This is a genomic window from Dickeya oryzae (assembly GCF_020406815.2).
GTDB lineage: Bacteria > Pseudomonadota > Gammaproteobacteria > Enterobacterales > Enterobacteriaceae > Dickeya > Dickeya oryzae.
In genome coordinates, this window is record NZ_CP162670.1 from 4,381,859 (window position 1) to 4,439,529 (window position 57,671).

A 57,671-nucleotide genomic window follows, 5' to 3' on the forward strand; every position below is an offset into this window, starting at 1 on the left:
ATCGCCTTAATTGAGCGTTAAAGGAACAGGATGACTATGACAACACACACACCATCCAATCCGACGCCCATTAGCAACGCCATCGTCTGGGCGCGGCGGAACCTGTTCTCCAATGTCACCAACAGCGTGTTGACGTTGGTCTGCCTGTGGTTACTGTGGACTCTGATCCCACCGTTACTCAATTGGGCTATCTTCAAGGCCAACTGGGTTGGTTCAACCCGTGCAGACTGCACCAGTGATGGTGCCTGCTGGGTATTCGTCCATGCTCGTTTTGAGCAATTCATGTACGGGCTTTATCCACGGGAAGAGCTCTGGCGCATTAACTTCGCGCTGGTACTGGCGTTGATCAGCATCCTGCCGATGTTCTGGCGTAATCTGCCGCGCCGTGGCCGTTATATCGCTATCTGGTGTGTAGTCTATCCGCTACTTGCCTGGTGGTTGCTGTTCGGCGGCTTTGGTGGCCTGAGTCGGGTGGAAACCCGTCAGTGGGGTGGTCTGACACTCACTATTATCATCGCGGCGATCGGCATCGCAGGTGCGTTACCGCTGGGGATATTGCTAGCATTAGGGCGACGTTCCAACATGCCGGTGCTACGTGGGCTCTGCGTGATTTTCATCGAGTTCTGGCGCGGCGTTCCCCTGATCACAGTGCTGTTCATGTCCTCAGTCATGCTGCCGTTGTTCCTGACGGAAGGCACCAACATCGACAAACTACTGCGTGCCTTGGTGGGGGTAATTCTTTTCCAGTCCGCGTATGTCGCAGAAGTGGTGCGTGGCGGCTTACAGGCACTCCCGAAAGGACAATATGAAGCAGCGCAATCTCTGGCACTGGGATACTGGCGTATGCAGGGATTGGTCATTCTGCCCCAGGCGCTGAAAATGGTGATCCCCGGTCTGGTCAACACCATTATCGCCCTGTTCAAAGACACCAGTCTGGTAATCATCATCGGTTTGTTCGACCTGTTTAGCAGTATTCAGCAGGCAACCGTTGACCCGGCCTGGCTGGGGATGTCCACAGAAGGCTATGTTTTTGCCGCCATTATCTATTGGATCTTCTGCTTTAGCATGTCGCGCTATAGCCAGCATTTAGAAAAACGTTTTGATACTGGACATAAGTCCCATTGAGGTTATCCATGAACCAGGACACATTGACATCTTCATCCAACCACATGATTACACTGGAAAATGTGAATAAGTGGTATGGGCAGTTCCATGTACTGAAAGACATTAACCTGCAGGTCAGCCAAGGCGAGCGTATCGTGTTATGTGGGCCGTCCGGCTCTGGCAAATCAACCACAATCCGTTGTATCAACCATCTGGAAGAGCACCAACAAGGTCGGATCGTCGTTGACGGCATCGAACTCAATCATGACAGCCGTAATATTGAGAAAGTCAGAACAGAAGTCGGCATGGTATTCCAGCATTTCAACCTGTTCCCGCATCTGACGGTTCTGCAAAACTGTACGCTGGCCCCGTGCTGGGTGCGTAATATGCCGAAAAAAGAAGCGGAAGCATTGGCAATGCATTACCTGGAGCGTGTTCGTATTGCCGCCCATGCCCATAAATATCCGGGCCAGCTTTCCGGCGGCCAGCAACAGCGTGTTGCGATTGCCCGCTCACTGTGCATGAAACCGAAAATCATGTTGTTTGACGAGCCGACATCCGCACTGGATCCAGAGATGGTCAAAGAGGTGCTGGATACCATGCTAGGTCTGGCAGAAGATGGTATGACCATGCTGTGCGTTACCCATGAAATGGGCTTCGCTCGCACGGTAGCTAACCGGGTGATCTTTATGGATCAGGGTGAGATCGTTGAACAAGCACCGCCGGATATCTTCTTCGGTAGCCCACGTTCAGAACGCACACAAACGTTTCTGGCGCAAATACTGCATTGATCACCGCCACACAATACACAACAACCCAGCCCGCCCACGATGTGCGGGCTTTTTTATGTCCCCATTTTGCATATTAAAATCAGCGATAAATACTCGTCGGTGGACAGCACTGTCCGCTGAAGATGTTTTCATGCACACAGAACAAAACAGCAGGGGTGTATAGAGGATAATGGATGAGAGATGAGTCCGATGGTGGAACCGATGCCCGGGGGAAGAGGCTCACGTATAAATCAGCGTAATCAAGGCACCCTATCAGGGGTGACTGACCCGCTGTCTCAGGCTGCCGCCCGGACGATATCCAGTAAAACCCCGGCGCTAACCAGGGCGCGCTGGGCGCATTGACCCGGCTCAACCGGTCATTGCCCACCCGGTCATTCACCCGGAAACAAAAAAATAAATATCCTCCGGCATAGCCGGAGGTTTTTCATATGCGCCTATAAGGCTCTGTTACCAGCCGCGCCCTAACAGGCGCATCGCAATCTGACATTTGCATCCAAATCCGTTACTTACGGCCCGTAAACGGGCTACCTGGATACGGGATTGATAACTGCTCGCCCAGTTTATCCTGCTCCAGTTGGTGCTTTATGTAGTCCCGGATCTTCGATGTATTTTTACCCACCGTATCTACATAATACCCTCGGCACCAAAACTCCCTGTTCCTATATTTGAATTTCAGATCACCAAATTGTTCATAGAGCATCAGGCTACTTTTGCCTTTCAGATACCCCATGAAGCTCGATACACTCATCTTCGGCGGGATCTCCACAAGCATATGTATGTGATCAGCACAGCACTCTGCTTCCAGAATCTGCACATTTTTCCATTCACACAGCTTTCTTAAGATACTCCCTACTACACGCCGTTTCTCACCGTAGAAGACCTGTCTTCGGTATTTGGGTGCGAAAACTATGTGATATTTACAGTTCCAGCGAGTGTGCGCTAAGCTCTTTTCGTCCCCCATTGGGACCCCCTTTTGATTTCTTGTTTGACCATTGCAGTTGCCAGACCGCAAGGTGTTTTAACAAATCAAAAGGGGTTTTTATATCCGCCCCAAAGCTGGAAGCTTTACGGAACCCCCAGCCTAGCTGGGGGTTTTCTATAGACAACAAAAAACGCCACGGATTCGTGGCGTTTTGTTTGATGGCATAACCCGTTACAGGGAAAACCGGTTACGACCGTTTCATCATATCGAAGAATTCGTCGTTGGTTTTGGTCATCGCCAGTTTGTTGATCAGGAACTCCATCGCGTCGATTTCCCCCATCGGGTGGATAATCTTGCGCAGAATCCACATCTTCTGCAGCTCTTCAGACGTGGTCAACAGCTCTTCCTTACGGGTACCGGAGCGGTTGTAATCAATCGCCGGGAACACACGTTTCTCCGCAATCTTACGAGACAGGTGCAGTTCCATGTTACCGGTGCCCTTAAATTCTTCGTAAATCACTTCGTCCATCTTCGAGCCGGTATCGATCAGCGCGGTAGCGATGATGGTCAGGCTGCCGCCCTCTTCAACGTTACGGGCCGCACCGAAGAAACGCTTCGGACGATGCAGGGCGTTAGCATCCACACCACCGGTCAGGACTTTACCGGATGCCGGTACCACGGTGTTGTAGGCACGCGCCAGACGGGTGATAGAGTCCAGCAGGATAATCACGTCTTTCTTATGTTCAACCAGACGCTTGGCTTTCTCAATCACCATTTCGGCGACCTGAACGTGGCGAGAGGCAGGTTCGTCGAACGTCGACGCCACCACTTCCCCTTTCACCAGACGCTGCATTTCCGTCACTTCTTCCGGACGTTCGTCAATCAGCAGCACCATCAGCACGCAATCCGGATGGTTGTAAGCGATGCTCTGGGCAATGTTTTGCAGCAGCATGGTTTTACCGGCTTTCGGCGGCGCAACAATCAGACCACGCTGTCCACGACCGATAGGGGAGGCCAGGTCCAGCACACGGGCGGTCAGGTCTTCGGTAGAACCGTTGCCACGCTCCATACGCAGACGCGAATTAGCATGCAGTGGCGTCAGGTTCTCAAACAGGATCTTGCTGCGGGCATTTTCCGGTTTGTCGTAGTTGACTTCATTGACCTTCAACAGCGCGAAATAGCGTTCACCCTCTTTCGGAGGACGAATCTTACCGGAAATGGTGTCACCAGTGCGGAGGTTGAAGCGTCGGATTTGGCTGGGGGAAACGTAGATATCATCAGGGCCGGCGAGGTAGGAACTGTCTGCGGAGCGGAGGAAACCAAAACCATCCTGCAATATTTCCAGTACGCCATCGCCAAAGATATCTTCACCACTTTTCGCGTGCTGCTTGAGGATAGCGAAAATAATATCCTGTTTACGCATGCGAGCCAGATTCTCCAGCCCCATATTTTCGCCAAGAGTAATTAACTCAGACACTGGCGTATTTTTTAATTCGGTAAGATTCATAATGGTGGGTTCTTAAACTCGGGGTAAATCTCGAACTATTAACGTGAATGGTATGGCAGGAACATCCATGCCGCTTAACAGCCTTCAATCACCAGACACTGTGTTGCTCAGGCTTAATCGCACTGACGCTACGCACACTCATGGCAAGAGGTCGAAGACACCGTAAAACTAATTAATGTAAAACTGTCAGATTGCCAGACTGGACACTAACATGATGAAAATTAATGATTTCCAAACCTGACATGGGATAAAACTTTAGATTCTAACTTCAGGCTCAAGCCTAATGGCTTAAACTAAGGTAAGTACGATATGCAGTATTGACGAATCTAGCACGCTTCCCGGTGGGCGTCCAGCGGTCAGAATGAGAAAATCTCATCACCCCGCTGTCGCCCAGGAAAGCCAGTAGGACGGATTACAGATTGGCGTTCAGGAACTCTTTCAGTTGCCCTTTGGACAACGCACCGACTTTGGTCGCCGCCACTTCGCCGTTTTTAAACAGCAGCAGCGTCGGGATACCACGAATACCGTATTTCGGTGCGGTAGCCGGGTTGTCATCGATGTTGAGCTTGGCGATGGTCAGTTTACCTTCATACTCGTCGGCGATCTCATCCAGAATCGGAGCAATCATTTTACAAGGACCACACCAGTCAGCCCAGAAATCAACCAGTGTCACATGTTCAGACTGCAGTACGTCTGTCTCGAAGCTGTCGTCCGTCAGATGAATAATTTTATCGCTCATGTTTTACTCCGCAGGATTATCTCTACCCAGTTGGTGTAGCATTAACCAACTATGAGGTTGACTTTATTTCACTGGATACGCTTTCGTAAAGCAATAGTTAACTGATATTCTACCACGCTATGAGCAAAACACACTTAACCGAACAGAAGTTTTCCGACTTCGCACTGCATCCGCAGGTTATTGAAGCTCTTGAAAGTAAAGGCTTTCATAACTGCACGCCCATTCAGGCGCTGGCGTTGCCGCTAACGCTGTCGGGCCGTGACGTGGCGGGACAAGCGCAAACCGGAACAGGCAAGACGCTGGCGTTTCTGGCGTCTACATTTCATTATTTGCTGACCCACCCCGCTCCCGCTGAACGCCAGACCAATCAACCCCGCGCCCTGATTATGGCGCCGACCCGTGAACTGGCGGTGCAGATCCATACCGATGCTGAAGCGCTGGCGAAAGCCACCGGTCTGCGATTGGGGCTGGCTTACGGTGGCGACGGCTACGACAAGCAGCTAAAAGTACTGGAAGACGGCGTCGATATTCTGATCGGTACCACCGGTCGTTTAATCGATTACACCAAACAAAACCATATCCACATGGGTGCCATCCAGGTCGTGGTGCTGGATGAAGCCGATCGTATGTACGATCTCGGCTTTATCAAGGATATCCGCTGGTTATTCCGCCGCATGCCGCCGGCTAATCAGCGTCTGAACATGCTGTTTTCTGCCACCTTATCCTATCGCGTGCGCGAGCTGGCGTTCGAACAGATGAACAACGCCGAATACGTTGAAGTGGAGCCGGAGCAGAAAACCGGTCATCGCATCAAGGAAGAGCTGTTCTACCCTTCCAATGAAGAGAAGATGCGCCTGCTGCAAACGTTGATTGAAGAAGAGTGGCCAGATCGCTGCATCATCTTCGCTAACACCAAGCACCGTTGTGAAGAGATTTGGGGCCACCTGGCGGCGGATGGTCATCGTGTCGGGCTGCTGACCGGCGACGTAGCGCAGAAAAAACGGCTACGCATTCTGGAAGAATTCACCCAGGGTAACCTGGATATTCTGGTTGCCACCGATGTGGCAGCACGCGGCTTGCACATTCCGTTAGTCACCCACGTATTCAACTACGACCTGCCTGACGATTGCGAGGATTACGTCCATCGCATCGGCCGTACCGGGCGTGCGGGTGCCAGCGGCTTCTCTATCAGCCTGGCCTGTGAAGAATACGCGCTGAATCTGCCAGCCATTGAAGACTATATCGGCCATCGTATCCCGGTGAGCAAATACAACAGCGAAGCGCTGATGACCGGATTGCCTGAGCCTAAGCGCCTGAGCCGTCCACGCACCAGTGGTGGCCCTCGCCGTCCCGGCGCGCCTCGCCGCAGCGGTGCGCCTCGTAACAATCGAAAACGACCGGGTTAAGTTGCCGATGCTGAGCGCTTCTTCTCTTTATGCCGCAATCGATTTAGGGTCCAACAGCTTTCATATGCTGGTGGTGCGTGAGGTGGCAGGCAGTGTGCAGACGCTGGCTCGCATCAAACGGAAAGTCAGACTGGCTGCCGGACTGGACGCGAATAACCGCCTCTCGCCGGAAGCCATGCAGCGCGGCTGGCAATGTCTGGCGCTATTCTCCGAACGGCTGCAGGACATTCCGCCACAACAGGTGCGAGTCGTGGCGACCGCCACATTACGGCTGGCCACCAACGCGGATGAATTCCTGGAACGGGCCCAACAGATTCTGGGCCTGCCGATTCAGGTGATCAGCGGTGAAGAAGAAGCTCGGCTCATCTATCAGGGCGTCGCCCATACCACCGGTGGGCCAGAACAACGGCTAGTGGTGGATATCGGCGGCGGCAGTACCGAACTGGCGACCGGTACCGGTGCCCGTCATACCCAACTCTTCAGCCTGCCGATGGGTTGCGTGACCTGGCTGGAGCGGTATTTTACCGATCGCGATCTGACCCTGGCGCATTTTGAGCGGGCCGAACAGGCAGCCCGAGAAATGTTACAGCCGGTAAAAGACATTTTGCGTCAGCAGGGCTGGCAAATTTGTGTCGGCGCGTCGGGCACAGTACAAGCGTTACAGGAAATCATGGTGGCGCAGGGGATGGATGAATACATCACCCTCGGTAAGTTGCGCCAGCTTAAACAACGCGCCATCCAGTGCAGTAAGCTGGAAGAGCTGGAAATTGAAGGCCTTACGCTGGAGCGTGCGTTGGTATTTCCCAGCGGTCTATCCATCCTGTTGGCTATTTTTCAGGAACTGGATATCGACTCCATGACGTTGGCAGGTGGTGCGCTGCGCGAAGGACTGGTCTACGGCATGTTGCATTTGCCGATTGAGCAGGATATCCGCCACCGTACCCTGAAAAACCTGCAACGCCGTTACCTGCTGGATAGCGAACAGGCGCAACGGGTCAGGCTGCTGGCGGATAATTTTTTGCAGCAGGTCGCCCGGGACTGGCAGTTAGATGGCCGATGTCGGGAATTACTGGCTAGCGCCTGTCTGATTCACGAAATCGGCCTGAGTGTTGATTTCCGTCAGGCACCGCAGCATGCGGCCTATCTGGTTCGCAACAGCGATTTGCCGGGCTTCACACCGGCACAGAAAAAATTGCTGGCGACACTGTTACAAAACCAAAGCAACACCATCGACCCTATCCCCCTTACTCAGCAAAACGCCTTGCCGGTTACTCTGGCACAGCGGTTATGTCGCCTGCTGCGACTGGCGATTATCTTTGCCAGCCGCCGACGCGACGACACCCTACCAGCAGTGCGCCTGCGTGTAGAAGGCGATAGCCTGCGCGTCATTCTGCCAGCGGGCTGGCTTGATCAACATCCTCTGCGGGCCGAAACCCTGTCGCAGGAAAGCCTGTGGCAAAGCTACGTGCACTGGCCACTTCTCATCGAAGAACACACTGTCTGACAGCAAAAAGGGGTAACAATTGGTTACCCCTTTTTTTTATCCCCTCGACTAGGTTTGTGATCGCTTCCGGGGAAAAAAGGAATACGGGATGTATTTTTATAAAACACCGTTTCTTTTTGGAAGCCATGCTGTACCTGGACCAAATACAGACTACTGCCTGAATCTGACGTCAATACGATTTCTGACGTCATTGCGCATTTTTGAAATAAACACAATGAAGGAACAAGGATGAAAACGCTCATATTTTTCCGGCGCCATACTCTGGCGTCGATGGTGTCGGCCTGCCTGATCAGTCTCCCGGCGCTGGCCATCGCCAGTACTGCTCAAGTCCCGCAAAAGCTACAGGTGCCGACGTTATCTAACGATGACCACAGTGTGGTACTGGTGTGGGACGCGCCAGAAGACACCTCCAATATCACCGATTACCAGATTTACCAGAACGGCCAGTTGATTGGACTCGCCAGCCAAAATAACGACAAGAACTCGCCAGCGAAACCGTACATCAGTGCGTTTTACAAAAATGACACGGCCAGTTTTCACCATCGCATTGTGGTACAAAACGCCAAAATCGACGGACTGAAAGCCAACACTGACTACCAGTTCACCGTCCGGGCCGTCTATGCCGACGGTACAACGTCCACAGACAGTAACGCGGTCACCGCCACCACCACCGCCACGCCGACAGTCATCAACATTACACAGTACGGTGCAAAAGGCGACGGCACCACGCTCAATACCAGCGCGATACAAAAGGTGATCAACGCCTGCCCAAGCGGCTGCCGCATCGACGTCCCGGCCGGCGTTTTCAAGACAGGTGCATTGTGGCTGAAAAGCGACATGACCCTGAATCTGTTGCAGGGTGCGACGCTATTAGGTTCGGATAACGCGGCGGATTACCCGGATGCCTATAAGATTTACAGTTATTCATCCCAGATGCGGCCGGCCTCGCTTATCAACGCCATCGACAAAAACAGTTCAGCCGTTGGGACATTCACAAACATTCGTATCGTCGGTAAAGGTGTTATCGACGGCAACGGCTGGAAACGCGGCACAGACGCCAAAGATGAACTGGGCAACAGCCTGCCGCAGTATGTGAAGAGTGATAACAGCAAGGTGAGCAAAGACGGTATTCTGGCTAAAAACCAGGTTGCTGCGGCCACCGCTACCGGCATGGATACCAAAACCGCCTACAGCCAGCGCCGTTCAAGCCTCATCACCCTGCGCGGCGTCAAAAACGCCTACATCGCTGATGTGACCATCCGCAACCCGGCCAACCATGGCGTGATGTTCCTGGAAAGCCAAAATGTGGTGGAAAATGGCGTCACCCATCAGACATTCAATGCCAACAATGGCGACGGTGTCGAATTTGGCAACAGCCAGAATATCATGGTGTTCAACAGCGTATTTGACACCGGAGACGACAGTATCAACTTCGCCGCCGGTATGGGGCAGTCTGCGCAACACCAGGAGCCGACGCAAAACGCCTGGCTATTCAATAACTATTTCCGTCATGGGCACGGCGCGGTCGTACTGGGTAGCCATACCGGTGCCGGCATCGTCGATGTACTGGCGGAAAACAACGTGATAAGCCAAAGCGATATCGGCCTGCGTGCCAAAAGCGCCCCGGCCATCGGTGGTGGGGCGCATGGCATCATCTTCCGTAACAGTGCGCTGAAAAATCTGGCCAAACAGGTGGTTATCGTGACGTTAAGTTACGCTGACAACAACGGCACCACCGATTATACCCCTGCCACGGTACCGGCACGTTTTTATGACTTCACCGTCAAAAACATCACCGTGCAGGACAGCACCGGGTCAAGCCCATCGATTGAAATCAGCGGTGACAGCAGCAAAGACATCTGGCACAGCCAGTTTACTTTCAGCAATATGAAACTCAGCGGTGTCAGCGCGACGTCAATCAGCGACCTGAGCGACAGCCAGTTCAATAACCTGACGTTCAGCAACCTGCGTAGCGGGTCTTCACCGTGGAAATTCGGTACGGTGAAAAACGTGACCGTAGACGGTAAAACCGTCACACCATGACCGTTAGCCTAAACATGCCGGGCCATCGCGCCCGGCATCGTTTCCCGCGTTAGTTTTTTCTTCGCGCGTTAGTCTTTTCTTCCCGAGTTAGTCTTTGTCTCTGGCCTTCGCCAGTTGGGCGCGCAGATTGGCCAGATGGTTCTGCCCTTTTTGCATCCGCTCCTGTGGGCTGACGACTTTGCGTTCGGTTTCCCACATCACATCATCCTGCGGCAATTCCAGCAGGAAACGACTCGGTTCTGGGCGAATCAACTCACCGTATTGCCGACGTTCGCGGCACAAGGTAAACGTCAGTTCTTTCTGTGCCCGGGTAATGCCCACATAGGCCAGACGGCGCTCCTCGTCGACATTGTCTTCATCAATGCTGGTCTGGTGCGGTAACACCCCTTCTTCCATGCCGACCAGATACACGTAAGGGAACTCCAGCCCTTTGGAGGCGTGCAGCGTCATCAGTTGCACCTGATCCAGTTCTTCTTCGGCCTCGTTACGTTCCATCATATCGCGCAGGGTAAACCGGGTGACGACCTGGGTCAGCGTCATCGGTTCATCCAAATCGCTGCCCTCCAGCATTTCCGTCATCCAGGTAAACAGCGTATTGACGTTTTTCATGCGCATTTCTGCTGCTTTCGGACTGGGTGAGGTTTCATACAACCAGCTTTCGTAATCCAGCCCGTGGATCAAATCACGTACCGCTTTCACCGGTTCCTGTTCCGCCAGTCGGGCAATGTCACCGATCCACTGCGTGAAACGCTGCAATGACTCCAGCCCACGTCCGCTCAGGGTCTGGCTCAGCCCCATATCGAAGCTGGCGTTAAACAGGCTACGGTTGCGCTGCCTGGCCCACTCGCCGAGCTTTTGCAGTGTCGCCGGGCCGATTTCACGCTTGGGGGTATTCACGATACGCAAGAATGCGCTGTCGTCTTCCGGGTTAGTCAGCACGCGTAAGTAAGCCAGCAGGTCTTTGATTTCCGGGCGAGAGAAAAACGACGCACCGCCGGAAATGCGATAAGGGATGCGGTTTTGCATCAACACTTTTTCGAACAACCGGGACTGGTGGTTACCGCGATAAAGAATGGCGTAGTCACCATACTGGGTTTTGCGGATAAAGTGATGGGCAATCAGCTCGCCTACTACCCGCTCCGCTTCATGATCTTCGTTATTGGCGGTGATGATTTTAAGCTCTTCACCATATCCCAGCTCGGAATACAGTCGCTTTTCGAACACGTGCGGGTTGTTGGCGATAAGAATATTCGCGGCCTTGAGAATACGCCCGGACGAACGGTAATTCTGCTCCAGCTTGACAACCTGCAATTGCGGAAAGTCCTGCTGCAACAGCGACAAGTTTTGCGGGCGAGCACCGCGCCAGGAGTAAATCGACTGGTCGTCGTCGCCCACCACGGTAAAGCGCGCCCGACTGCCTACCAGTAACTTCACCAGTTCGTACTGGCTGGTGTTGGTATCCTGATACTCATCCACCAGCAAATAACGCAGGCGGTTCTGCCAGCGTTCACGCACCTCTTCATTGCGTTTAAGCAGCAACGTCGGCAGCAGGATCAGGTCATCAAAATCCAACACGTTGCAGGCCCGCAGATGCTCGTCATACAGCCGGTAGCAATGCGCAAACAACCGGTCCCGCTCTGAGCGCGCCAGTGCTGCTGCCTGTGCGGGGTCAATCAGGTCGTTTTTCCAGTTGGACAAGGCAGACACGAGCTGTTGCAGTAAGTCTTTGTCGTTTTGCAGCCACAACTCCGTCAGCTCTTTTAACAGCGCCAGCTGATCCTGATCGTCAAACAGCGAGAAGTTAGACTTCATGCCCAACGCCGCGTACTCACGCTTGATGATCTCAAGCCCCAACGTATGGAAGGTCGCAATCAGCAAACCACGGGTTTCCTTACGCCCCAGTGTTTGCGCCACACGCTCTTTCATCTCCCGAGCCGCTTTATTGGTGAAGGTCACCGCTGCAATATGGCGGGCCTGATAGCCGCAGCCCCGGATAAGATGGGCGATTTTTTGGGTAATCACTCGCGTTTTGCCGGATCCCGCCCCGGCCAGGACCAGACAGGGACCGGTCACAAATTCAACGGCGTGTTGTTGGCTGGGATTCATGCGCATGATGTTTCGTGCTCGACGTTCAAACGGAAGGGGATTGTAACAGAACAGGATTGTAGCAAAAGTCCGGACCGGCGCGAGCCCTCCTTCCCCAAACAGGAACACGCGCCGCATTTCCTTTCGTCACAAGGGGATGCTAGGCTGTGACTGGTAACATCGGCTTTCCCTTTGCTCAAGGAGCGTACTATGGCAAATACCGCAGCAGCATTGCACATTCTGGTGGATACCGAACAGCAGGCCACCGACATTTTGGCTCAACTCGAGAAGGGAGCGGACTTTCAGCAGTTAGCAAAAAAACACTCGACCTGCCCGTCAAAGCGTAATGGCGGCGACTTAGGCGAATTCCGTAAAGGCGACATGGTTCCGGACTTTGACAAGGCGGTGTTTTCCTGCGAGCTGCTCAAACCCTTCGGCCCGGTCAAAACCCAGTTCGGCTACCACATTATCAAGGTGTTGTACCGGAACTAACGGGAGTAGAGGCGGCGAGAGCCGCCTCTACAGACATTCTATTATCCAATCGTCATCAGGCTGGCGTTGCCGCCCGCGGCAGCGGTGTTAATACTGAGCGAGCGCTCGATCAGCAACCGTTCCAGCACAATGTCAGTTTCGCCACGGGACAGCCCCTGCACACCGACAATCGCCCCATCGCGTTGCGCTAACTGTTCGCTAAGCTGACGCAACTGATCGGCATCACCGTGGAAAATCACCGCGTCAAACCGGCTGCCGTCCGTTATGCCATCACGGCAGAATACCAGCCGTGCCTGTACCGGTTCAGGCAGGTGCCGATACAGCGCCTGTCGCTCCGGCGTTTCACACCACAACGCCCGGCTGCCCACCGCCAGCACCGCCGCCAGTTGCACCAGCGCGTCATCGTCATTATCCGCCACACACAGCACCTGCTCTCGCGGCAACAACGTATAGGTATTACGCTCGCCGGTCGGGCCGGGTAATACCCGGATGGTGCCACTTTGCGTCAGCCCGGCATAACGCTGGCAACAAGACACCAGCGCGTTACGCTGCGTTTGCCGCGCCCAGGTTTCCAGCGCCTGTAATCCGGCCAGCAGTGTCTGGCGTGCGGTGAAGTCGGCCGGGCGTTCGTTGTCCTGATGGGTGAATATCTGCGTTGCGGCATCATCCGGGCGATGCGACAGCAACCGGTGCAGATAAAGCGGCCCACCGGCTTTGGGCCCGGTACCGGATAAACCCTCACCGCCAAACGGCTGTACACCGACCACCGCACCGACCATATTGCGGTTCACATACAGATTGCCCACCTTCGCCAGCCCCGTCACCCGTGCGATGGTTTCATCGATACGGGTATGCAGACCCAGCGTGAGGCCGTAACCGGCCACGTTGATGTGTCGAATCAATGTCTCCAGTTGATGGCGGGAATAACGCACCACATGCAGCACCGGACCGAACACCTCCTGTTGCAGCTCTTCCACACTGTCCAGCTCAATCAGCGTCGGGGGAATAAAATACCCGTGTCCCCATTCCGCCTCATCCCGGCTATTCGTCCAGGTGGCCTGAAATACCGGCCGCCCTTTGGCCCTCATCGTGTGAATATGGTGACCAATCCGCTGTTTCGCATCGCCATCGATCAGCGGCCCGACATCGGTGGAAAGCCGCTCCGGGTTCCCCATGCGGTACTCCGCCATCGCCCCGCGTAGCATCGTCAGCGTTTTCTCCGCGACTTCCTCCTGCACACACAACAGCCGCAACGCCGAACAACGTTGACCGGCGCTATCAAACGCCGACGTCATCACATCCGCCACCACCTGTTCGGTCAGCGCCGACGAATCAACAATCATCGCGTTGATACCGCCGGTTTCAGCGATGAGCGGCGTGGTACGCCCTTGCGGGTCGAGCCGTCCAGCCAGCATGCGTTGTAACTGAGAGGCGACAGCAGTAGAACCGGTAAACATGACCCCACGTACCCGCTCGTCACGCACCAGTGCCGCGCCCACGGTTTCGCCATTCCCCGGCAACAATTGCAGCGCCCCGACCGGCACCCCAGCCTCATGCAGTATCTGCACCGCCTGTGCCGCAATCAGCGGCGTCTGCTCCGCTGGTTTAGCCAGTACGCTGTTACCCGCCGCCAGCGCCGCCGCCACCTGCCCGGTAAAAATAGCGAGCGGGAAATTCCACGGGCTGATGCACACCACCGGCCCCAGTGGGCGGTAATCATGATTGTTGAATGTCTCACGCACCAATGCGGCGTAATAACGCAAGAAATCCACGGCTTCTCGGACTTCCGCCACCGCATTCACCAGCGTTTTGCCTGCCTCCCGTACCAGCAATCCCAACAGCTGTTGTTGCTGGTTTTCCAGCAGGTCGGCCGCCCGCGACAGGATAGCCGCCCGTTCGGTGGCGGGCGTAGCGAACCAGATATCACCGGCGCTGGCTGCCTGCTCCAGCGCCAGCATGACCTCCTGGGGCTGCGCCTCACGCACGTAGCCCACCACATCACGCGGCTCAGCCGGGTTAACGACCGGCCGGGCCTCACCGCCGACATCGCCGTCGACAGCCAGTATCGGCTGTGCCTGCCAGGGTCGGGCGGCACCGCTTAGCAGCGCACTGGATAACGACGCCAGCCGATGCTCGCTGGATAAATCCAGCCCGCTGGCGTTGCGTCGCCCATTGCCATACAGCGCACGCGGCAACGGAATACGCGGATGCGGCAGCCCAACCTGTCCATCCCGCACTGCCAGTGCTTCCGCTTCCCTGACCGGGTCAGCCACCAATGTTTCCAGTGCCACCGACGGGTCGGCAATCCGGTTAACAAACGAGGTATTGGCACCATTTTCCAGCAAACGGCGCACCAGATAGGCCAGCAGGGTTTCATGGGTGCCAACTGGGGCGTAAATCCGGCATGGACGGTTCAGTTTTCCGTCCGCCACCTTACCCACCACCTGCTCGTACAACGGTTCCCCCATGCCGTGCAAGCACTGGAATTCATATTGGCCGGGGTAGTAATTGTTGCCTGCCAGATGGTAGATGGCGCTGAGCGTATGGGCATTGTGGGTGGCAAACTGCGGGTAAATCAGGTTCGGCACCGCCAGCAGGCGACGGGCACACGCCAGATAGGAAATATCGGTGTACAGCTTGCGGGTATAGACCGGGTAGCCTTCCAGTCCATCCACCTGAGCGCGCTTGACTTCGCTATCCCAGTAAGCGCCTTTCACCAGCCGCACCATCAGTCGCCGCTGGCTACGACGCGCCAGGTCGATAATCGCGTCAATCACAAAGGGACAGCGCTTCTGATAAGCCTGGATCACGAAACCGATGCCATTCCACCCCGCCAGTTGGGGTTCAAAACACAACCGTTCGAGCAGGTCGAGAGACAGTTCCAGCCTGTCCGCTTCTTCGGCATCAATGTTAATGCCGATATCGTAGTGCCGGGCCAACAGCGTTAACGACAGCAGGCGCGGATACAACTCATCCATCACGCGCTCGTACTGCGCCCGGCTATAGCGCGGGTGCAACGCCGAGAGTTTGATGGAAATCCCCGGCCCTTCGTAAATACCACGCCCGCAGGCGGCTTTACCAATCGCGTGAATGGCCTGCTGATAGGATGCCAGATACGCCGTGGCGTCATCACCGGTCATCGCCGCTTCGCCCAGCATGTCATAGGAATAGCGGAAGCCTCGCGCCTCCAGCTTGCGGGCATTCGCCAGCGCTTCGGCGATGGTTTCCCCGGTGACGAACTGCTCGCCCATCAACCGCATCGCCATGTCCACGCCTTTACGCACCAGCGGCTCACCGCTTTTGGCGATGATACGGTTCAACGCACCGGAGAGATGAGATTCATTGTGGGTCGACACCAGTTTGCCGGTCACCAGTAGCCCCCAGGCCGCAGCGTTGACGAACAACGAGGTACTACGCCCAACGTGTGACTGCCAGTTACCGGTACTGATTTTGTCGCGAATCAGTGCGTCCCGCGTCGGTTTATCCGGAATACGCAACAGCGCCTCCGCCAGACACATCAACGCCACGCCCTCCTGCGATGACAGCGAAAATTCCTGCAACAGGCTCTGTACCATGCCTGCCCGGCCGCCGCTGTTTTTCTGCTGGCGCAACGTCGCCGCCAGACGGGCCGCCAGCACGCTGGCAGCGTGCGACATCGCCTCTGGCATACGCGCTTGTTCCAGCAACATCGGTATCATCTCTGTTTCCGGCCGACGGTACGCCGCCGTGATCGCTGAACGTAGCACCGACTGCGGCAACACCTGCTCTGCGAAGTCCAAAAACGGCTGGTGGGTTTCTTCTTGTGGCGATTGCGGCATAATCTCTGCCGCCTCACTCGGGTCTTGCCCGACCGGCTGAGGAATTTCAGGCGTGTCGGCACCACTTTCAAGGCGTTCGAGATAGCTGAAAATGGCCTGTTTAATCAGCCAGTGCGGCGTGCGATCGATGCGCTGCGCCGCGGCTTTAAGACGCTCACGCGTGGCCTCGTCGAGCTTGACGCCCATAGTCGTGGTGCCCATATCCGCTCCTGTTGTGCGCCCTCAATACATCGAGTTGCAGAACAAAACGATCGCGTTGGCCCCAAAGGCGAGGAAGAAAGCCAACGTACCGGCAACCTGATGTATGACGGGTATAAGAAAGTGATGTTGGAAAGCAAAGCTACTATCCGGCATGTTGCAACTTTGTGCAACCTTGTTAATAAACTACGCTTTTCACCCTATTGCCGCCCATTCTTCTGAATGATCGCAGGCTTTATTGGCAATGCCAGCCACGTTGGCATGTCGCTTTAGCCAGCCATCAGTTGAAAGGTGCAACCTGTAGCAACTATTATCGCGAATCCGTTCCGGCAAGCCGGACAGTGCCCGGCCTACCGGAGCGCAGGACTGACGGATCGCATCACAATGGAGAAAATAATGACGACGATGAGCACACCATTGCTGGTGACCTTTCTGGTGTACATCTTCGGGATGGTGTTGATCGGCCTGATGGCCTATCGCGCCACCCACAATTTTGGCGACTATATTCTGGGTGGACGTCGTATGGGGAGTGTGGTCACGGCGTTATCTGCCGGGGCCTCCGACATGAGCGGCTGGCTGCTGATGGGGCTGCCGGGGGCCGTCTTTTTGTCAGGTATCTCGGAAAGCTGGATAGCGATTGGCCTGACCATCGGCGCTTACCTGAACTGGACCTGGGTCGCCGGACGCCTGCGGGTACATACCGAGGTTAACCATAACGCGCTGACGCTGCCGGATTACTTCAGCCACCGCTTTGAAGATAAAAGCAAACTGCTGCGGGTCATTTCCGCGCTGGTGATCCTGGTGTTTTTCACCATTTATTGCGCTTCCGGCATTGTGGCGGGTGCCCGTCTGTTCGAAAGTACCTTCGGCATGAGCTACGACACCGCGTTGTGGGCCGGTGCGGCAGCGACCATTGCCTATACCTTTATCGGCGGCTATCTGGCCGTTAGCTGGACTGACACCGTGCAGGCCAGCCTGATGATTTTCGCGCTGATCCTGACGCCGGTGATCGTCATTCTGTCGGTTGGCGGTATCGCACCGTCACTGGCGGTCATTGAAAGCAAAAACCCGGCGAATCTGGACATGTTCAAGGGGTTGAACACCGTCGCGATTCTGTCGTTGCTGGGGTGGGGGCTGGGGTATTTCGGTCAGCCGCATATTCTGGCACGCTTTATGGCAGCCGATTCACACCACACCATCCGCAATGCCCGTCGAATCAGTATGACCTGGATGGTGCTCTGTCTGGCCGGTGCCGTCACCGTCGGATTCTTCGGTATTGCCTACTTCACGGGTAACCCTGATCAGGCGGGCAACGTTGCTCAAAACGGTGAGCGCGTCTTCATCGAACTGGCGCGTCTGCTGTTTAACCCGTGGATTGCTGGCATATTGCTGTCCGCGATTCTGGCGGCGGTGATGAGTACGCTCAGTTGCCAGTTGCTGGTGTGCTCCAGCGCCATCACCGAAGATTTGTACAAGCCGTTTTTGCGTAAAAACGCCAGTCAGAGAGAATTGGTCTGGGTCGGTCGTGCCATGGTGCTGCTGGTCTCAGTCATCGCGATTGCACTGGCGGTGAACCCGGAAAACCGCGTGCTGGGGCTGGTAAGCTACGCCTGGGCCGGTTTCGGCGCGGCCTTCGGTCCCGTCATTCTGATTTCCCTGCTGTGGCCGCGCATGACTCGCAATGGTGCGCTGGCAGGCATGCTGGTCGGTGCCGTGACCGTGATCGTCTGGAAACAGTACGGCTGGCTGAATCTGTATGAAATCATCCCCGGTTTTCTGCTGTCCAGTGCGGCGATTATGGTCGTGAGCCTGCTGGGCCGGGCACCTTCTTCTGTCGTCACCGAGCGATTCCAAAAGGCCGAGCAAGTATTTAAGTCTGTACCGGCGGACGCCTGACCTTAAGATAACGATACGGCCCAGCGCATCGGGCCGTATTACGGGTGGGTCACGGTAATGCGGGTTTTCAGTGTTTCATAGCCGTCATGAAGGCGAACACGGTTATCCAACCGGTACACATCGCCAGTCAGGTTAATCACCAGTACACCCTCTTGCATACGGATATCGGCGTCACGGCTATTGGTCTTCAGGACCTCTTTGGCCTCCCCACCATTCACGCTGACGGTATACCGATAGACATCCCCTGCCATGGCATCACCGCTCCCCATCTCCAGCAGATTCACCGTCACGTTGTTTTCAAGCCGGTATTGCCGTATCAACGTGTAATCGTCGCCTGCCCCATAGAGAAAGGCCACCAGCATCACGGCCACGCCGACCACAGCAATACCGACTCTCCTTGAGGATAAAGAGAACGTCTTCGCCATTTTTATGTCCTGCATCGCTCATCCCTGCCCTACGTTGTGAATTGAGTGCAAAAAAAACGGGGCGCAATCTGCGCCCCGCTCTCAGGAGGAAAGGTCCCGATGACCTTAGCCAGCGACCGCAATACGTTTCATATCGGTCATGTAGCCGCGCAGTTTCTTACCCACAACCTCGATCGGGTGGTTGCGGATAGCTTCGTTCACGTCACGCAGTTGCGCGTTGTCCACGCTGGTCGCTGCGACCGGTTTGCCCAGATCGCCCGGCTGCAGGCTGTCCATGAACGCGCCTTTCAGCAACGGCACCGCCGCGTTGGCGAACAGGTAGTTACCGTACTCAGCGGTATCGGAAATCACCACGTTCATTTCATACAGACGCTTACGAGCGATGGTGTTGGCAATCAACGGCAGTTCGTGCAGTGATTCGTAGTAAGCAGATTCTTCGATGATACCCGAGCTGACCATCGTTTCGAATGCCAGTTCTACACCCGCTTTTACCATCGCGATCATCAACACGCCGTTGTCGAAGTATTCCTGCTCAGCGATTTTACCTTCAAACTGCGGCGCGTTTTCAAACGCAGTTTTACCGGTTTCTTCACGCCAGGTCAGCAGTTTCACATCGTCGTTAGCCCAGTCAGCCATCATGCCGCTGGAGAATGCGCCGGAGATGATGTCGTCCATGTGTTTCTGGAACAACGGCGCCATAATGCCTTTCAACTGCTCAGACAGCGCGAACGCACGCAGCTTGGCCGGGTTGGACAGACGATCCATCATCAGGGTAATACCGCCCTGCTTCAGCGCTTCGGTGATGGTTTCCCAACCGAACTGGATCAGTTTTTCCGCGTAAGCCGGATCAACGCCATCAGCAACCAGCTTGTCGAAGCTCAGCAGAGAACCAGCCTGCAACATGCCGCACAGAATCGTCTGCTCGCCCATCAGGTCAGATTTCACTTCCGCCACGAAAGAAGACTCCAGCACGCCCGCACGGTGACCGCCGGTTGCAGCCGCCCACGCCTTGGCGATCGCCATACCTTCGCCTTTCGGGTCATTTTCCGGGTGAACGGCGATAAGCGTCGGTACACCGAAACCACGTTTGTACTCTTCGCGAACTTCGGTACCTGGGCACTTCGGCGCAACCATCACCACGGTCAGGTCTTTACGAACCTGCTCGCCCACTTCAACGATGTTGAAACCGTGGGAATAACCCAGCGCAGCGCCTTGTTTCATCAACGGTTGTACCGCTTGTACCACAGCAGAATGCTGTTTGTCCGGCGTCAGGTTAACCACCAGGTCCGCCTGCGGGATCAGTTCTTCATAGGTGCCGACTTTAAAACCGTTTTCGGTCGCTTTGCGCCATGAAGCACGTTTTTCAGCGATGGCTTCAGCACGCAGCGCATAGGCGATATCCAGACCGGAATCGCGCATGTTCAACCCTTGGTTCAACCCCTGCGCGCCACACCCCACGATGACCACTTTCTTGCCTTTCAGGTAGCTGGCTTCATCCGCGAATTCGTCACGGCCCATGAAACGGCATTTGCCTAATTGCGCCAGCTGCTGACGCAGATTCAGTGTATTGAAGTAATTGGCCATGAGGCGTGCTCCATTTGATATTGTGTTTGCTTTATGTGCGGGACAGCGATAACTACCGCCATCAGAATGTCATTATCATATGACAGGAAATACATTGCTTAAATTGATATATTAACAACGTCATATTGCAAGATTTGCAACACTAAAACGAGACACAGCGCGCATGGACTTACGGGACCTGAAACTCTTTTTGCACCTGGTGGAAAGCCGCCACTTCGGCCGCACCGCCAAGGCGATGCATATCAGCCCCTCCACGCTGTCGCGCCAGATTCAGCGGCTGGAAGAGGACATCGGTCAGGCGCTGTTTCTGCGTGATAACCGCACTGTGCGCCTGACCGATGCCGGTGAACACCTGAAAACCTTCGCGCAGCAAACCCTGCTGCAATACCAGCAATTACGCCTGATTTTGCAACAGCAGGGCCAGTCGCTCAGCGGTGAGCTACGGCTATTTTGCTCCGTCACCGCCGCGTATAGCCACTTGCCGCCGATCCTCGACCGTTTCCGAGCCAGGCACCCATTGGTGGAAATCAAACTGACCACGGGGGATGCCGCTGACGCGCTGGATAAAGTGCAATCCAACGAAGCGGACCTCGGTATTGCCGGCCGCCCGGAAACGCTGCCAGCCAGTGTGGATTTCATGCCTATCGGCAAGGTCCCGCTGGTATTGATCATTCCGGCGCTGCCATGCCCGGTGCAAACACAAGCGTTGCAGCCGCACCCGGACTGGTCGCAAATCCCGTTTATCCTGCCAGAGCACGGCCCGGTGAGGAAAAGAATCGATGTCTGGTTCCGTCGTCAACACATTACCAATCCACCTATTTATGCGACCGTCTCCGGCCATGAAGCAATGGTGTCGATGGTGGCTCTAGGCTGCGGTATCGCCTTGATCCCTGATGTGGTACTTGAAAACAGCCCGGAACCGGTGCGTAATCGGGTATCCGTATTAGAAGCACAAGCGATGGAACCATTCGAACTGGGTGTCTGCGTACAGAGAACACATCTTGGCACCCCGTTGATTGCAGCATTTTGGGAAACCTTACAGGAAAAATAATGAAACGATTGCTCGCTACATGGCTGCTGCCTCTGGCTATGGGGTGCGTTGCGCTGCCGTCGCTGGCCGCCAGCTTTCCCTGCCAACAGGCCAGTTCGGCGCAGGAGAAGTTGATTTGCCAGACACCCGCGCTCAGTCAGTTGGACGACGAACTGGCGAAAGAGTGGCAGAAATCGCGCGCCTTTCTCACCGGTAACGCGGAGCGTGTCGCACAGGATAAAATCCTGACGCAGTTCCAGCGCAGTTGGCTGTCCAGCCGGAATACCTGTCGGGATGAAGAGTGCCTGCGCCAGAGCTACCAACAGCAACTTAGTCGCCTGCGCTACCTCAACGACGTCACGCTGCACACCCTGCCGGACCCGATCGCCCGGCCGCGCCACAACAGCTGCTTTGACGGCGACTACAGCTACGAGTATTACCTGCAACTCCCGGCGCAGGAGTACGACGAGCTGAGCGATTACTTCAAAGAAATGTATGACCAGAAAGCACCATACCACCTGGTCAACGTCACGCTGAATACCGAAGACGGTGATATTACCGGCAATGGCTCGGTGGCCTTTCGCTATGCGACCAAACTCGATGACATCACGCTCAGCGCCCGCCAGATGACCGATACCCAGGCGATTGGCCAGACGGAGAGCAGCTTCGGCGGACAGAAAAAACTGCTGTTGACCTGCGTGGATAACCGGCAGTTGCAAATCACCGTGTTTGACGCCGCCGGTGAAAGCTACCTGTTTGATTATTTGATGAGCCGGGGGAAATAACCCTCAGCGGCTAAACCACTTCTCATCCAAAAAGGCGGGGCTGACCTTTTCAGGCTCCGCCGCTTTCTTCATCGCCTCAATTTTCATCAGGTAATGGTACAGCGGCTCCAGCCGGGTAAAGCCTTTCGCCAACAGCGGCACCAGTTCACCACTAAACAACGGTTCCTGATCCTGCCGGGTGGTCATCACCGCAAACGATTTACGATTGTACCAGTGTGCCAGTTCTGCGGGCTGTTCCTTAACCAACGGTCGTTTATAACTCTCCCCCACCAGCTCAAACTCGCGCCCCAGACACGCCGCCACATCCAGAAAACCCTGCGGATTATCACGCAGCGTTTGCCGAAACAGCTCCATCGTGGTGCGGCTGGCGCTGTAATACCCCAGCCCGTAACTCCAGTCGGTCGGTGTTAGCTCGAAAAAATAGACCGGTGCGTCGGTCCAATCTTTATGAGTGCGTTTAAAAGTGAACCACATCTTGTCACGATAGCGCGATTTATCATGGGAAAAGCGGGTGTCGCGATGAATGCGGGATAACGTTTTGCCTACCGCCGGTTTGGTTTCGAAATGATCGTCAATCTGCAACATAGGGATAGACAGCGAGTCTACCAGCAAGCGAAACGGCGTCAGTAACTGATCGTTATACTCCTGCCGGTGTTCTTCAAACCATTCTTTGCTGTCCTGCTGGCGTACCTGCTGCAAAAACGCCAGCGTCTGCACTGAGAAGCCGTTGAATCCCGTAGCCATGATGTGATGTCCCTGACAGATAGAGGGTCAAGCCTACCGCAACAGGTCATAAAATAAAATGCGCCCGGCGGCATAACACCGTCGGGCGCATGACATCAGGCTAACCGGTGTTAACCTTGCAGGAAGAAACGAAACGCCGGGTTCTGCGTTTCATCATGGCACTCATACCCCAGTGCCTGCAGATGTTGCTCGAATGCCGGGTCGTGTTCCGTGCGTTCAAACGCTGCCAGCACCCGACCAAAATCGGTGCCGTGGCTGCGGTAATGGAACAGCGAGATATTCCAGTGCGTACCCAGCGTATTGAGGAACTTCAGCAACGCCCCCGGCGATTCCGGGAATTCGAAGCTGTACAACCGCTCCTTCAAGGGTTTGGATGGTCTGCCACCGACCATATAACGCACATGCAGCTTCGCCATCTCGTCGTCAGACAGATCCACCACCTGATACCCACCCGCCTGCAATTCCGTCAGGATTTCATGACGTTCCGCATTACCGCGCGTCAGCCGTACACCGACAAAAATACAGGCGTTGTCGGCATCCGCGTAACGGTAGTTAAACTCAGTGACAGAACGCCCGCCAAGCAACTGACAGAACTTCAGAAAGCTGCCTTTCTGTTCCGGAATCGTCACCGCCATCAACGCTTCACGCTGTTCACCCAGCTCACAACGCTCGGAAACGTAACGCAAACCGTGGAAGTTGACGTTAGCGCCGGACAGAATGTGTGCCAGCCGTTCGCCCTGAATGTTGTGCTGCTGGATGTATTTTTTCATCCCAGCCAACGCCAGCGCCCCGGACGGCTCGGCAATCGCCCGCACATCCTCGAACAGGTCTTTGACCGCCGCGCAGATGGCGTCGCTGTCGACGGTAATCACATCGTCCAGATACTCCCGGCACAAGCGGAAGGTTTCGTTACCGATGCGTTTTACCGCCACCCCTTCGGCAAACAGCCCGACGCGCGGCAAATCCACCGGCTGACCGGCATCCAACGCCGCTCGCAGGCAGGCGGAATCCTCCGCTTCAACCCCGATAACCTGAATCTGCGGCATCAACTGTTTGATCAATACTGCCACCCCTGCCGCCAGACCACCACCACCGACCGGCACGAAAACGCGATCGAGATGGGCATCCTGCTGCAACAACTCCAGCGCCAGCGTCCCCTGCCCGGCAATCACCGCCGGGTGGTCAAACGGCGGCACAAACGTCATGTGCTGCTGTTGCGACAGTTCAATGGCTTTGGCTTTGGCCTCATCAAAGTTGGCACCATGCAATAACACCTCGCCACCAAAATCGCGCACCGCATCGACCTTGATGTCCGCAGTGGCGACCGGCATCACGATCAACGCCCGAATACCGAGACGACTGGCCGACAGCGCCACGCCTTGTGCATGGTTACCGGCCGACGCCGTCACCACACCGTGCGATTTCTGCTCGTCAGTCAGGCCCGCCATCATGGCGTACGCACCGCGCAGCTTGAAGCTATGCACCGCCTGGCGATCCTCACGCTTGACTAGAATGACATTACCCAGCCGCGAGGAGAGTTTATCCATCCGTTCCAGCGGCGTAACTTGCGCCACTTCGTACACCGGCGCACGCAATACCGCGCGCAAATACTCTGCTCCACCGGGTTCGGCAGGAAGAGGGAGTGATACTGCCATGGCGTTTAGCCCCCCAGCTTGCTCTTGTCCCGCACCGCGCCTTTATCCGCACTGGTCGCCAGACTGGCGTAAGCGCGCAGCGCAAAGGAAACCTGCCGGTCACGATTTTTCGGCGTCCAGGCAGCATCACCACGAGCCAATTCCTGCTCACGACGGCGGGCCAGTTCGTCATCGCTGACTTCCAGCGCGATACCGCGTTTGGGAATATCGATAGCGATCATGTCACCATCCTGCACCAGACCGATGGTACCGCCGCTGGCCGCTTCCGGCGACGCGTGGCCGATCGACAAACCGGAAGTACCGCCGGAGAAGCGGCCATCGGTGATCAACGCACAGGCTTTACCCAGCCCCATTGATTTCAGGAAGCTGGTCGGATAGAGCATTTCCTGCATGCCAGGACCGCCTTTCGGGCCTTCGTAGCGAATCACCACCACGTCGCCTGCCTGAACCTGCCCCCCCAGAATCGCTTCCACGGCATCATCCTGGCTTTCATATACCTTGGCCGGGCCGCGGAATACCAAGCTGCCTTCGTCTACACCAGCCGTTTTCACGATACAGCCATCTTGCGCCAGATTGCCGTACAACACCGCCAGCCCACCATCCTGACTGTACGCATGTTCGCGAGAACGAATACAGCCTTCTTGACGGTCGGTATCCAGCGAATCCCAACGGCAATCCTGCGAGAACGCCTGCGTGGTACGAATGCCTGCCGGACCAGCGGCAAACATCTTTTTCACCGCCTCATCCTGTGTGAGCATCACGTCATAGGCAGACAGTGTTTCCGGCAGGGTCAGACCCAATACGTTCTTCACGTTTTTATTCAGCAACCCGGCGCGATCCAGCTCGCCCAGAATGCCAATCACGCCGCCAGCACGGTGCACATCTTCCATGTGGTATTTCTGGGTGCTCGGCGCCACCTTACACAGGTGCGGCACCTGACGTGACAGACGGTCAATATCCTCCATGGTGAAATCCACTTCACCTTCCTGCGCTGCCGCCAACAGGTGCAGTACCGTATTGGTAGAACCGCCCATTGCGATATCGAGCGTCATGGCGTTTTCAAACGCGGCTTTAGAGGCAATGTTACGCGGCAACACGCTGTCGTCATCCTGCTCGTAATACTGTTTCGCCAGACCGACGATACGCTTACCAGCATTGATAAACAGCTCTTTGCGATCGGCATGGGTGGCCAGCAGTGAGCCGTTACCCGGCTGAGACAGCCCCAGCGCTTCAGTCAGGCAGTTCATCGAGTTGGCGGTGAACATACCGGAACAGGAGCCACAGGTCGGGCACGCGGAACGTTCAATCTGAGCGCTGTCTTCATCGCTGACTTTCGGGTTCGCCCCTTGAATCATGGCATCGATCAAATCCAGCTTGATGATTTTGTCAGACAGCTTGGTTTTCCCGGCTTCCATCGGGCCGCCGGAAACGAAAATCACCGGAATGTTCAGGCGCAGCGACGCCATCAGCATCCCTGGGGTGATCTTGTCGCAGTTAGAGATACAGACCATGGCATCCGCACAGTGCGCGTTAACCATGTACTCCACCGAGTCAGCGATTAACTCGCGGGACGGCAGAGAATAGAGCATACCGCCATGCCCCATCGCGATACCGTCATCGACCGCGATGGTGTTGAATTCTTTGGCAACGCCACCGGCCGCTTCAATCTGCTCGGCGACCAGTTTGCCCAGATCACGCAAATGAACGTGCCCGGGGACGAATTGGGTGAACGAGTTCACTACCGCGATGATTGGCTTGCCGAAATCGGCATCGGTCATCCCTGTCGCGCGCCACAGGGCTCTCGCTCCAGCCATGTTACGACCATGCGTGGTGGTGGCTGAACGGTACTTAGGCATACTCTGATTACTCCAGTTTAAGCAGATAGCCGGTGGCATACGCCACCGGAAAAAAGTCAGTCATTGTTCGATTAACGGTTTACCGGATCCAGCCAGCCCCATTTGTCCTGGGTCTCGCCGGTAAAAAGGCCAAAAAACGCCTGTTGCAGTTGTTTGGTGACAGGGCCGCACTTACCAATACCGACCTGAATACCGTCCACGCTGCGAACCGGAGTAATTTCCGCCGCAGTACCGGACATAAAGACTTCATCGGCCAGGTACAGCGACTCACGGGACAATACCTGCTCGCGGACTTCAAACCCTTTGTCCTTCGCCAGCTTGATAATGGCATCGCGGGTAATACCCGGCAGCGCCGCAGAGGTGAACGGCGGGGTGAAAATCACACCGTCTTTCACTTCAAACAGGTTTTCACCGGCACCTTCAGACACATAGCCATTCACATCCAGCGCGATCCCTTCCTGATAGCCATGGCGGCGCGCTTCGCTGCCGACCAACAGGGAAGACAGGTAGTTACCACCGGCCTTGGCAGCGGTCGGAATGGTATTGGCCGCGACACGGTTCCAGGACGACACCATCGCGTCGATCCCCTGATCCAACGCTTCTTCGCCCAGATACGCGCCCCACGGGAACGCAGCAATAATCACATCAGTATTGTAGCCCGCTGGCGGATTGACCCCCATGCCCACATCGCCAACAAACACCAACGGACGAATATAGGCGCTGGTCAGGTTATTACGACGCAGTGTTTCACGGCAGGCTTCCATCAGCTCATCAATGCTGTAGGAGAGTGGCATACGATAAATTTTGGCGGAGTCATGCAAACGCTGCATGTGTTCGCGGTGACGAAACACCACTGGACCTTTATGGGAATTATAGCAACGCACCCCTTCAAACACTGACGTACCGTAGTGCAAAGCGTGGGACATCACGTGAACTTTGGCATCCGCCCAGGGAACCATCTCGCCATTGAACCAGATATAGTCTGCTTTCTTCGTCATTATTGCTTTCCTTACCGATGCCATCAGGCACGTATTTGTTGTGATGTGAGCGGCTGGATCTCCACACAGGCGATGTCCAGCAGTTTGCTTAATTGGGTTGACAATAAATCCACTGGCCGGTGGCTGGCAACGGTCATGTCTATCTGCACGTGATCGTCATTGTGCCCCTGCGTCATGTTCATCGCGCACACCTGAAAGCCACGGTGACGGGTCACACGTAATACGCGTTCCAGAACTTCCGGGCGATAGCGAGCCTGAATGGAAAGCTGATGATGTGTCATGGGAAAGTCTCCTGCCATTATTCTGTCTTATCCAACATGGTTTCATTACCGGCACCTGGGGGCACCAGCGGCCAGACATTTTCATTCTCGTCGATGGAAACATGCAGCAGGTAAGGGCCTTCGCTGTTGAGCAGCGCATCCAGGGCAGAGTCAATCTGGTCTTTACGGGTGATATGCTGGCCGGGAATGCCAAAAGCGCTGGCTAGCATCAAAAAATCGGGGTTATCGGAGAGGTTGGTTTCGCTGTAACGCTCGTCAAAAAACAGTTGTTGCCATTGTCGAACCATCCCCAGTCGCTGATTATCCAGCAAGACTATCTTCAACGGCAGGCGTTTTCGTTTGATGGTGCCGAGCTCCTGCACATTCATCATGAAAGAGCCGTCACCGGAAATACAGATAACGGTATTGTCAGGACGTGCCACCTGCGCACCCACCGCTGCTGGCACACCAAATCCCATCGTGCCAAGTCCGCTTGAGGTGATGAAATTTTCCGGTCGGCTGAAATGCATATGCTGCGCGGCCCACATTTGATGCTGACCCACATCGGTGGTCACCACCGTTTCAGCAGGCATGCGATCCGCCAGCGTACGCAGTAATGCCGGTGCATAGATAGCCTCGCCAGGATGGTCATAACGCCAGGTATATTCGGCTTTCATCATCGCGGCATGCTGACGCCACTCAGCAACATTCAGCGGCTGCTGCAATGCGGGCAACAGTTGGTTCAGATCACCACGCAGCGCCACGTGCGCTTGTCGCAGCTTGTTCAGTTCAGCCGGGTCGATATCCATGTGGATAACACTGGCATGCGGTGCAAACGCGCTCAGTTTACCGGTCACGCGATCATCAAAACGGGCGCCAACCGCGATCAGCAAATCACATTCCTGCACCAGCAGGTTAGCCGCTTGCGTGCCGTGCATACCGATCATACCAAGATAGTAAGGGTAGTCTTTCTCTACTGCCCCCAACCCTTTGAGGGTCACTACTGCTGGAACCTGAGTGGTGTCAATAAAGGTGCGCAATGCCGGAACCGCCTGCGCCATTCCCACACCGCCGCCCACATACAGCACCGGTTTTTTCGCCTGCGCCAGCATCGCTCGCGCCTCTGTTACCTGCTGGATGGAAAATGGCATCACGTCATCCACCGGCATAAAACAGGGCGAAAAATCACCCTGCGCCAGTTGGATGTCCTTGGGAATATCAATCAATACCGGGCCAGGACGCCCGCTACGGGCTACAGCAAAGGCTTCTGCCATGATTTCCGGTAATGACTCGATAGAATCAACCAGAAAGCTATGCTTGGTGCAGGCCAGAGACAGACCCAACACATCGATTTCCTGAAAAGCGTCCGTTCCAATCAGCGCCGAGCCAACCTGACCGGTAATGGCCACAATAGGGACCGAATCCAGTAGAGCATCCGCCAAACCCGTGATCAGGTTGGTCGCGCCGGGACCTGATGTCGCGATACACACCCCGACGTTACCGGTAGAGCGGGCATAACCAATCGCGGCCATCGCAGCCCCTTGTTCATGGCGACAGAGCAGGTGTTCCACGCCGCCATCATACAATGCATCGTAGACCGGCATGATCGCGCCACCAGGATAACCGAAAACAGTCTCCACTCCCTGCGCCCGCAACGCTTGTACCACCCACTGCGCACCATTCATAGTTATTTCCCCGACTCTGTCTGAGGAAAACAGGATTTTATGCTACTCGGCATTATCTGCTCCCTTATTGCCATTATCGGCCCATAAAAAAACCCCCGACCTTTCGGTGCGGGGGTTTTCTTGAATTCGGCCTTGATTTTTAAGCCATTCTTCGTCCAAGTGCTGCCCCGCACGGTGGGATAATAATCACCACCACGCTAATCACGACTAGGCTAATCACTAGGTTGAAGGCTTTCATTTCAGGTTGTTCATTAATCTACTGTCGAACGAATACCTACAGAGTTATCACAGCAAGCCACACTGTGACAACTCTTTTTTTCCATTCACTGTGGGCGACAATCGTTCCTTGCATCACAAAATAGCTTATTATTCATACGTTAACCTGCGTCGTACCCACGCTGTGTTTTTTTGCTGACCAACTGTTATCCGCGAACGCCGCCAGCACCGCAATCACAATCGCGACCACCCCCGCCACGCTCGCCATCGCCAGCCCATAATTATGGTTATGTGATTCGGCAATGCTCGCCTGTAGCGTGGCATTGACTGACGCAATCAGGTTACCGAGCTGGTAGACAAAACCAGGGAGTACCGCCCGTGTATTACTCGGCACCAACTCGTTCAGGAAAGTTGGGATTACCCCCCAGGCCCCCTGCACCATAAACTGTATTAAAAATGCCCCCAGCCCCAACATCCAGGGCCCATGAGAGAACGCCCATAGCGGGATAACCGGCAACGCCAGTAATGCCGCAGTCATAATCGCCTTCTTCCGACCGATACGCTCCGATAACGTTCCAAAAAAGATGCCACCGATAATCGAAGCAATATTGTAGCTAATGGCGATCATACTGACGGTTTTCGCATCAAAACCGTGCTGAATCTTTAAAAATGACGGGTACAGGTCCTGTGTGCCATGGCTGAAAAAATTGAACGACGCCATTAACACCACCAGATAGACGCAGAGCTTCCAGTGTGTTTTCAACACCGGCAGCAACGCGGTGCTTTCCTTACGCACCCTTGCAGCCCGCCATACCGGTGATTCTTCCACACAGAAATAGATAAACGGCAACAACAGGATAGGAAGCACGCCAATGATAAACATGCCACGCCAGCCAACATGGTCAAACAGCAGTCCGTAAACGACCGCAGCCAGTAAATAACCAAAAGGGTATCCCGCCTGGAAAATACCGGACATCAGCCCACGCGAACGGTCTGGAATGGTCTCCATCGCCAGTGACGACGCTACCCCCCAAATCCCCCCCATCGCCACGCCATACAGCACCCTCAACAGCAGAAATACGGTGATATTCGGTGCCGAGGCAGATAACAGCTCAAACAGGGAGAACATCACGATGTTCAGCATTAAAATCGGCTTGCGGCCAAATTTTTCCGCCAGCCGACCCAGCAACAATGCGCCGATAGGCCGAACAGCCAGCGTTAACAGAATAGCCAGCGTCACCTGCTCGATGTTGACCGAAAAAGCGTGGGCCAGTTCGCTAAGCAGAAAAACCAGAATGAAGAAATCAAATGCATCCAGCGCCCAGCTCAAAAAGCTGGCAATCGCGGCATTACGCTGCAGAGGAGTCCAACCAAACATAATTTTATCCTGTCCTGTAGTAGAGACACTCGCATGTCCCGGCAGGCTGAACGGCAGATGATGCCGCAGTCGATGAGGCGATGTAAAAATCGCAGGCAATAATTTAAATAATTGTTAAATACGCCCATCACGACCATTGGGCAATGCTATAAGCGGTATAAATCTGTTGCGAACCCAGCCACCTTGTAACCCTTTATTAACAACATCGGGAAGCACGCACACAATTTCATGAATTCCGCCTGAGAAAGCAGATTGTTTTCTGACGATGACTCGCATCGTGACGACATCGACCGTGTGCTAACACGCTCAGACAGGCATGATGCCAACGTCACAGGGAGGAGTAAGTCATGACACTGGCAGTGACCTATACGCGAGCAACCATCGGGATGCAGGCACCGGAAGTCTCAATTGAAGTACACATCAGCAACGGTTTGCCGGCACTCACGCTGGTCGGTTTACCGGAAACAACGGTCAAAGAAGCACGAGACCGGGTACGCAGCGCACTAATCAACAGTGGCTTTACCTTTCCAGCCAAACGGATCACCGTCAATCTGGCTCCAGCAGATCTGCCGAAAGAAGGGGGACGTTATGACCTTCCTATCGCGCTAGCTATTCTGGCAGCCTCTGAGCAAATTGCTGGCGAGAAACTCGCACAATATGAGTTCCTCGGTGAACTTGGGCTATCAGGTAGCCTGAGGGGCGTTCATGGCGCGATTCCTGCAGCCATGGAGGCGCAAAAGGCAGGGAGGGGATTAATCCTGCCGGAAGACAACAAACTGGAAATGACCCTGATTCCCCACGGAGATACGCTACTGGCAAATCACCTGTTGCAAGTTTGTGCTTTTCTGCAAGGGGAGACCGCCTTATTGCGTGGCAGCGAAATCCCTCACACCATATCCCCCCATACCTCAGCGCCAGACCTGAAAGAAATCATTGGCCAGGAACAAGCGAAACGTGCACTGGAAATCGCGGCGGCAGGTGGACACAATTTGCTGTTACTCGGCCCACCAGGAACCGGCAAAACGATGCTGGCCAGCCGCCTGCCCGGTTTACTGCCAGAGCTTAATGACGATGAAGCACTGGAAAGTGCAGCCATCAATAGCCTGATAGATATTCAGCCGGGTCTGTCGCAATGGCGCAAAAGACCATTCCGTTCCCCCCACCATACTGCATCCATTACCGCCTTGGTCGGCGGTGGTGTGCTACCTAAGCCAGGAGAGATTTCACTGGCACACAATGGCGTATTGTTTCTGGATGAACTGCCAGAATTTGAACGCCGAGTGCTGGATTCACTGCGAGAACCGTTGGAGTCAGGAGAAATAGTGATTTCTCGCACTCGTGCCAAGGTGTGTTATCCCGCACGCTTTCAGTTAGTCGCCGCCATGAACCCCAGCCCGTCAGGGCACTATCAAGGCATCCATAACCGTATGCCAGCACAACAAATTCTGCGCTATCTCAACAGGCTCTCCGGCCCTTTTCTCGATCGTTTTGATTTATCTATTGAGGTGCCATTGCTACCACCAGGGATTCTCCGACAGCAGACACGCATCGGGGAAGACAGCGCAACGGTGAGGGCTCGGGTATTTGACGCCAGAAAACGGCAACTTGATCGCGTTGGCAGAATCAACGCACAAATGAAATCGGATGATATCGCCAGTTACTGCCGACTAAACCATGAAGACGCCACCTATCTGGAAGAGGTGATGAGCAAGTTAGGATTATCAGTCAGGGCCTGGCATCGGATCCTAAAGGTTTCACGTACGATTGCAGACCTTGGGGGAGAAGAGCAGATACGTCGCGCTCACTTATCTGAAGCACTCAGTTATCGTTGTATGGACCGTCTGTTAATTCAACTACACAAAAGCCTGGCATGAACCGGCTCTTGCTTTCGACAGCAACCGACAGAAATGAAAATGGGGCCAGAGCCCCATTCAAGTTAATCATCGCTTTCTGTGTACTCTTCCACCGTGTCCATTTGCGGTTTACCGCCAGACAGCGTATGGAAGCGTTTAGGACGACGAATACGACTGATATACTTCGCCCAGATTTTTTCCAGTTCGGTCTGTGCAGCACGTTCACCACGGCATACTGCGACAAACTGGGTTTCTTCTTCCGTCACCGGATGACGTTTGCCCGAATCAAGTTCGTTAAATGCATGTCCATAGCGTTCCAGCAGTTGAGCTTCTTTAATCGTAAAGTCACCATGCCGGGAAAAACCACGTGGATAGAATTTGTTATCAAAAAAACGACTGGTTGTTGAGAAGCTTTCCGCCATCTTACACGCTCCTAATTCTCATATGGTCGTGCCGTTTATGGCGCGGAGTATTAGATAGGCTTGACTTCCTGTAAAACAAAACATTTAAATCATGACGACAAATTTTTTTTGGAGAAAAGCATGGATACCGACTTACTGAAAACCTTTCTGGAAGTCAGCCGGACAAGACACTTCGGTCGGGCAGCTGAATCTTTGTATCTGACACAGTCAGCAGTGAGTTTCCGTATCAGGCAACTGGAAAATCAACTCGGTGCTAATTTGTTCACTCGGCACCGTAACAATATTCGCCTGACACCCGCGGGTGAGCGCTTGCTGCCTTATGCGGAAAACCTGATCGGTACCTGGCAAATCGCTAAAAAGGAAGTCGCTCGCTCTCAGCAACATAGCCAGCTGTCCATCGGCGCGACTGCATCGCTTTGGGAAGCCTTCCTGACGCCCTGGTTAAATGAGCTCTACCAGCAGCGTCCATTGCTACAACTGGAGGCCAGAATTGCACTGCGGCAAACGCTAATTAAGCAACTCCATGAACGTCAGCTAGATTTACTGATAACCACCGAATCGCCGAAGATGGACGAGCTTTCCTGCCAGTTATTAGGTAATTTCTCCCTGTCGTTATTTGCTTCTGCCAGCAATACACCAACCGAAGAGCGCCCCTACATCAGACTGGAATGGGGGGCGGATTTCCATCAATATGAAACTCCTTGGCTACCTGGCGATCAGGTGCCGTCACTCACCACATCCTCCGCACATCTGACACGCCAGTTAATGACAGCCATTGGCGGATGCGCATTTTTACCGAGTGAATGGTCCCAGAGTTATCCCGAGCTTCTTGTGATTCCCGAAGCGAATACAATAGTTCGACCTTGCTATGCTGTCTGGCTTGAAAATGGCGACCAACAGGAACTGATTAAACAGTTACTGAAAACCCCACTGAATATAGCTTGCTAAAGCAGTATCTGGCGCACGATGCGATCTACCTGAAAGTCCTTGTGGCTTTCGGATGATCGGCTGCTACGGGCTATTAATAATCGCCTCACGTCACTATGTTGTTATTCATGCTGTTATTCGTCACAGACAGATGGTCGGTGAGGAATCTGCCGTTATATCCTCTTCCCCTCTGCAGTTCTGTTCTCACATAAAACACGGCGCTAGCGGCATATGCTTGTGGCATTGCTTAAAGACCCGCCCTGGCTCGATAAATCCAAAGGGCAGTGAGGATGTTCTTATCAACGGAAAAAGTATGGAATGGAAAAATCAGAGATCGACAGACGAAAAAAAACCCTTCACGTTAACGTGAAGGGCTATTTTTAGTTTGGCAGGGGCGGAGAGGCTCGAACTCCCAACACCCGGTTTTGGAGACCGGTGCTCTACCAATTGAACTACGCCCCTAAATAGGGTGGCGGTGCGGACGGGACTCGAACCCGCGACCCCCGGCGTGACAGGCCGGTATTCTAACCGACTGAACTACCGCACCACCGATTCTGTATGTTATCAGAGGAGTCAATCCGATAACCGGTGTCTTACTTACACCACAATTTGATGCCTGGCAGTTCCCTACTCTCGCATGGGGAGACCCCACACTACCATCGGCGCTACGGCGTTTCACTTCTGAGTTCGGCATGGGGTCAGGTGGGACCACCGCGCTCTCGCCGCCAGGCAAATTCTTTTGACGTCTGTTCAACGTCCTGATTCTTCATGTCGCCGTGTATCGCTACACCACGCCATCCAATCCTCGAACAAGCTAAAATCTCGTCTCTGTCTCTCTCACCAAAACACCTTCGGTGTTGTAAGGTTAAGCCTCTCGGGTCATTAGTACTGGTTAGCTCAACGTATCGCTACGCTTACACACCCAGCCTATCAACGTCCTCGTCTCGAACGTCCCTTCAGGGGAATCTAGTTCCCAGGGAAGACTCATCTCGGGGCAAGTTTCCCGCTTAGATGCTTTCAGCGGTTATCTCTTCCGCACGTAGCTACCGGGCAGTGCCATTGGCATGACAACCCGAACACCAGCGGTGCGTTCACTCCGGTCCTCTCGTACTAGGAGCAACCCCCCTCAATCTTCCAACGCCCACGGCAGATAGGGACCGAACTGTCTCACGACGTTCTAAACCCAGCTCGCGTACCACTTTAAATGGCGAACAGCCATACCCTTGGGACCTACTTCAGCCCCAGGATGTGATGAGCCGACATCGAGGTGCCAAACACCGCCGTCGATATGAACTCTTGGGCGGTATCAGCCTGTTATCCCCGGAGTACCTTTTATCCGTTGAGCGATGGCCCTTCCATTCAGAACCACCGGATCACTAAGACCTGCTTTCGCACCTGCTCGAGCCGTCACTCTCGCAGTCAAGCTAGCTTATGCCTTTGCACTAACCTCCTGATGTCCGACCAGGATTAGCTAACCTTCGTGCTCCTCCGTTACTCTTTGGGAGGAGACCGCCCCAGTCAAACTACCCACCAGACACTGTCCCCAGCCCGGATTACGGGCCCAGGTTAGAACATCAAACATTAAAGGGTGGTATTTCAAGGTTGGCTCCATGCAGACTGGCGTCCACACTTCAAAGCCTCCCACCTATCCTACACATCAAGGCTCAAGGTTCAGTGTCAAGCTATAGTAAAGGTTCACGGGGTCTTTCCGTCTTGCCGCGGGTACACTGCATCTTCACAGCGAGTTCAATTTCACTGAGTCTCGGGTGGAGACAGCCTGGCCATCATTACGCCATTCGTGCAGGTCGGAACTTACCCGACAAGGAATTTCGCTACCTTAGGACCGTTATAGTTACGGCCGCCGTTTACCGGGGCTTCGATCAAGAGCTTCTCCTTACGGATAACCCCATCAATTAACCTTCCGGCACCGGGCAGGCGTCACACCGTATACGTCCACTTTCGTGTTTGCACAGTGCTGTGTTTTTATTAAACAGTTGCAGCCAGCTGGTATCTGCGACTCCCCTCAGCTCCATCCGCAAGGGACTTCACCAACAGGAGCGTGCCTTCTCCCGAAGTTACGGCACCATTTTGCCTAGTTCCTTCACCCGAGTTCTCTCAAGCGCCTGAGTATTCTCTACCTGACCACCTGTGTCGGTTTGGGGTACGATTCAATGTTACCTGATGCTTAGAGGCTTTTCCTGGAAGCCGGGCATCTGTCACTTCAGCACCGTAGTGCCTCGTCATCACGCCTCAGTGTTAACAGCAGACCGGATTTACCTGGTCCACCCACCTGCACGCTTAAACCGGGACAACCGTCGCCCGGATGACATAGCCTTCTCCGTCCCCCCTTCGCAGTAACACCAAGTACAGGAATATTAACCTGTTTCCCATCGACTACGCTTTTCAGCCTCGCCTTAGGGGTCGACTCACCCTGCCCCGATTAACGTTGGACAGGAACCCTTGGTCTTCCGGCGTGCGGGTTTTTCACCCGCATTATCGTTACTTATGTCAGCATTCGCACTTCTGATACCTCCAGCAGCCCTCACAGGCCACCTTCACAGGCTTACAGAACGCTCCCCTACCCAACAACACCTAAGTGTCGCTGCCGCAGCTTCGGTGCATGGTTTTAGCCCCGTTACATCTTCCGCGCAGGCCGACTCGACCAGTGAGCTATTACGCTTTCTTTAAATGATGGCTGCTTCTAAGCCAACATCCTGGCTGTCTGGGCCTTCCCACATCGTTTCCCACTTAACCATGACTTTGGGACCTTAGCTGGCGGTCTGGGTTGTTTCCCTCTTCACGACGGACGTTAGCACCCGCCGTGTGTCTCCCGTGATAACATTCTTCGGTATTCGCAGTTTGCATCGGGTTGGTAAGCCGGGATGGCCCCCTAGCCGAAACAGTGCTCTACCCCCGAAGATGAATTCACGAGGCGCTACCTAAATAGCTTTCGGGGAGAACCAGCTATCTCCCGGTTTGATTGGCCTTTCACCCCCAGCCACAAGTCATCCGCTAATTTTTCAACATTAGTCGGTTCGGTCCTCCAGTTAGTGTTACCCAACCTTCAACCTGCCCATGGCTAGATCACCGGGTTTCGGGTCTATACCCTGCAACTAGACGCCCAGTTAAGACTCGGTTTCCCTGCGGCTCCCCTATTCGGTTAACCTTGCTACAGAATATAAGTCGCTGACCCATTATACAAAAGGTACGCAGTCACACCCTAAAGGTGCTCCCACTGCTTGTACGTACACGGTTTCAGGTTCTATTTCACTCCCCTCGCCGGGGTTCTTTTCGCCTTTCCCTCACGGTACTGGTTCACTATCGGTCAGTCAGGAGTATTTAGCCTTGGAGGATGGTCCCCCCATGTTCAGACAGGATACCACGTGTCCCGCCCTACTCATCGAACTCACAACCTGTGCATCTTCGTGTACGGGACTGTCACCCTGTATCGTGCGCCTTTCCAGACGCTTCCACTGACACACAAGCCGATTCAGGTTCTGGGCTCCTCCCCGTTCGCTCGCCGCTACTGGGGGAATCTCGGTTGATTTCTTTTCCTCGGGGTACTGAGATGTTTCAGTTCCCCCGGTTCGCCTCATTAACCTATGGATTCAGTTAATGATAGTGTGACGAGTCACACTGGGTTTCCCCATTCGGGTATCGTCGGGTATAACGGTTCATATCACCTTGCCGACGCTTTTCGCAGATTAGCACGCCCTTCATCGCCTCTGACTGCCTAGGCATCCACCGTGTACGCTTAGTCGCTTAACCTCACAACCCGAAAGTGTCTCGGGATATGAGTATTTTGAGAGACTCGAACAACACATGAATTCTCACTCACATGCTGTCGTTTCAATTTTTCAGCTTGTTCCGGATTGTTAAAGAGCAGAATACTTCGCAGCATACTGTTGCCAGTACACTCTGAAGTCATTCGTAAATGGTGGAGCTATGCGGGATCGAACCGCAGACCTCCTGCGTGCAAAGCAGGCGCTCTCCCAGCTGAGCTATAGCCCCATAGATGCATCAACCTTTTCAACCCGCTTAGCCACAGAAACACTCCATACCCTGTCGTGCTCCGTGCAAAAGCACATCGCCAACGCAGTTCGTGAACGTTTCAAGGACAAGTAGAGTTGGTAGGCCTGAGTGGACTTGAACCACCGACCTCACCCTTATCAGGGGTGCGCTCTAACCACCTGAGCTACAAGCCTATAAGGTTTTACTGCTCATCTTCTTCATCAGACAATCTGTGTGGACACCACGCAGGCACTTCTACTCGGTAAGGAGGTGATCCAACCGCAGGTTCCCCTACGGTTACCTTGTTACGACTTCACCCCAGTCATGAATCACAAAGTGGTAAGCGCCCTCCCGAAGGTTAAGCTACCTACTTCTTTTGCAACCCACTCCCATGGTGTGACGGGCGGTGTGTACAAGGCCCGGGAACGTATTCACCGTAGCATTCTGATCTACGATTACTAGCGATTCCGACTTCATGGAGTCGAGTTGCAGACTCCAATCCGGACTACGACGTACTTTATGAGGTCCGCTTGCTCTCGCGAGGTCGCTTCTCTTTGTATACGCCATTGTAGCACGTGTGTAGCCCTACTCGTAAGGGCCATGATGACTTGACGTCATCCCCACCTTCCTCCGGTTTATCACCGGCAGTCTCCCTTGAGTTCCCACCCGAAGTGCTGGCAACAAAGGATAAGGGTTGCGCTCGTTGCGGGACTTAACCCAACATTTCACAACACGAGCTGACGACAGCCATGCAGCACCTGTCTCAGCGCTCCCGAAGGCACCCTCGTATCTCTACAAGGTTCGCTGGATGTCAAGAGTAGGTAAGGTTCTTCGCGTTGCATCGAATTAAACCACATGCTCCACCGCTTGTGCGGGCCCCCGTCAATTCATTTGAGTTTTAACCTTGCGGCCGTACTCCCCAGGCGGTCGATTTAACGCGTTAGCTCCGGAAGCCACGGTTCAAGACCACAACCTCCAAATCGACATCGTTTACAGCGTGGACTACCAGGGTATCTAATCCTGTTTGCTCCCCACGCTTTCGCACCTGAGCGTCAGTCTTCGTCCAGGGGGCCGCCTTCGCCACCGGTATTCCTCCAGATCTCTACGCATTTCACCGCTACACCTGGAATTCTACCCCCCTCTACGAGACTCTAGCCTGTCAGTTTTGAATGCAGTTCCCAGGTTAAGCCCGGGGATTTCACATCCAACTTAACAGACCGCCTGCGTGCGCTTTACGCCCAGTCATTCCGATTAACGCTTGCACCCTCCGTATTACCGCGGCTGCTGGCACGGAGTTAGCCGGTGCTTCTTCTGCGGGTAACGTCAATGAACAGACGTATTAAGTCTGCTCCCTTCCTCCCCGCTGAAAGTGCTTTACAACCCGAAGGCCTTCTTCACACACGCGGCATGGCTGCATCAGGCTTGCGCCCATTGTGCAATATTCCCCACTGCTGCCTCCCGTAGGAGTCTGGACCGTGTCTCAGTTCCAGTGTGGCTGGTCATCCTCTCAGACCAGCTAGGGATCGTCGCCTAGGTGAGCCTTTACCTCACCTACTAGCTAATCCCATCTGGGCACATCCGATGGCAAGAGGCCCTAAGGTCCCCCTCTTTGGTCTTGCGACGTTATGCGGTATTAGCTACCGTTTCCAGTAGTTATCCCCCTCCATCAGGCAGTTTCCCAGACATTACTCACCCGTCCGCCGCTCGTCACCCAAGGAGCAAGCTCCTTTGTGCTACCGCCCGACTTGCATGTGTTAGGCCTGCCGCCAGCGTTCAATCTGAGCCATGATCAAACTCTTCAATTTAAAGTTTGATGTGTTTTCCGAAGAAAACGGTGCTCAAAGAATTTACTGTTTATTCGTAATGAATTAACTGTTGTCACTCTTCAAGACTTTCACTAATTTTTTAGTGAAGTGTCCTGCGAGTGCCCACACAGATTGTCTGATTGATTGTTAAAGAGCAGTGCGACCGGCCTGAGCCTGCTGTCGCGAGGTGGCGTATACTACGCTTTCCTCATGAAGTGTCAACGATTATTTTCGTTTCCACTTCCTGACACCGCGCTGCGTTGCCGCTGTTGCCGTGTCAGTGGGGTCGCATTATAGGGCGTTCCTCGCCGACCGCAACCGGTATTTTTGATTAAATCGCGCGTTCGCTGCATTCCACAGCAAAAGGCCAGCTTATACCTTATTTTGCACAGAGTTATCCACAACCCTGGCATTTTTTGAAATTTGGCGAGCATCACGCAAACGTTTTCGCTACAATTCCTCCCCTGATGAATGACACATATTCGTGGGTGCGTTAGCTGAATATTGGCGACTCAATCCGTATTTTTCTTTATATGACTGTCACTATTCACGTAACGATTCACGTAACGCTCTTTAAAGTAAGAACCTAGTCAGGGGATCAAACCATCATGCAACAACGTCGTCCTATCCGTCGTGCTTTGCTCAGCGTATCTGATAAAGCCGGTATCGTTGAATTTGCCCAGTCTTTGTCACAGCGTGGCATTGAACTGCTCTCTACCGGGGGTACAGCGCGTCTGCTGGCCAACGCGGGTCTGCCGGTAACAGAGGTTTCCGATTACACGGGTTTTCCAGAAATGATGGACGGACGTGTCAAAACCCTGCACCCCAAAGTGCATGGCGGTATTCTGGGCCGTCGCGGCCAGGATGATGCCGTTATGGCACAGCATCATATCCAGCCAATCGACATGGTGGTCGTCAATCTCTACCCATTTGCCCAGACTGTCGCTAAAGCCGACTGTACGCTGGAAGACGCCGTGGAAAATATTGATATCGGCGGCCCGACCATGGTGCGCTCCGCCGCCAAGAACCATAATGACGTGGCGATTGTCGTCAAAAGCAGCGACTACACGGCAATCATCGAGGAGATGGATGCCAACGACGGTTCTCTGACTTACGAAACCCGTTTTGATCTGGCTATCAAGGCATTCGAACATACCGCCGCTTATGACAGCATGATCGCCAACTATTTTGGCAGCAAGGTTCCGGCCTATCATGGCGACACCACTCAGCCTGCGGGTCGTTTCCCTCGCACGCTAAACCTGAACTTTATTAAAAAGCAGGATATGCGTTACGGTGAAAACAGCCACCAGCAAGCCGCCTTCTATATAGAAGAGCATGTCTCTGAGGCATCGGTGGCTACCGCGCAACAAGTACAGGGTAAAGCCCTTTCCTACAACAACATCGCGGATACCGATGCTGCGCTGGAATGCGTGAAAGAATTCGCCGAACCCGCCTGCGTTATCGTTAAGCATGCCAACCCCTGTGGCGTGGCGATCAGTGATTCGATTCTGGACGCTTATGAGCGCGCCTACAAAACCGACCCGACATCGGCATTCGGTGGGATCATCGCGTTTAACCGCGAATTGGATGAAGCCACCGCACAAGCCATTATCAGTCGTCAGTTCGTTGAAGTGATTATTGCGCCTGCCGCCAGCGATGCTGCGCTGAAGGTTACTGCCGCCAAGCAAAACGTCCGTGTACTGATCTGCGGCCAGTGGCAACAACGTGTTTCCGGACTGGATTTCAAACGCGTCAACGGTGGCCTGTTGGTACAGGATCGCGATTTAGGCATGGTAGACGCCGCTCAACTGCGCGTAGTCACCGAACGCCAGCCGACGCAGACCGAACTGCGTGATGCCTTGTTCTGCTGGAAAGTGGCGAAATTCGTTAAATCCAACGCCATTGTGTATGCTCGCGATAACATGACTATCGGTATCGGTGCCGGTCAAATGAGCCGCGTTTACTCGGCCAAAATCGCAGGTATCAAAGCCAGTGACGAAGGGTTGGAAGTGAAGGGTTCCGTCATGGCATCCGACGCGTTCTTCCCGTTCCGTGATGGTATCGATGCCGCTGCTGCCGTTGGTATCACGTGTGTGATTCAGCCTGGTGGTTCCATTCGTGATGACGAAGTCATCGCTGCGGCTAACGAGCACGGCATTGCGATGCTGTTTACCGACATGCGCCATTTCCGTCACTAATCCGGGGCTATAACAATGAATATTTTGATTATTGGTAATGGCGGTCGCGAACACGCACTGGCCTGGAAAGCGGCGCAGTCTCCGTTGGCAGATAAAGTCTATGTGGCACCGGGTAATGCAGGGATTGCTCTGGAACCCGCGCTGGAAAACGTGAATATTGCCGCGACAGACATCCCGGCACTGCTGGATTTCGCTCGCCAGAACGCGATTGGCCTGACTATCGTTGGCCCGGAAGCGCCGCTAGTCATCGGTGTCGTCGACGCATTCCGCGCTGCGGGCCTGAAGATTTTCGGCCCAACACAGGCGGCAGCCCAGTTGGAAGGTTCCAAAGCCTTTACCAAAGACTTTCTGGCTCGCCAGCATATTCCAACCGCGGAATACCAAAATTTCACCGAGATTGAACCTGCGCTGGAGTATATCCGTCGCAAAGGTGCGCCGATTGTTATCAAAGCAGACGGTCTGGCCGCGGGTAAAGGTGTCATTGTTGCCATGACGCTGGAAGAAGCGGAAAACGCAGCCACCGATATGTTGGCGGGTAATGCGTTTGGCGATGCGGGTCACCGCATCGTGGTCGAAGAGTTTCTTGATGGCGAAGAAGCCAGCTTCATCGTCATGGTGGATGGCGAACACGTACTGCCGATGGCGACCAGCCAGGATCACAAACGTGTAGGTGACCAGGATTCCGGTCCTAACACCGGTGGCATGGGCGCTTACTCACCGGCACCGGTAGTCACAGATGACGTCCACCAGCGGGTCATGGATCAGATTATTTGGCCAACCGTGCGCGGCATGGCAGCCGAAGGTAACGTGTATACCGGATTCTTGTACGCGGGACTGATGATTTCCCCGGATGGCCAGCCGAAGGTGATCGAATTCAACTGCCGTTTCGGTGACCCGGAAACGCAACCTATCATGCTGCGTCTGAAATCCGATCTGGTGGAACTCTGTCTGGCGGCGTGCGACGGCAAACTGGATGAGAAAACCTCTGACTGGGATGCCCGCCCATCACTGGGTGTGGTGTTGGCCGCTGGCGGTTATCCGGGGGATTACCGCACCGGTGACGTCATTTCCGGCCTGCCAACCCAGGAAGCAACCGACGGAAAAGTGTTCCATGCCGGTACCCGGCTTAATGGCGATGATGTCGTGACTAACGGCGGACGCGTGTTGTGCGTGACAGCACTGGGCCACAGCGTTGCCGATGCGCAACAACGCGCTTACGAACTGGCTAAACCCATCCATTGGGAAGGCAGCTTCTGCCGCAGCGATATTGGCTATCGCGCCATCGCTCGTGAACAGAAAGCCTGACTACCCGTATTCCGTTTTAACAAGGGGCTGCGGCCCCTTATTTTTTGCTTTATGGCACCCACTCTTTCCTGGGCCAGCATTCCCTGACTACCACGTTTCGGCTGTCGGCTCCCAGCGACAAAAATCGGCTTCGGCTACCTGCAACAATTGCGTACCTTCCGGCGACTCTAGCCAGGCGATGCCAAGTGGTCCACCAGCATGTTCGTTCTGTTGGGCAATCCAGGCCAGTGAAGCGCGATCAAAATCGGGTCGTACCGTTTTTCCATCACATGTGGTCACCTGACCTGCCTTCCAGTGCCCTTGTATCAGTGACACCTTACCCGTTCGTAGCGAATCGCTTAGCGCCAGCAAACGTCGGGCGTCAAACTGATACAACGCAATATCGTCTTCCGAGAGCGATTCTCGTCGGTCTGGCAACTGTCGTTGCATAAAGCTCACGTTTCCAGACTGATCAAAACGCAGTCTGACTTCGCCCTGTGACGGCAAAGTGGCCGTCTGCTGTACCTCGCGCAATACGCCCTGCTGGAAGCGATACAGGGTTGTTTTGACATCGTTGCCTTGCAACGAACTGAATACCATCACCAGCGTGGTGAGATGTTGTTGCGTGTCGTCCTTGCGCCATAACCTGACTACACCGCGATCGGCCAGATAACCACTGGCAAACACGGCAGGCGTCGGCGAATGAGAACTACAGGCGGTCAGCCAGCACACCAGCACCGGAACAACCACCCGAATATATCGTCTGAAGAAAAGCAAAAGGGGCGAAATCGCCCCTCTGCTTAAACCTTGTATCAGCATGCGCTTATTTAACAGCGTCTTTCAATGCCTTACCAGATACAAACGCAGGCACATTAGCGGCAGCGATTTTGATTTCTTTACCAGTCTGCGGGTTGCGGCCAGTGCGCTCATTACGATGATTGACTTTAAAAGTACCAAAACCAACTAATTGTACTGCATCACCTTCTTTCAGAGACTCAGTAATCGCTGCCAGGGTAGCTTCCAGAGCAGCTTTAGCCTGGGTCTTGGAAAGGTCAGCTTTGTCAGCAATTACATCAATCAGTTGAGTCTTATTCATAAGTTATCCTTACAGTGTGTTTATCGCTTGCTAAGCATCGAGTGCGACGGAAATGCCATAACAGCACTCTCCTGCATACACGCACCGACAGCCACTTTTATTACGCCCCCCAAATGTAGACCAGACAGGGTGCGGATGTGAAGCCTAAAGACAGGCCATTTCAGGCCTTAAATCACGTTTTATCGCGTTATTGATACAAATTTATCCCAATGTTGCTGACTCCGGCTTCACGCAGGTCGGCGCGCAGTCCTTTTATCAGCTCAATATCGCGTTCTTCGCAGTCGGCCAGCAGGCGGAAAATCTCCCACTGGATATCCCATTCTTCTTCAACTGCGGGCAAGTCCTTTAACTCTTCATCGGTCATTTCCCGACCGGCTTGCGTCATTTCCAGCATCGCTACGGTGCGAATCGACGTTTCGCTAATGGTCACCGCATGTTCCAGCGTTTCACCACTCAGACGCGAATGCAGTAATTCACTCAGCGCCACGCAAGCATCAATGGCCGGATAAACACCATAAATATCGTAATCATCCGGCGCGGGGATGGCGTCTTCCAGTTTTTCTAACTGGCTGTCGAAATTGACCTTGGCGTCTTTAACGACCTGCGTTTCCCATACCAAATCCAGTATGCGCCGGTAGAGTTGTGCATCCCCAAACCCGGTCTGCTGGCAGAACTCATGGTAGTTGGGGTACATACGTTCACAAAGGCAAGCCATAAAGGTGACATGCTGCCAGCTTGCCAGTTTTTCCAGACGCAAATGGATCGGGTTACGTAACATTGTTTATCTCAATAATAATGGGCGGCAGTGTAACGAAAATCACCACACTGCCATATACCTGAATTCCTAAAGTTTACTGCCCGGCATTATCCTACAGCCCGGCCTCACGTTGCCAGCGTTGAAACGCCGGACGGTTTGATGCCACCGCGTCCGCCCAACGGGTCGGTTCCGGCAGACGATACCCGTTCATGCAGCGCATGACCCACTGCAATGCGCTGTCCATACCGACACGATGACCGGTGGAAACAAACAACGGGTTGCAGCGCACCTTGCTACGCCATACCCAGCCGATCTGCTCATTTTTATCCAGCAACGGCTGCCGACTGCCTGCTGCGTCTGCCAGCGGCGAAAACTGCCCACACAATCGTCGCTTGGCAACACCGATCGTCGGTACGTTGACCAGTAAACCGAAATGACTGGCCACCCCCAGACGACGAGGATGAGACACGCCGTGTCCATCGACAAACAGCAAATCCGGCCGGTGCTGTAATTGTTCCCATGCCGCCATCAGCGCCGGATACTCACGAAACGACAAAAAACCGGGGATATAAGGCATCACCGTCGGAATGCGCGCAATCTGGAATTCCACCAGTTGTAGCGACGGATACGCCAGTACCGCTATCGCCGCACGGGTTACCGCGCCTTCCTGTTCGAAACCGACATCCGCACCGGCAATCAACGTCGGTTGTTCAAAAGGCACATCATCGTGACGAATCACCAACGCCGCTTTGTCACATTGCTCAGCACGCAATGCCGGTATATCCATCAGGCCATGTCCTGATGATACGGTGCGGATAAACGGTGTACCGCTTCAACGAAGACACCGGCATGCTCCGGCGGCACATCCTGATGGATACCATGCCCCAGGTTAAACACATGACCATTGCCAGAACCAAAGCCCGCCAGAATGGTGGCAACCTCCTGCTCAATACGGGCAGGTGGTGCATACAACATCGACGGGTCCATGTTGCCCTGTAGCGCAACCCGGTCTCCCACACGACGCCGAGCATCGGCAATATCCGTCGTCCAGTCGAGCCCCAGCGCGTCACAACCGGTATCCGCCATCGCTTCCAGCCACTGACCGCCGCCTTTGGTAAACAACGTCACCGGTACACGACGACCATCATGTTCACGCTGCAAGCCATCGACAATTTTATGCATGTAGTGTAGCGAAAATTCACGGTAAGCCGGGCCACTGAGCGCGCCACCCCAGGTATCAAAAATCATCACCGCCTGCGCCCCAGCACGAATCTGGGCATTCAGGTAAAGCGTGACGCTATCCGCCAGCTTATCCAGCAGTAAATGCAGCGTATGCGGCTCGGCAAACATCATTTTTTTGATGACGGTAAAGGCTTTGCTGCTACCGCCTTCAACCATATACGTCGCCAGCGTCCATGGACTGCCGGAAAAACCGATTAGCGGTACCGCGCCAGCCAGATTGCGGCGAATAGTCCGTACCGCGTTCATCACATAACCCAGTTCAAGTTCCGGGTCCGGTATCGGCAGTTTTTTCACGTCGGCATGGCAGGTCACCGGTGAGGTAAAGCGCGGCCCTTCCCCCGCTTCAAAATAGAGACCCAACCCCATCGCATCCGGCACAGTGAGAATATCGGAAAACAGGATAGCGGCATCAAGGTTGTAACGTCGCAGCGGCTGTAACGTCACTTCACAGGCCAGCTCGGCATTCTTGCACAGCGACATAAAATCACCGGCTTGTGAGCGAGTCGCACGGTACTCAGGCAGGTAACGCCCTGCCTGACGCATCATCCATACCGGAGTCACATCCACAGGCTGGCGCAACAGCGCACGCAAATAGCGATCATTTTTCAGATCAGTCATGGTCTTTTCCTTGTAACGCCTGCGTGCAGGCATGATTGTCGCTAGCGATAGCCGATCACTGATCAGCCTCACGGCACAGTACGACCGTGTCTTCAATCAAACGCCGGGCTACCGTACCCGGTGGCGGCAGTTCCGGCAAGCGGTCATAACGAAACCAGTTAGCATCCCGCAGTTCAGACGGGTCATGCTTCAGTTCTCCGCCGTCATAATCGGCCATGAACGCCATCATCAACGAATGCGGGAACGGCCACGGCTGTGAACTGACATAACGCAGGTTTTTGACGCGAACATTGCTCTCTTCCATCACTTCCCGCGCCACCGCCTGTTCCAGCGTTTCCCCCACTTCAACGAAACCGGCCAACGTGGTGTACATATTGCCTTTGTGGCGTAAATGCTGCGCCAGCAGAATACTGTCGTGATGGCGGATAGCCACAATTACACAAGGGGCGATTTGCGGATAGTAACGCTCTTTGCAGTGGTGACACAGGCAGGCCAGCTCAGTAGTACTGGCTGACATTTCATGACCGCAGTAACCGCAAAATCGGTGCGAACGGTAGAATTCCGCCAGTTGCACCGCACGGCCCGCCAACTGGAACAGCCCGGCATCCTGACTCAGCAGTTCGCGTACCGACCCCATGTCGCTCGCCTTCTCCTGTAGCACCAGCCATACCGGTTCTCCCAGCCATTCGCCAACCTGACGGGCAGAACGCTGTTGCAACTGCCACTGTGCTGCTGTTCCTTTCGGTAACTCGCCCTGGGGCAGCCAGATCTGGTGGCGGTGATATACCACCCACCACCCGCTTTCTTCACCTTTCAGCGTCACTTCCATCTCTTTTATCGCCCCGCTTATTATCAGGCTGGCCTGTCAGGCAGCCCGTTGGTGTTTTCATCGACCTTGTCAACATGACGACATTCCGTCAGGCATTATCCGGCGCGTGTGAAGCCTTGGCAATGCACATCCCCCAGAGGAATACCAGACACGGCGGATATTCGTTCATTGACGCCACCGCAGCACAGCGCATAAAGTAGCTGTAGTTTTGCAGTGGTTAATCGTTTTAATTGACCACGAGTTTTACGCCCCGCAAGGGGCCCTATCTTGTCGGAGTGCCCAACACGCCTGATGGCGCGTGGGCTGAGACCGTTAATTCGGGATCCGCGGAACCTGATCAGGTTAATACCTGCGAAGGGAACAAGAGTAATGATATCGCCCCCCAACATCCATTCAGGGGAACGGGCGCAACAGTCAGGGCAACACGCCCTCTACCGTTGCCAGCCAGCATTCGGCGATTACTCCCTCCGAACTCCAGACAAGCAATCTTCCCATTTAATGAACAGGAACTTGCTATGTCTACCGAATCCAAACTGTCCACGGAGCTGATGGCTTCTGGAGAAAAAACACCGTCCGGTCGTCGTGAACAACGTGCTGCCGCGCAGCAGTTTATCGATACGCTGCGCGGCTCAACCTTCCCAAACTCACAGCGGATTTATTTGACCGGCTCACGTCCGGATATTCGCGTCCCCATGCGGGAAATTCAGCTAAGCCCAACGCTGGTGGGCGGTAGCCGCGACAATCCGCGCTATGAACCTAACGAGGCAGTGCCAGTTTATGATACCGCCGGTCCCTACGGCGACCCTGCCATCACCCCAGATGTCCACCGTGGGCTTGGCAAACTGCGGGCCGACTGGATTGCCGAACGCAACGACACGGAAACCTTATCGCACGTCAGTTCCGGTTTTACCCAACAGCGGCTGGCGGATAGTGGTCTCGACCACCTGCGTTTTGAACACCTGCCGCACCCCAGACGTGCCAAAGCGGGACGTCGCGTCACCCAGTTGCATTACGCCCGTCAGGGGATCATCACGCCGGAGATGGAATTCATCGCCATCCGCGAAAATATGGGACGTGAGCGTATTCGCGGCGAGGTTCTGCGCCAGCAGCATCCGGGCCACAGCTTTGGCGCGTTGCTGCCGGACGACATCACACCGGAATTCGTGCGTCAGGAAGTCGCGGCGGGGCGTGCGATTATCCCCGCCAACATTAATCACCCGGAATCGGAACCGATGGTCATCGGCCGTAATTTTCTGGTGAAGGTGAACGCCAATATCGGCAACTCCGCGGTGACCTCTTCGATTGAGGAAGAAGTCGAGAAACTGGTGTGGGCCACCCGCTGGGGTGCAGACACGGTGATGGACTTATCCACCGGGCGTTATATTCATGAAACCCGCGAGTGGATCCTGCGCAACAGCCCGGTGCCGATCGGCACCGTGCCTATCTATCAGGCGCTGGAAAAGGTCAACGGCATCGCGGAAAACCTCACCTGGGAACTGTTCCGCGACACCTTGCTGGAACAGGCGGAACAGGGGGTGGATTATTTCACCATTCATGCCGGAGTGTTGTTGCGCTATGTCCCGATGACCGCCAAACGCCTGACGGGCATTGTGTCACGCGGCGGCTCCATCATGGCGAAATGGTGCCTGTCGCACCATCAGGAAAACTTCCTCTACCAGCATTTCCGTGAAATCTGCGAAATCTGTAGCGCCTATGACGTCGCCCTGTCATTGGGCGATGGCCTGCGCCCCGGCTCGATTCAGGACGCCAATGACGAAGCGCAGTTCGCCGAACTGCACACACTGGGGGAACTGACTAAGGTCGCCTGGGAATACGATGTGCAAGTGATGATCGAAGGCCCCGGTCATGTCCCGATGCAGATGATCCGCCGCAACATGACCGAAGAGCTGGAACACTGCCATGAAGCACCGTTCTACACGCTGGGCCCGCTCACCACGGATATCGCGCCGGGCTATGACCACTTCACGTCGGGTATCGGCGCGGCGATGATCGGCTGGTTCGGCTGCGCCATGCTGTGCTACGTCACCCCGAAAGAACACCTGGGGTTACCGAATAAGAACGATGTTAAACAGGGGCTTATCGCCTATAAGATTGCGGCTCACGCCGCCGATCTGGCGAAGGGGCACCCCGGCGCGCAGATCCGCGACAACGCCATGTCCAAGGCACGCTTTGAATTCCGCTGGGAAGACCAGTTCAATCTGGCGCTGGATCCGGAAACCGCTCGCGCCTACCACGATGAAACCCTGCCGCAGGAATCTGGCAAAGTCGCGCATTTCTGCTCGATGTGCGGGCCGAAATTCTGCTCGATGAAGATTACACAGGAAGTACGCGACTACGCCGCCCGCCAGGAAGCGCAACCGATCGACGTCGGCATGGCAAACATGTCCGCCGAATTCCGCGCTCGCGGTAGCGAGCTGTACCACACCGCTACCAGCCTGCCGCAGGAGGAACGCTGATGACCCGCGCGTTTCCCACCACTGATGCCCGACTGGGGCTTTATCCGGTGGTCGATAGCGTGGTATGGATTGAACGCCTGCTGGACGCGGGGGTTCGTACCATCCAGCTACGCATCAAAGACCAGCCAGCGGAGCAGGCCGAGCCGGACATCATTCGGGCGATTGCGCTTGGCCGTCAGTATCAGGCCCGGCTGTTCATCAACGATTACTGGCAACTGGCCGTCAGGCATCAGGCATACGGCGTACACCTGGGTCAGGAGGATCTTGATACGGCCGATCTGGCAGCAATCCACGCCGCCGGATTACGTCTGGGCGTATCAACCCATGACGATGCTGAGCTGGCACGCGCCGTCGCCCTGTCGCCGTCTTACATCGCGCTGGGCCATATTTTCCCGACCCAAACCAAAGCCATGCCATCGGCACCGCAAGGTCTGGTGGAGTTGGCCCGTCATATTCGCGCGTTGAACGGGCGCTTTCCTACCGTGGCCATCGGCGGTATCAGCATTGATCGGGTACCCGCCGTGCTGGAAACCGGAGTCGGTAGCATCGCTGTGGTCAGCGCCATCACTCAGGCCGCTGACTGGCGCGCCGCGACCGCGACGTTGCGGCAATTGATAGAAGGACGGGAGGCGTAACATGCTCGATGATCAGGCATTTATGCGCTACAGCCGCCAGCTGTTGCTGGAGGATATCGGCCAGGAAGGGCAACAGAAACTGGCGGCCTCCCGCGTGTTGCTGGTTGGGCTGGGTGGACTGGGCTCACCGGCAGCACTCTATCTGGCGGCCGCGGGGGTTGGCACCCTGCTGCTGGCGGACCACGACACCCTACACCTCTCTAATCTGCAACGGCAGATTCTCTACCATAATGCAGACCTGTCACACCCTAAAGCGGTGCTGGCCCGCCACGCGCTGGAAGCCATCAACCCACTGGTGAAAACCGTCGTGCTGACCACCCGACTTGAAGGTGAATCGCTGACCACCGCGGTGGCGCAAGCCGATCTGGTGCTGGACTGCTGCGACAACATGACTACCCGTCATGCGGTCAATGCCGCCTGCGTCGCGGCACAAAAGCCGCTGATTAGCGCCAGCGCGGTAGGATTCAGCGGCCAGTTGCTGGTACTGACACCCCCTTATCCGCACGGCTGCTACGCCTGTCTCTACCCGGATACGACGGAACCCCAACGCAACTGCCGCACCGCCGGTGTACTTGGCCCAGTGGTCGGTGTGATGGGCACCTTGCAGGCACTGGAAGCGCTCAAACTGCTATGCGGATTACCCTCACCACTGGACGGCAAATTACGTCTGTTCGATGCACGCCAGCATCAATGGACCACGCTACAACTGGCACGATCAGCGACCTGTCCGGTATGTGGAGGGCAGGCATGAAGATCCGGCTCAACGATGAGGTTATCGAACTGCACAGCGAGTTGACCGTCGCGCAACTGCTTGAGCAGTTGAACCGGTTACAGCCCGGCACGGCGCTGGCCATCAATCACACCATCATCCCGCGTGATGCCTGGGCACATTCTGCCGTACGGGATGGTGATGACATTTTATTGTTTCAGGCAATCGCAGGAGGTTGAGATGCTGAAGATTGCAGATACAACGTTTACTTCCCGGTTATTAACCGGCACCGGAAAGTTTGCCGGTGCACAACTGATGCAGGATGCCCTGCGCGCCAGCGGCTCGCAACTGGTCACGCTGGCAATGAAACGGGTGGATTTGAAAGGCGGCAGCGATGCCATTCTGGCCCCGCTGCGTGAACTGGGCGTACACCTGCTGCCCAATACCTCGGGAGCCAAAACCGCTGAAGAAGCGGTATTCGCCGCCCGACTGGCGCGTGAAGCGCTGGGCACGCACTGGGTGAAGCTGGAAATCCACCCGGACATGAAATACCTGTTGCCGGACCCGGTGGAAACGCTGAAAGCCGCGGAACAACTGGTGAAAGACGGCTTTGTGGTGCTGCCCTACTGCGGTGCCGACCCGGTGTTATGCAAGCGTCTGGAAGACGTCGGTTGTGCCGCGGTAATGCCGCTTGGCGCGCCTATCGGCTCCAATCAAGGGCTGCAAACACGCGACTTTCTGCGCATTATCGTCGAACAGGCGCGGGTACCGGTAGTTGTGGATGCTGGCATTGGTGCTCCCAGCCATGCGGCAGAAGCCATCGAACTCGGTGCCGATGCGGTACTGGTTAATACCGCTATCGCCGTGGCACGTGACCCGGTGCAGATGGCGCACGCGTTCCGACTGGCGGTGGACGCCGGGGCGCTCGCCCGTCAGGCTGGTCTGGGCAGCCGCCAGCATCTCGCCAGCGCCACCAGCCCACTGACCGGTTTTCTGCGCCAGACGGAGGCCACCGAGTAATGGACACTCACGCTCAACCGTCGTTTGAATACCGCTGGCAACAGCTGGAATGGCATGACCTGACCCTGCGCATCAACAGCAAAACCGACGCTGACGTAGAGCGGGCGCTGTGCGCTGATCGGCTCACGCGCGACGATATGATGGCGTTGCTGTCGCCTGCTGCGAGTCGCTGGCTGGAACCGCTGGCCCAGCGGGCGCAACAACTGACGCGCCAGCGTTTTGGCAACACCGTCAGTTTCTATGTGCCGCTGTACCTTTCCAACCTGTGCGCCAACGACTGCACCTATTGTGGTTTCTCCATGAGTAACCACCTCAAACGCAAGACACTCAATGAGCAGGAAATCCAGCGTGAGTGCGAGGCCATCAAGGCGCTGGGGTTCGACCACCTGCTGCTGGTGACCGGAGAACACCAGCGTAAAGTGGGAATGGATTATTTTCGCCAGATGCTGCCGTTAATTCGCCCGCAATTCAGTTCACTGATGATGGAAGTGCAGCCGCTATCGCAGGAAGATTACGCCGAGCTGAGAACCCTCGGGTTGGATGGGGTGATGGTGTATCAGGAAACCTATCACGCCAGAACCTATGCCCACCACCACCTGCGCGGCCACAAGCAAGACTTCGCCTGGCGGCTGGCAACACCAGACAGGCTGGGACGTGCCGGCATCGACAAGATAGGGCTGGGGGCGCTCATTGGGCTGTCGGACAGCTGGCGCACCGACTGCTATATGGTGGCCGAGCACCTGCTGTATTTACAGCAAACCTACTGGCAAAGCCGCTACTCAGTGTCATTCCCACGCCTGCGCCCTTGTGCTGGCGGCATTGAACCCGCCTCGTTGATGGATGAGGCGCAGCTGATGCAGGTTATCTGCGCCTTCCGACTGCTGGCACCCGATGTGGAACTGTCGCTCTCTACCCGTGAGTCACCGTTCTTCCGCGACCATATGATCCCGATTGCCATCAACAACGTCAGCGCGTTTTCCAAAACCCAACCGGGCGGTTACGCCGACGATCACCCGGAGCTTGAGCAATTCACCCCGCACGACAATCGCCGCCCGCAAGACGTGGCTGATGCGCTGGCGCTGGCTGGGTTGCAGCCGGTATGGAAAGACTGGGATGGTTATCTGGGAAGAGCGGCGATGGAGTGACGTCGCACCAGGATCGCCGCGACATCGGCGATCCGTTCCTCACGATCTAGGCGATACGATCAACCGCCGGGAAGATCAGGCTAAAACAGATCCGCCCGGTGGTTTGATTAACAGGATCGCATCGGGCGATCACCTCGCCGCCATGCAAGGTCATGATGGCCCGAACGATAGACAACCCCAAACCACTGGAGTCACTACTCGCGCTGCGGGTCGCATCCACACGATAAAATCGGTCAAACAGTCGCTCCAGCTGCTCCGGCGGCAATAAAGGGCCGAGGTTGGTCACCGCAATCACAATCCCTTCAGGCGATGTGCTCGCACTCAACGTTATCGGGCTATCCGCATGCGCATACCGTACCGCGTTGGCAACCAGATTACTCAGCGCACGCTGGAACAATAGCGCATCGACCAACAATGTCGCCTGGCCTTCATAGCGCAGTTCGATACCGCGCTCATCCGCCAGCATATCAAAGTAATCCGCCACCCGGCGCAGCTCGGCCTCCACGTCAACCGGCACCCGGTTAAGGACCGGTTGCTCATGGCTGGCGCGGGCCAGAAACAGGATGTTTTCTACCATCCGCGACAGGCGCTCCAGTTCGGCAATATTGTCCGACAGTAGCGTTTCATATTCTTCCACACTGCGTGGCTGATACAGCGCGACCTGACAATGCCCCATCAGCGCACCGATCGGCGTGCGAATCTCATGCGCCAGGTCGGCAGAAAATTGGGTTAATCGCTGATAACCCTCGTTGAGACGATCCAACATGGCGTTAAAAGCACGAATCAATTGCCGCACTTCCTGCGGGGCATCGGCATCGCTGACACGGGTGGATAAGGTGTTCGGCGCAATCGCCGACGCCTGCGCCGCCATGCGCCATAACGGCGAGAGACCACGGCGCAAAACCAGATACCCCAACGCGGCTATCAATATGAACGCGGCTACCACCGCTCCCACCACCCGCCAGAGGTAATGCTCCAGCATTCGTTGCTCATTGAGCATCACATGGGCGGCGGCAATCTGCAGCAATTGCCCGTCATTGAGCCGAACCTGGGCGGCTATCGCTCGCATCGGCACGCCATCAGCGGTAACGCCACCCTGTACGCTGGAAACCCGCAGCGGCGAGTTCTCCGCCACCGGCGTTAATGGCGGCAGTGAAATATGCGCCGGATTAACGCTGATAAGCGGCTTTTGCCCCGGTAGTGAAAACAGCAATACATCCTGCTCACTACCCAGCATGTTCTCAAACAGGCCGGTATTACTGGTCAACACCGGCAGCGTAAAATTCTTCCCCAACAGGTGCCGGTAATAGTCAACGCGCCCGGTGACCTGCAAATCACTACGCCGGTAGATTTCCTGCCACAGCGCGCTATACAGATAGCTGCCCGCCAGGCTGACCACCAGCGCAGCAACCAACGCAAACAGCAAGCTGCAACGGGTCTTCAGGGAGATAGCGCGCCAGCGCTGAAGCCAGTGGTTCATGAACGCGGCTCGCAGACATAGCCAATACCACGCACCGTGTGAATAAGCTTGATATCGAACGGTTTGTCTATCTTGGCGCGCAAGCGTTTCACGGCCACATCCACCACGTTGGTATCACTATCAAAATTCATGTCCCAGACCTGCGAAGCAATCAAGGTACGCGAGAGCACCTCACCTTCGCGCCGCACCAGCAGGTGCAGCAGCATAAACTCTTTATTGGTAAGCGGGATCACCACCTCTTGCCGGGTAGCCTTACGCCGCAATACGTCGAGGCGTAAGTCCGCCACAGCGTAGTGATCAGCTTCACGTACCACACCCCGGCGCAGCAACGTGCGAATACGCAACACCAGCTCGGTAAACGAAAACGGTTTGATCAGGTAGTCGTCGGCCCCCAGTTCCAACCCGTGAATACGGTCGTGTAACTGGTCGCGCGCCGTCAGAAACAGCACCGGTACATCGCTTTTTTTACGCAGCATCTCAATAATTTGCCAACCATTAAGCCCAGGCAACATCACATCCAGAATGATGACGTCGTAACTGTGCTCAAGCGCATTAAATAACCCGTCGGTACCGTTACGTGCCAGATCAACGGCATAACCTGCTTCGGTGAGTCCTTTTTTCAGGTAATCGCCGGTACTGCCATCGTCTTCAACCACCAGAATACGCATTGCCTCTACTCCCGCCTTCGGATGGAACCGGGCGTTATCATAGCAACTCCAGCCCCCTGACTTGATGACATTAATGTCATCAAATCGTCATCCTGACGACCGAAACGCCTCACCATGATGGACACACGCCAACTCAAGAGAAATCCATCATGACAACACATCGTTTTGCCGGGCTGTTGCTTTCTTCTTTACTGCTTTGTAGCCACGTGGTCAGCGCCGCCGACGCGCCAGCCAAACCACAATCACCCATCCGTGGCACCATTACGGCGATATCGGACACGCAGTTGCAACTGACTGACCGCAAAGGGCAGAAAGTCGATGCCACATTGACTGCAGACACCCGCGTGATGAGCATCAGCAAAGCCGAACCGGGTGATATCAAACCCGATAGCTTTATCGGCACCGCGGCCATCCCTCAGCCTGATGGCACGCTCAAAGCACTGGAAGTTCATGTCTTCGATGCCAGCCTGCGTGGTACCGGCGAAGGTTTCCGCCCGTGGGAATCCGCTGACGGGAAAAGCGGCACCATGACCAACGGCACCGTCGGCAAGCTGGTTAACAGCAACGGCCGCACACTGACCGTGACCTATAACGGCGGGCAGAAAACCGTGGTCGTACCGGACGACGTGCCTATCGTCAGCATCGCCCCCGGTGATCGCAGCCTGCTGAAACCTGGTGCCCATATCGTGCTGTTCTCACGGCTCGACGATCAGGGCAAGCGCATTGCCGTAGCGGTTTCCGCCGGTAAAGACGGCACCGTCCCCCCCATGTAACCGGAGTCCGCCATGTCGCCATCCCGCCGCCCGATACACGCCTGGCCCGTCAGGCTTACCCACTGGATCAATCTGCTGGCTATGACAGGTATGTTTATGAGCGGCTGGGAAATTTATAACGCCTCGCCGTTATTCAACTTTCATTTTCCAGCCACGATGACATTGGGCGGCTGGCTCGGCGGCGCTATCGGCTGGCATCTGGCGGTTATGTGGTTGTGGGCGGCGAATGGCTTACTGTATGTGGTGTGGAGTCTCGCCAGCGGCCACTGGCGGCAGCGCTGGCTGCCGCTCAGTTTCAGAGCGCTCTGGCATGACATTCACCAGACGCTAACCCTACGCTTACGCCATACGTCCCACCAGTACAACGCCATCCAGAAACTCATGTATTTCGGCGTCATCGCGCTCGGCGTACTGCTGGTGCTGTCCGGGCTGGCAATCTGGAAGCCGGTTCAGTTGTCCTGGCTCACTAATCTGTTGGGTGGTTTCGCCACCGCCCGTTATGTCCACTTTCTGGCGATGAGTGGCATCGCGCTGTTCGTGGTCATCCACGTCCTGATGGTACTTATCGTACCGCGAACCCTGTGGGCAATGCTGACCGGAG

Annotated in this window: 46 protein-coding genes, 4 tRNA genes, 3 rRNA genes and 1 riboswitch (2 of these 54 running past the window's edge); of the genes, 22 read left to right on the top strand and 31 right to left on the bottom strand. The window is 55.1% G+C overall.

Annotated features, from left to right (window positions below):
* The 3 genes in view from LF929_RS19305 to LF929_RS19315 are tightly spaced (at most 9 nt apart) and all read left to right on the top strand, a layout consistent with a single transcriptional unit that may run on beyond the window.
* Positions 1 to 21, top strand: partial view of an amino acid ABC transporter permease gene (locus LF929_RS19305; RefSeq protein WP_012882991.1) — the end only. Its footprint begins 1,158 nt before the window's first position; the window shows 21 of its 1,179 coding nt (coding positions 1,159–1,179); its start codon lies off the left edge, out of view; the stop codon is at positions 19 to 21.
* 9 nt (positions 22 to 30) lie between these two features.
* Entirely contained in the window at positions 31 to 1,125 is a 1,095-nt protein-coding gene (locus LF929_RS19310) for an amino acid ABC transporter permease (protein ID WP_016943141.1), read from the top strand.
* Positions 1,126 to 1,133: 8 nt separating this feature from the next.
* Positions 1,134 to 1,895 (top strand): amino acid ABC transporter ATP-binding protein, encoded by a 762-nt coding sequence (locus LF929_RS19315; RefSeq protein WP_012882989.1) that lies wholly within the window; start codon positions 1,134 to 1,136, stop codon positions 1,893 to 1,895.
* A gap of 502 nt (positions 1,896 to 2,397) precedes the next feature.
* Here LF929_RS19315 and tnpA read toward each other — a convergent pair.
* The 3 genes from tnpA to trxA all read right to left on the bottom strand — a co-directional run bounded on the left by tnpA (position 2,398) and on the right by trxA (position 5,063).
* Positions 2,398 to 2,856 carry an IS200/IS605-like element IS1541D family transposase gene (gene tnpA, locus LF929_RS19320; protein ID WP_033570971.1) on the bottom strand — a complete coding sequence of 153 codons (459 nt, stop codon included), beginning with the start codon at positions 2,854 to 2,856 and terminating at the stop codon, positions 2,398 to 2,400.
* Between the two features lie 208 nt (positions 2,857 to 3,064).
* The gene (rho, locus tag LF929_RS19325) at positions 3,065 to 4,324 is read right to left on the bottom strand and encodes a transcription termination factor Rho (RefSeq protein WP_012886501.1); all 1,260 of its coding nucleotides are present in this window, start codon (positions 4,322 to 4,324) and stop codon (positions 3,065 to 3,067) included.
* A 412-nt stretch (positions 4,325 to 4,736) separates the two neighbouring features.
* Positions 4,737 to 5,063 carry a thioredoxin TrxA gene (gene trxA, locus LF929_RS19330; RefSeq protein WP_012886502.1) on the bottom strand — a complete coding sequence of 109 codons (327 nt, stop codon included), beginning with the start codon at positions 5,061 to 5,063 and terminating at the stop codon, positions 4,737 to 4,739.
* 119 nt (positions 5,064 to 5,182) lie between these two features.
* On the opposite strand from trxA, the gene rhlB reads away from it, so the two are divergent.
* The 3 genes from rhlB to LF929_RS19345 all read left to right on the top strand — a co-directional run bounded on the left by rhlB (position 5,183) and on the right by LF929_RS19345 (position 10,016).
* On the top strand, positions 5,183 to 6,469 hold the full coding sequence (gene rhlB, locus LF929_RS19335; protein ID WP_038905940.1) for an ATP-dependent RNA helicase RhlB: 1,287 nt from the start codon (positions 5,183 to 5,185) through the stop codon (positions 6,467 to 6,469).
* A gap of 7 nt (positions 6,470 to 6,476) precedes the next feature.
* The gene (gene ppx, locus LF929_RS19340; RefSeq protein ID WP_038905941.1) at positions 6,477 to 7,973 is read left to right on the top strand and encodes an exopolyphosphatase; all 1,497 of its coding nucleotides are present in this window, start codon (positions 6,477 to 6,479) and stop codon (positions 7,971 to 7,973) included.
* Positions 7,974 to 8,201: 228 nt separating this feature from the next.
* A complete protein-coding gene (locus LF929_RS19345) occupies positions 8,202 to 10,016 on the top strand; it encodes a glycosyl hydrolase family 28 protein (RefSeq protein ID WP_226093633.1) in 1,815 nt (604 codons plus the stop codon).
* 87 nt (positions 10,017 to 10,103) lie between these two features.
* On the opposite strand, the gene rep is transcribed toward LF929_RS19345, so the two are convergent.
* Positions 10,104 to 12,128 (bottom strand): DNA helicase Rep, encoded by a 2,025-nt coding sequence (gene rep, locus LF929_RS19350; protein ID WP_038906485.1) that lies wholly within the window; start codon positions 12,126 to 12,128, stop codon positions 10,104 to 10,106.
* Between the two features lie 183 nt (positions 12,129 to 12,311).
* Between rep and ppiC the strand changes: the two genes are divergently transcribed.
* Positions 12,312 to 12,593 carry a peptidylprolyl isomerase PpiC gene (ppiC, locus tag LF929_RS19355; protein ID WP_012767933.1) on the top strand — a complete coding sequence of 94 codons (282 nt, stop codon included), beginning with the start codon at positions 12,312 to 12,314 and terminating at the stop codon, positions 12,591 to 12,593.
* A 41-nt stretch (positions 12,594 to 12,634) separates the two neighbouring features.
* Here the strand turns inward: ppiC and putA are convergent, their stop codons facing one another.
* Positions 12,635 to 16,612 (bottom strand): trifunctional transcriptional regulator/proline dehydrogenase/L-glutamate gamma-semialdehyde dehydrogenase, encoded by a 3,978-nt coding sequence (gene putA / locus LF929_RS19360; protein ID WP_226093634.1) that lies wholly within the window; start codon positions 16,610 to 16,612, stop codon positions 12,635 to 12,637.
* A gap of 393 nt (positions 16,613 to 17,005) precedes the next feature.
* Between putA and putP the strand changes: the two genes are divergently transcribed.
* Positions 17,006 to 18,505 carry a sodium/proline symporter PutP gene (gene putP / locus LF929_RS19365; RefSeq protein WP_226093635.1) on the top strand — a complete coding sequence of 500 codons (1,500 nt, stop codon included), beginning with the start codon at positions 17,006 to 17,008 and terminating at the stop codon, positions 18,503 to 18,505.
* A 38-nt stretch (positions 18,506 to 18,543) separates the two neighbouring features.
* Here the strand turns inward: putP and LF929_RS19370 are convergent, their stop codons facing one another.
* Complete coding sequence (locus LF929_RS19370) at positions 18,544 to 18,930, bottom strand: hypothetical protein (RefSeq protein WP_226093636.1); 387 nt, start codon at positions 18,928 to 18,930, stop codon at positions 18,544 to 18,546.
* 105 nt (positions 18,931 to 19,035) lie between these two features.
* A complete protein-coding gene (gene ilvC / locus LF929_RS19375; RefSeq protein WP_016943929.1) occupies positions 19,036 to 20,514 on the bottom strand; it encodes a ketol-acid reductoisomerase in 1,479 nt (492 codons plus the stop codon).
* 163 nt (positions 20,515 to 20,677) lie between these two features.
* On the opposite strand from ilvC, the gene ilvY reads away from it, so the two are divergent.
* Positions 20,678 to 21,565, top strand: a complete 888-nt coding sequence (ilvY, locus tag LF929_RS19380; RefSeq protein ID WP_016943928.1) for an HTH-type transcriptional activator IlvY — start codon at positions 20,678 to 20,680, stop codon at positions 21,563 to 21,565.
* Positions 21,565 to 22,329, top strand: coding sequence for a lysozyme inhibitor LprI family protein (locus LF929_RS19385; RefSeq protein WP_210174831.1), 765 nt, complete (start codon positions 21,565 to 21,567; stop codon positions 22,327 to 22,329). Before ilvY ends, LF929_RS19385 begins: the two co-directional genes overlap by 1 nt.
* A gap of 3 nt (positions 22,330 to 22,332) precedes the next feature.
* On the opposite strand, the gene LF929_RS19390 is transcribed toward LF929_RS19385, so the two are convergent.
* The 8 genes from LF929_RS19390 to LF929_RS19425 form a co-directional block, all read right to left on the bottom strand.
* Positions 22,333 to 23,073: a DUF2461 domain-containing protein gene (locus LF929_RS19390; RefSeq protein WP_210174830.1), complete on the bottom strand. Its 741-nt coding sequence runs from the start codon at positions 23,071 to 23,073 to the stop codon at positions 22,333 to 22,335.
* A 110-nt stretch (positions 23,074 to 23,183) separates the two neighbouring features.
* Positions 23,184 to 24,728 (bottom strand): threonine ammonia-lyase, biosynthetic, encoded by a 1,545-nt coding sequence (gene ilvA, locus LF929_RS19395; protein WP_226093637.1) that lies wholly within the window; start codon positions 24,726 to 24,728, stop codon positions 23,184 to 23,186.
* A 5-nt stretch (positions 24,729 to 24,733) separates the two neighbouring features.
* Positions 24,734 to 26,584 (bottom strand): dihydroxy-acid dehydratase, encoded by a 1,851-nt coding sequence (gene ilvD / locus LF929_RS19400; RefSeq protein WP_038905951.1) that lies wholly within the window; start codon positions 26,582 to 26,584, stop codon positions 24,734 to 24,736.
* 71 nt (positions 26,585 to 26,655) lie between these two features.
* On the bottom strand, positions 26,656 to 27,582 hold the full coding sequence (gene ilvE / locus LF929_RS19405; protein WP_016943923.1) for a branched-chain-amino-acid transaminase: 927 nt from the start codon (positions 27,580 to 27,582) through the stop codon (positions 26,656 to 26,658).
* 23 nt (positions 27,583 to 27,605) lie between these two features.
* Positions 27,606 to 27,863 carry an acetolactate synthase 2 small subunit gene (gene ilvM / locus LF929_RS19410; protein WP_038905953.1) on the bottom strand — a complete coding sequence of 86 codons (258 nt, stop codon included), beginning with the start codon at positions 27,861 to 27,863 and terminating at the stop codon, positions 27,606 to 27,608.
* Between the two features lie 17 nt (positions 27,864 to 27,880).
* A complete protein-coding gene (gene ilvG / locus LF929_RS19415; RefSeq protein ID WP_226093638.1) occupies positions 27,881 to 29,527 on the bottom strand; it encodes an acetolactate synthase 2 catalytic subunit in 1,647 nt (548 codons plus the stop codon).
* A gap of 139 nt (positions 29,528 to 29,666) precedes the next feature.
* On the bottom strand, positions 29,667 to 29,765 hold the full coding sequence (ilvL, locus tag LF929_RS19420) for an ilv operon leader peptide (RefSeq protein WP_071526243.1): 99 nt from the start codon (positions 29,763 to 29,765) through the stop codon (positions 29,667 to 29,669).
* Between the two features lie 132 nt (positions 29,766 to 29,897).
* The gene (locus LF929_RS19425) at positions 29,898 to 31,121 is read right to left on the bottom strand and encodes an MFS transporter (RefSeq protein ID WP_038909264.1); all 1,224 of its coding nucleotides are present in this window, start codon (positions 31,119 to 31,121) and stop codon (positions 29,898 to 29,900) included.
* 347 nt (positions 31,122 to 31,468) lie between these two features.
* On the opposite strand from LF929_RS19425, the gene LF929_RS19430 reads away from it, so the two are divergent.
* Positions 31,469 to 32,995 carry a YifB family Mg chelatase-like AAA ATPase gene (locus LF929_RS19430; RefSeq protein ID WP_038905955.1) on the top strand — a complete coding sequence of 509 codons (1,527 nt, stop codon included), beginning with the start codon at positions 31,469 to 31,471 and terminating at the stop codon, positions 32,993 to 32,995.
* 62 nt (positions 32,996 to 33,057) lie between these two features.
* Here LF929_RS19430 and LF929_RS19435 read toward each other — a convergent pair whose 3' ends face one another.
* On the bottom strand, positions 33,058 to 33,396 hold the full coding sequence (locus LF929_RS19435; RefSeq protein ID WP_016943919.1) for a DUF413 domain-containing protein: 339 nt from the start codon (positions 33,394 to 33,396) through the stop codon (positions 33,058 to 33,060).
* A 120-nt stretch (positions 33,397 to 33,516) separates the two neighbouring features.
* Here LF929_RS19435 and hdfR point away from each other — a divergent pair, with 120 nt between their 5' ends.
* The gene (gene hdfR / locus LF929_RS19440; protein WP_168366681.1) at positions 33,517 to 34,344 is read left to right on the top strand and encodes an HTH-type transcriptional regulator HdfR; all 828 of its coding nucleotides are present in this window, start codon (positions 33,517 to 33,519) and stop codon (positions 34,342 to 34,344) included.
* A 365-nt stretch (positions 34,345 to 34,709) separates the two neighbouring features.
* Here the strand turns inward: hdfR and LF929_RS19445 are convergent.
* The 7 genes from LF929_RS19445 to LF929_RS19475 all read right to left on the bottom strand — a co-directional run bounded on the left by LF929_RS19445 (position 34,710) and on the right by LF929_RS19475 (position 40,139).
* A tRNA-Trp gene (locus LF929_RS19445) sits at positions 34,710 to 34,785 on the bottom strand.
* A gap of 8 nt (positions 34,786 to 34,793) precedes the next feature.
* Positions 34,794 to 34,870, bottom strand: a tRNA-Asp gene (locus LF929_RS19450).
* A 67-nt stretch (positions 34,871 to 34,937) separates the two neighbouring features.
* Positions 34,938 to 35,053, bottom strand: a 5S ribosomal RNA gene (rrf, locus tag LF929_RS19455).
* Positions 35,054 to 35,184: 131 nt separating this feature from the next.
* Positions 35,185 to 38,091, bottom strand: a 23S ribosomal RNA gene (locus LF929_RS19460).
* Positions 38,092 to 38,258: 167 nt separating this feature from the next.
* Positions 38,259 to 38,334: transfer RNA gene (locus LF929_RS19465), tRNA-Ala, on the bottom strand.
* A gap of 117 nt (positions 38,335 to 38,451) precedes the next feature.
* Positions 38,452 to 38,528: transfer RNA gene (locus LF929_RS19470), tRNA-Ile, on the bottom strand.
* A gap of 69 nt (positions 38,529 to 38,597) precedes the next feature.
* Positions 38,598 to 40,139, bottom strand: a 16S ribosomal RNA gene (locus tag LF929_RS19475).
* The 16S, 23S and 5S rRNA genes sit together here with 4 tRNA genes alongside, the layout of an rRNA operon.
* A 608-nt stretch (positions 40,140 to 40,747) precedes the next feature.
* Between LF929_RS19475 and purH the strand changes: the two genes are divergently transcribed.
* Together purH and purD are read left to right on the top strand one after the other, a co-directional pair.
* Positions 40,748 to 42,337, top strand: a complete 1,590-nt coding sequence (purH, locus tag LF929_RS19480) for a bifunctional phosphoribosylaminoimidazolecarboxamide formyltransferase/IMP cyclohydrolase (protein ID WP_210175856.1) — start codon at positions 40,748 to 40,750, stop codon at positions 42,335 to 42,337.
* 15 nt (positions 42,338 to 42,352) lie between these two features.
* The gene (purD, locus tag LF929_RS19485; RefSeq protein ID WP_210175855.1) at positions 42,353 to 43,642 is read left to right on the top strand and encodes a phosphoribosylamine--glycine ligase; all 1,290 of its coding nucleotides are present in this window, start codon (positions 42,353 to 42,355) and stop codon (positions 43,640 to 43,642) included.
* Positions 43,643 to 43,729: 87 nt separating this feature from the next.
* Here purD and LF929_RS19490 read toward each other — a convergent pair whose 3' ends face one another.
* The 6 genes from LF929_RS19490 to nudC form a co-directional block, all read right to left on the bottom strand.
* Positions 43,730 to 44,440, bottom strand: coding sequence for a DUF1481 domain-containing protein (locus LF929_RS19490; protein WP_210175854.1), 711 nt, complete (start codon positions 44,438 to 44,440; stop codon positions 43,730 to 43,732).
* Between the two features lie 4 nt (positions 44,441 to 44,444).
* Positions 44,445 to 44,717 (bottom strand): nucleoid-associated protein HU-alpha, encoded by a 273-nt coding sequence (hupA, locus tag LF929_RS19495; protein ID WP_012882985.1) that lies wholly within the window; start codon positions 44,715 to 44,717, stop codon positions 44,445 to 44,447.
* A 187-nt stretch (positions 44,718 to 44,904) separates the two neighbouring features.
* Complete coding sequence (locus LF929_RS19500) at positions 44,905 to 45,495, bottom strand: YjaG family protein (protein ID WP_012882984.1); 591 nt, start codon at positions 45,493 to 45,495, stop codon at positions 44,905 to 44,907.
* A gap of 91 nt (positions 45,496 to 45,586) precedes the next feature.
* The gene (gene nfi / locus LF929_RS19505) at positions 45,587 to 46,261 is read right to left on the bottom strand and encodes a deoxyribonuclease V (RefSeq protein ID WP_210175853.1); all 675 of its coding nucleotides are present in this window, start codon (positions 46,259 to 46,261) and stop codon (positions 45,587 to 45,589) included.
* Positions 46,261 to 47,334, bottom strand: a complete 1,074-nt coding sequence (gene hemE / locus LF929_RS19510; protein WP_016943855.1) for a uroporphyrinogen decarboxylase — start codon at positions 47,332 to 47,334, stop codon at positions 46,261 to 46,263. The genes nfi and hemE overlap by 1 nt, the downstream gene beginning before the upstream one ends.
* Positions 47,335 to 47,389: 55 nt before the next feature.
* Positions 47,390 to 48,163 carry an NAD(+) diphosphatase gene (gene nudC, locus LF929_RS19515; RefSeq protein ID WP_019846609.1) on the bottom strand — a complete coding sequence of 258 codons (774 nt, stop codon included), beginning with the start codon at positions 48,161 to 48,163 and terminating at the stop codon, positions 47,390 to 47,392.
* Between the two features lie 261 nt (positions 48,164 to 48,424).
* Positions 48,425 to 48,540, top strand: a riboswitch (TPP riboswitch).
* Positions 48,541 to 48,678: 138 nt separating this feature from the next.
* On the opposite strand from nudC, the gene thiC reads away from it, so the two are divergent.
* Genes thiC through thiH form a run of 6 tightly spaced genes read left to right on the top strand, consistent with a single transcriptional unit; the run spans position 48,679 to position 54,149 of the window.
* Entirely contained in the window at positions 48,679 to 50,640 is a 1,962-nt protein-coding gene (thiC, locus tag LF929_RS19520; RefSeq protein WP_038903040.1) for a phosphomethylpyrimidine synthase ThiC, read from the top strand.
* Positions 50,640 to 51,275 carry a thiamine phosphate synthase gene (gene thiE, locus LF929_RS19525; protein WP_210175852.1) on the top strand — a complete coding sequence of 212 codons (636 nt, stop codon included), beginning with the start codon at positions 50,640 to 50,642 and terminating at the stop codon, positions 51,273 to 51,275. Before thiC ends, thiE begins: the two co-directional genes overlap by 1 nt.
* Before the next feature lies 1 nt (position 51,276).
* Positions 51,277 to 52,026 carry a HesA/MoeB/ThiF family protein gene (locus tag LF929_RS19530; protein WP_226093694.1) on the top strand — a complete coding sequence of 250 codons (750 nt, stop codon included), beginning with the start codon at positions 51,277 to 51,279 and terminating at the stop codon, positions 52,024 to 52,026.
* On the top strand, positions 52,023 to 52,223 hold the full coding sequence (gene thiS / locus LF929_RS19535; protein ID WP_012882977.1) for a sulfur carrier protein ThiS: 201 nt from the start codon (positions 52,023 to 52,025) through the stop codon (positions 52,221 to 52,223). The genes LF929_RS19530 and thiS overlap by 4 nt, the downstream gene beginning before the upstream one ends.
* Position 52,224: 1 nt before the next feature.
* Entirely contained in the window at positions 52,225 to 53,004 is a 780-nt protein-coding gene (locus LF929_RS19540; protein WP_016943861.1) for a thiazole synthase, read from the top strand.
* Complete coding sequence (gene thiH / locus LF929_RS19545; RefSeq protein WP_226093695.1) at positions 53,004 to 54,149, top strand: 2-iminoacetate synthase ThiH; 1,146 nt, start codon at positions 53,004 to 53,006, stop codon at positions 54,147 to 54,149. The genes LF929_RS19540 and thiH overlap by 1 nt, the downstream gene beginning before the upstream one ends.
* A 46-nt stretch (positions 54,150 to 54,195) precedes the next feature.
* Here thiH and LF929_RS19550 read toward each other — a convergent pair whose 3' ends face one another.
* Both LF929_RS19550 and LF929_RS19555 read right to left on the bottom strand, forming a co-directional pair.
* A complete protein-coding gene (locus LF929_RS19550; RefSeq protein ID WP_210175849.1) occupies positions 54,196 to 55,629 on the bottom strand; it encodes a heavy metal sensor histidine kinase in 1,434 nt (477 codons plus the stop codon).
* The gene (locus tag LF929_RS19555) at positions 55,626 to 56,297 is read right to left on the bottom strand and encodes a heavy metal response regulator transcription factor (protein ID WP_016943864.1); all 672 of its coding nucleotides are present in this window, start codon (positions 56,295 to 56,297) and stop codon (positions 55,626 to 55,628) included. Before LF929_RS19555 ends, LF929_RS19550 begins: the two co-directional genes overlap by 4 nt.
* 149 nt (positions 56,298 to 56,446) lie before the next feature.
* Here LF929_RS19555 and LF929_RS19560 point away from each other — a divergent pair, with 149 nt between their 5' ends.
* Both LF929_RS19560 and LF929_RS19565 read left to right on the top strand, forming a co-directional pair.
* A complete protein-coding gene (locus tag LF929_RS19560) occupies positions 56,447 to 57,070 on the top strand; it encodes a hypothetical protein (protein WP_038906751.1) in 624 nt (207 codons plus the stop codon).
* A 12-nt stretch (positions 57,071 to 57,082) separates the two neighbouring features.
* Positions 57,083 to 57,671 carry the 5' portion of a cytochrome b/b6 domain-containing protein gene (locus tag LF929_RS19565; RefSeq protein ID WP_226093696.1) on the top strand. Its footprint extends 14 nt past the window's final position, so only the first 589 of its 603 coding nucleotides appear in the window; it begins with the start codon at positions 57,083 to 57,085; the stop codon falls past the right edge of the window.

Coding starts and splice junctions, on each gene's coding strand:
- ilvM (WP_038905953.1), bottom strand. CDS start 27,863: ATGACACATCATCAGCTTTCCATTCAGGCTCGCTATCGCCCGGAAGTT.
- LF929_RS19530 (WP_226093694.1), top strand. CDS start 51,277: ATGCTCGATGATCAGGCATTTATGCGCTACAGCCGCCAGCTGTTGCTG.
- ilvA (WP_226093637.1), bottom strand. CDS start 24,728: ATGGCAGTATCACTCCCTCTTCCTGCCGAACCCGGTGGAGCAGAGTAT.
- hupA (WP_012882985.1), bottom strand. CDS start 44,717: ATGAATAAGACTCAACTGATTGATGTAATTGCTGACAAAGCTGACCTT.
- nfi (WP_210175853.1), bottom strand. CDS start 46,261: ATGGATATACCGGCATTGCGTGCTGAGCAATGTGACAAAGCGGCGTTG.
- LF929_RS19390 (WP_210174830.1), bottom strand. CDS start 23,073: ATGGCTACGGGATTCAACGGCTTCTCAGTGCAGACGCTGGCGTTTTTG.
- LF929_RS19560 (WP_038906751.1), top strand. CDS start 56,447: ATGACAACACATCGTTTTGCCGGGCTGTTGCTTTCTTCTTTACTGCTT.
- putA (WP_226093634.1), bottom strand. CDS start 16,612: ATGGGCACCACGACTATGGGCGTCAAGCTCGACGAGGCCACGCGTGAG.
- ilvD (WP_038905951.1), bottom strand. CDS start 26,584: ATGCCTAAGTACCGTTCAGCCACCACCACGCATGGTCGTAACATGGCT.
- thiS (WP_012882977.1), top strand. CDS start 52,023: ATGAAGATCCGGCTCAACGATGAGGTTATCGAACTGCACAGCGAGTTG.
- hdfR (WP_168366681.1), top strand. CDS start 33,517: ATGGATACCGACTTACTGAAAACCTTTCTGGAAGTCAGCCGGACAAGA.
- hemE (WP_016943855.1), bottom strand. CDS start 47,334: ATGACTGATCTGAAAAATGATCGCTATTTGCGTGCGCTGTTGCGCCAG.
- LF929_RS19500 (WP_012882984.1), bottom strand. CDS start 45,495: ATGTTACGTAACCCGATCCATTTGCGTCTGGAAAAACTGGCAAGCTGG.
- LF929_RS19345 (WP_226093633.1), top strand. CDS start 8,202: ATGAAAACGCTCATATTTTTCCGGCGCCATACTCTGGCGTCGATGGTG.
- purD (WP_210175855.1), top strand. CDS start 42,353: ATGAATATTTTGATTATTGGTAATGGCGGTCGCGAACACGCACTGGCC.
- trxA (WP_012886502.1), bottom strand. CDS start 5,063: ATGAGCGATAAAATTATTCATCTGACGGACGACAGCTTCGAGACAGAC.
- ilvL (WP_071526243.1), bottom strand. CDS start 29,765: ATGAAAGCCTTCAACCTAGTGATTAGCCTAGTCGTGATTAGCGTGGTG.
- ilvY (WP_016943928.1), top strand. CDS start 20,678: ATGGACTTACGGGACCTGAAACTCTTTTTGCACCTGGTGGAAAGCCGC.
- LF929_RS19370 (WP_226093636.1), bottom strand. CDS start 18,930: ATGGCGAAGACGTTCTCTTTATCCTCAAGGAGAGTCGGTATTGCTGTG.
- ppx (WP_038905941.1), top strand. CDS start 6,477: ATGCTGAGCGCTTCTTCTCTTTATGCCGCAATCGATTTAGGGTCCAAC.
- LF929_RS19490 (WP_210175854.1), bottom strand. CDS start 44,440: ATGCTGATACAAGGTTTAAGCAGAGGGGCGATTTCGCCCCTTTTGCTT.
- ilvG (WP_226093638.1), bottom strand. CDS start 29,527: ATGAATGGTGCGCAGTGGGTGGTACAAGCGTTGCGGGCGCAGGGAGTG.
- rho (WP_012886501.1), bottom strand. CDS start 4,324: ATGAATCTTACCGAATTAAAAAATACGCCAGTGTCTGAGTTAATTACT.
- putP (WP_226093635.1), top strand. CDS start 17,006: ATGACGACGATGAGCACACCATTGCTGGTGACCTTTCTGGTGTACATC.
- ilvE (WP_016943923.1), bottom strand. CDS start 27,582: ATGACGAAGAAAGCAGACTATATCTGGTTCAATGGCGAGATGGTTCCC.
- LF929_RS19425 (WP_038909264.1), bottom strand. CDS start 31,121: ATGTTTGGTTGGACTCCTCTGCAGCGTAATGCCGCGATTGCCAGCTTT.
- tnpA (WP_033570971.1), bottom strand. CDS start 2,856: ATGGGGGACGAAAAGAGCTTAGCGCACACTCGCTGGAACTGTAAATAT.
- LF929_RS19315 (WP_012882989.1), top strand. CDS start 1,134: ATGAACCAGGACACATTGACATCTTCATCCAACCACATGATTACACTG.
- LF929_RS19310 (WP_016943141.1), top strand. CDS start 31: ATGACTATGACAACACACACACCATCCAATCCGACGCCCATTAGCAAC.
- LF929_RS19430 (WP_038905955.1), top strand. CDS start 31,469: ATGACACTGGCAGTGACCTATACGCGAGCAACCATCGGGATGCAGGCA.
- thiC (WP_038903040.1), top strand. CDS start 48,679: ATGTCTACCGAATCCAAACTGTCCACGGAGCTGATGGCTTCTGGAGAA.
- LF929_RS19540 (WP_016943861.1), top strand. CDS start 52,225: ATGCTGAAGATTGCAGATACAACGTTTACTTCCCGGTTATTAACCGGC.
- rhlB (WP_038905940.1), top strand. CDS start 5,183: ATGAGCAAAACACACTTAACCGAACAGAAGTTTTCCGACTTCGCACTG.
- LF929_RS19555 (WP_016943864.1), bottom strand. CDS start 56,297: ATGCGTATTCTGGTGGTTGAAGACGATGGCAGTACCGGCGATTACCTG.
- rep (WP_038906485.1), bottom strand. CDS start 12,128: ATGCGCATGAATCCCAGCCAACAACACGCCGTTGAATTTGTGACCGGT.
- thiH (WP_226093695.1), top strand. CDS start 53,004: ATGGACACTCACGCTCAACCGTCGTTTGAATACCGCTGGCAACAGCTG.
- nudC (WP_019846609.1), bottom strand. CDS start 48,163: ATGGAAGTGACGCTGAAAGGTGAAGAAAGCGGGTGGTGGGTGGTATAT.
- LF929_RS19550 (WP_210175849.1), bottom strand. CDS start 55,629: ATGAACCACTGGCTTCAGCGCTGGCGCGCTATCTCCCTGAAGACCCGT.
- ppiC (WP_012767933.1), top strand. CDS start 12,312: ATGGCAAATACCGCAGCAGCATTGCACATTCTGGTGGATACCGAACAG.
- purH (WP_210175856.1), top strand. CDS start 40,748: ATGCAACAACGTCGTCCTATCCGTCGTGCTTTGCTCAGCGTATCTGAT.
- LF929_RS19435 (WP_016943919.1), bottom strand. CDS start 33,396: ATGGCGGAAAGCTTCTCAACAACCAGTCGTTTTTTTGATAACAAATTC.
- LF929_RS19385 (WP_210174831.1), top strand. CDS start 21,565: ATGAAACGATTGCTCGCTACATGGCTGCTGCCTCTGGCTATGGGGTGC.
- thiE (WP_210175852.1), top strand. CDS start 50,640: ATGACCCGCGCGTTTCCCACCACTGATGCCCGACTGGGGCTTTATCCG.
- ilvC (WP_016943929.1), bottom strand. CDS start 20,514: ATGGCCAATTACTTCAATACACTGAATCTGCGTCAGCAGCTGGCGCAA.